The organism is Mesorhizobium sp. B2-8-9 (assembly GCF_006439475.1).
GTDB lineage: Bacteria > Pseudomonadota > Alphaproteobacteria > Rhizobiales > Rhizobiaceae > Mesorhizobium.
This window is the reverse complement of record NZ_VFTQ01000038.1, coordinates 1-48,741: the sequence shown is the minus strand read 5'-3', so window position 1 is coordinate 48,741 and position 48,741 is coordinate 1. Positions and strand designations below refer to the sequence as shown.

The 48,741-nt window shown below is 65.0% G+C and carries 47 protein-coding genes; 25 read left to right on the top strand and 22 right to left on the bottom strand.

Annotation, left to right across the window (positions count from 1 at the left end):
- Positions 1 to 190 precede the first annotated feature (190 nt).
- Genes FJ423_RS29910 through FJ423_RS29900 form a run of 3 tightly spaced genes read right to left on the bottom strand, consistent with a single transcriptional unit; the run spans position 191 to position 2,920 of the window.
- The gene (locus tag FJ423_RS29910; RefSeq protein WP_140846460.1) at positions 191 to 1,072 is read right to left on the bottom strand and encodes a MurR/RpiR family transcriptional regulator; all 882 of its coding nucleotides are present in this window, start codon (positions 1,070 to 1,072) and stop codon (positions 191 to 193) included.
- A 7-nt stretch (positions 1,073 to 1,079) separates the two neighbouring features.
- Entirely contained in the window at positions 1,080 to 2,147 is a 1,068-nt protein-coding gene (ugpC, locus tag FJ423_RS29905) for a sn-glycerol-3-phosphate ABC transporter ATP-binding protein UgpC (protein WP_140846459.1), read from the bottom strand.
- 2 nt (positions 2,148 to 2,149) lie between these two features.
- Positions 2,150 to 2,920 (bottom strand): SDR family oxidoreductase, encoded by a 771-nt coding sequence (locus FJ423_RS29900; protein ID WP_140846458.1) that lies wholly within the window; start codon positions 2,918 to 2,920, stop codon positions 2,150 to 2,152.
- Between the two features lie 171 nt (positions 2,921 to 3,091).
- Between FJ423_RS29900 and FJ423_RS29895 the strand changes: the two genes are divergently transcribed.
- The 4 genes from FJ423_RS29895 to FJ423_RS29880 all read left to right on the top strand — a co-directional run bounded on the left by FJ423_RS29895 (position 3,092) and on the right by FJ423_RS29880 (position 8,043).
- Positions 3,092 to 4,324: a sugar ABC transporter substrate-binding protein gene (locus FJ423_RS29895; protein WP_140846457.1), complete on the top strand. Its 1,233-nt coding sequence runs from the start codon at positions 3,092 to 3,094 to the stop codon at positions 4,322 to 4,324.
- A 426-nt stretch (positions 4,325 to 4,750) separates the two neighbouring features.
- Positions 4,751 to 5,620: a sugar ABC transporter permease gene (locus FJ423_RS29890; protein ID WP_095770041.1), complete on the top strand. Its 870-nt coding sequence runs from the start codon at positions 4,751 to 4,753 to the stop codon at positions 5,618 to 5,620.
- Positions 5,617 to 6,441 (top strand): carbohydrate ABC transporter permease, encoded by an 825-nt coding sequence (locus FJ423_RS29885; protein ID WP_140846456.1) that lies wholly within the window; start codon positions 5,617 to 5,619, stop codon positions 6,439 to 6,441. The genes FJ423_RS29890 and FJ423_RS29885 overlap by 4 nt, the downstream gene beginning before the upstream one ends.
- Positions 6,442 to 6,522: 81 nt before the next feature.
- Positions 6,523 to 8,043, top strand: a complete 1,521-nt coding sequence (locus tag FJ423_RS29880) for a M81 family metallopeptidase (RefSeq protein WP_140846455.1) — start codon at positions 6,523 to 6,525, stop codon at positions 8,041 to 8,043.
- 110 nt (positions 8,044 to 8,153) lie between these two features.
- On the opposite strand, the gene FJ423_RS29875 is transcribed toward FJ423_RS29880, so the two are convergent.
- From FJ423_RS29875 to FJ423_RS29850, 6 genes are all read right to left on the bottom strand, one after another.
- Positions 8,154 to 10,208, bottom strand: coding sequence for a M3 family metallopeptidase (locus FJ423_RS29875; RefSeq protein ID WP_140846454.1), 2,055 nt, complete (start codon positions 10,206 to 10,208; stop codon positions 8,154 to 8,156).
- Between the two features lie 520 nt (positions 10,209 to 10,728).
- The gene (locus FJ423_RS29870) at positions 10,729 to 11,100 is read right to left on the bottom strand and encodes a nuclear transport factor 2 family protein (RefSeq protein ID WP_246680351.1); all 372 of its coding nucleotides are present in this window, start codon (positions 11,098 to 11,100) and stop codon (positions 10,729 to 10,731) included.
- 55 nt (positions 11,101 to 11,155) lie between these two features.
- A complete protein-coding gene (locus tag FJ423_RS29865) occupies positions 11,156 to 11,797 on the bottom strand; it encodes a carbonic anhydrase (protein ID WP_095769607.1) in 642 nt (213 codons plus the stop codon).
- Positions 11,798 to 11,961: 164 nt separating this feature from the next.
- The gene (locus FJ423_RS29860; RefSeq protein ID WP_140846452.1) at positions 11,962 to 12,714 is read right to left on the bottom strand and encodes a DUF429 domain-containing protein; all 753 of its coding nucleotides are present in this window, start codon (positions 12,712 to 12,714) and stop codon (positions 11,962 to 11,964) included.
- Positions 12,711 to 13,595 (bottom strand): pyridoxal kinase PdxY, encoded by an 885-nt coding sequence (gene pdxY / locus FJ423_RS29855; protein ID WP_140846451.1) that lies wholly within the window; start codon positions 13,593 to 13,595, stop codon positions 12,711 to 12,713. Before pdxY ends, FJ423_RS29860 begins: the two co-directional genes overlap by 4 nt.
- A 12-nt stretch (positions 13,596 to 13,607) precedes the next feature.
- Positions 13,608 to 13,859 (bottom strand): hypothetical protein, encoded by a 252-nt coding sequence (locus FJ423_RS29850; RefSeq protein ID WP_140846450.1) that lies wholly within the window; start codon positions 13,857 to 13,859, stop codon positions 13,608 to 13,610.
- A 243-nt stretch (positions 13,860 to 14,102) separates the two neighbouring features.
- Between FJ423_RS29850 and FJ423_RS29845 the strand changes: the two genes are divergently transcribed.
- The 5 genes from FJ423_RS29845 (at position 14,103) to ppa (ending at position 18,006) form a co-directional block, all read left to right on the top strand.
- Positions 14,103 to 14,747: a LemA family protein gene (locus FJ423_RS29845; RefSeq protein WP_140846449.1), complete on the top strand. Its 645-nt coding sequence runs from the start codon at positions 14,103 to 14,105 to the stop codon at positions 14,745 to 14,747.
- A gap of 213 nt (positions 14,748 to 14,960) precedes the next feature.
- A complete protein-coding gene (locus FJ423_RS29835; RefSeq protein WP_224708888.1) occupies positions 14,961 to 15,770 on the top strand; it encodes a YgcG family protein in 810 nt (269 codons plus the stop codon).
- Positions 15,771 to 15,776: 6 nt separating this feature from the next.
- Positions 15,777 to 16,415 carry a TPM domain-containing protein gene (locus tag FJ423_RS29830; protein ID WP_140846447.1) on the top strand — a complete coding sequence of 213 codons (639 nt, stop codon included), beginning with the start codon at positions 15,777 to 15,779 and terminating at the stop codon, positions 16,413 to 16,415.
- 425 nt (positions 16,416 to 16,840) lie between these two features.
- The gene (locus FJ423_RS29825; protein WP_040991512.1) at positions 16,841 to 17,350 is read left to right on the top strand and encodes a GNAT family N-acetyltransferase; all 510 of its coding nucleotides are present in this window, start codon (positions 16,841 to 16,843) and stop codon (positions 17,348 to 17,350) included.
- A gap of 122 nt (positions 17,351 to 17,472) precedes the next feature.
- On the top strand, positions 17,473 to 18,006 hold the full coding sequence (gene ppa, locus FJ423_RS29820) for an inorganic diphosphatase (RefSeq protein WP_095769600.1): 534 nt from the start codon (positions 17,473 to 17,475) through the stop codon (positions 18,004 to 18,006).
- Positions 18,007 to 18,008: 2 nt separating this feature from the next.
- Here ppa and FJ423_RS29815 read toward each other — a convergent pair whose 3' ends face one another.
- The 4 genes from FJ423_RS29815 to FJ423_RS29800 are packed head-to-tail and all read right to left on the bottom strand — an operon-like array spanning position 18,009 to position 22,465.
- On the bottom strand, positions 18,009 to 18,956 hold the full coding sequence (locus FJ423_RS29815; RefSeq protein WP_140846446.1) for an ABC transporter permease: 948 nt from the start codon (positions 18,954 to 18,956) through the stop codon (positions 18,009 to 18,011).
- 3 nt (positions 18,957 to 18,959) lie between these two features.
- Positions 18,960 to 19,937: an ABC transporter permease gene (locus FJ423_RS29810; RefSeq protein WP_181174945.1), complete on the bottom strand. Its 978-nt coding sequence runs from the start codon at positions 19,935 to 19,937 to the stop codon at positions 18,960 to 18,962.
- 1 nt (position 19,938) lies between these two features.
- Entirely contained in the window at positions 19,939 to 21,402 is a 1,464-nt protein-coding gene (locus FJ423_RS29805; protein WP_140846444.1) for a sugar ABC transporter ATP-binding protein, read from the bottom strand.
- 46 nt (positions 21,403 to 21,448) lie between these two features.
- Positions 21,449 to 22,465 carry an ABC transporter substrate-binding protein gene (locus FJ423_RS29800; protein ID WP_140846443.1) on the bottom strand — a complete coding sequence of 339 codons (1,017 nt, stop codon included), beginning with the start codon at positions 22,463 to 22,465 and terminating at the stop codon, positions 21,449 to 21,451.
- A 182-nt stretch (positions 22,466 to 22,647) separates the two neighbouring features.
- On the opposite strand from FJ423_RS29800, the gene FJ423_RS29795 reads away from it, so the two are divergent.
- The 7 genes from FJ423_RS29795 (at position 22,648) to FJ423_RS29765 (ending at position 31,577) form a co-directional block, all read left to right on the top strand.
- Entirely contained in the window at positions 22,648 to 25,059 is a 2,412-nt protein-coding gene (locus FJ423_RS29795) for a glucan 1,4-alpha-glucosidase (RefSeq protein WP_140846442.1), read from the top strand.
- Between the two features lie 50 nt (positions 25,060 to 25,109).
- Positions 25,110 to 26,123, top strand: a complete 1,014-nt coding sequence (gene gnd / locus FJ423_RS29790; protein WP_140846441.1) for a phosphogluconate dehydrogenase (NAD(+)-dependent, decarboxylating) — start codon at positions 25,110 to 25,112, stop codon at positions 26,121 to 26,123.
- A gap of 13 nt (positions 26,124 to 26,136) precedes the next feature.
- Positions 26,137 to 27,513 (top strand): glucose-6-phosphate dehydrogenase, encoded by a 1,377-nt coding sequence (gene zwf / locus FJ423_RS29785; protein WP_140846440.1) that lies wholly within the window; start codon positions 26,137 to 26,139, stop codon positions 27,511 to 27,513.
- 17 nt (positions 27,514 to 27,530) lie between these two features.
- The gene (locus FJ423_RS29780; protein WP_140846439.1) at positions 27,531 to 28,235 is read left to right on the top strand and encodes an ROK family protein; all 705 of its coding nucleotides are present in this window, start codon (positions 27,531 to 27,533) and stop codon (positions 28,233 to 28,235) included.
- Positions 28,236 to 28,440: 205 nt separating this feature from the next.
- Entirely contained in the window at positions 28,441 to 28,902 is a 462-nt protein-coding gene (locus FJ423_RS29775) for a MucR family transcriptional regulator (RefSeq protein ID WP_095769591.1), read from the top strand.
- A 178-nt stretch (positions 28,903 to 29,080) separates the two neighbouring features.
- The gene (locus tag FJ423_RS29770; protein WP_140846438.1) at positions 29,081 to 30,181 is read left to right on the top strand and encodes an aminotransferase class I/II-fold pyridoxal phosphate-dependent enzyme; all 1,101 of its coding nucleotides are present in this window, start codon (positions 29,081 to 29,083) and stop codon (positions 30,179 to 30,181) included.
- Positions 30,182 to 30,335: 154 nt separating this feature from the next.
- A complete protein-coding gene (locus tag FJ423_RS29765; RefSeq protein WP_181174948.1) occupies positions 30,336 to 31,577 on the top strand; it encodes an MFS transporter in 1,242 nt (413 codons plus the stop codon).
- 86 nt (positions 31,578 to 31,663) lie between these two features.
- On the opposite strand, the gene FJ423_RS29760 is transcribed toward FJ423_RS29765, so the two are convergent.
- Complete coding sequence (locus tag FJ423_RS29760) at positions 31,664 to 31,894, bottom strand: hypothetical protein (RefSeq protein ID WP_095769619.1); 231 nt, start codon at positions 31,892 to 31,894, stop codon at positions 31,664 to 31,666.
- Positions 31,895 to 32,058: 164 nt separating this feature from the next.
- A complete protein-coding gene (locus FJ423_RS34675; protein ID WP_281409022.1) occupies positions 32,059 to 32,181 on the bottom strand; it encodes a hypothetical protein in 123 nt (40 codons plus the stop codon).
- Between the two features lie 402 nt (positions 32,182 to 32,583).
- Here FJ423_RS34675 and FJ423_RS29755 point away from each other — a divergent pair, with 402 nt between their 5' ends.
- Both FJ423_RS29755 and FJ423_RS29750 read left to right on the top strand, forming a co-directional pair.
- Positions 32,584 to 33,690, top strand: a complete 1,107-nt coding sequence (locus FJ423_RS29755) for an efflux RND transporter periplasmic adaptor subunit (RefSeq protein ID WP_181174947.1) — start codon at positions 32,584 to 32,586, stop codon at positions 33,688 to 33,690.
- Positions 33,687 to 36,890: a multidrug efflux RND transporter permease subunit gene (locus FJ423_RS29750; RefSeq protein ID WP_095769588.1), complete on the top strand. Its 3,204-nt coding sequence runs from the start codon at positions 33,687 to 33,689 to the stop codon at positions 36,888 to 36,890. Before FJ423_RS29755 ends, FJ423_RS29750 begins: the two co-directional genes overlap by 4 nt.
- Positions 36,891 to 37,015: 125 nt before the next feature.
- Here FJ423_RS29750 and FJ423_RS29745 read toward each other — a convergent pair whose 3' ends face one another.
- The 6 genes from FJ423_RS29745 to hemC form a co-directional block, all read right to left on the bottom strand.
- A complete protein-coding gene (locus FJ423_RS29745; RefSeq protein ID WP_140846435.1) occupies positions 37,016 to 37,732 on the bottom strand; it encodes a glutamine amidotransferase in 717 nt (238 codons plus the stop codon).
- Positions 37,733 to 37,750: 18 nt separating this feature from the next.
- On the bottom strand, positions 37,751 to 38,230 hold the full coding sequence (locus FJ423_RS29740) for a TerB family tellurite resistance protein (protein ID WP_140846434.1): 480 nt from the start codon (positions 38,228 to 38,230) through the stop codon (positions 37,751 to 37,753).
- Between the two features lie 44 nt (positions 38,231 to 38,274).
- Positions 38,275 to 39,852 carry a heme biosynthesis protein HemY gene (locus FJ423_RS29735; protein ID WP_140846433.1) on the bottom strand — a complete coding sequence of 526 codons (1,578 nt, stop codon included), beginning with the start codon at positions 39,850 to 39,852 and terminating at the stop codon, positions 38,275 to 38,277.
- A gap of 9 nt (positions 39,853 to 39,861) precedes the next feature.
- Positions 39,862 to 41,331, bottom strand: coding sequence for a COG4223 family protein (locus FJ423_RS29730; protein ID WP_140846432.1), 1,470 nt, complete (start codon positions 41,329 to 41,331; stop codon positions 39,862 to 39,864).
- 100 nt (positions 41,332 to 41,431) lie between these two features.
- Entirely contained in the window at positions 41,432 to 42,142 is a 711-nt protein-coding gene (locus tag FJ423_RS29725; RefSeq protein ID WP_140846431.1) for a uroporphyrinogen-III synthase, read from the bottom strand.
- A 1-nt stretch (position 42,143) separates the two neighbouring features.
- Positions 42,144 to 43,067 carry a hydroxymethylbilane synthase gene (hemC, locus tag FJ423_RS29720; protein WP_140846430.1) on the bottom strand — a complete coding sequence of 308 codons (924 nt, stop codon included), beginning with the start codon at positions 43,065 to 43,067 and terminating at the stop codon, positions 42,144 to 42,146.
- Between the two features lie 103 nt (positions 43,068 to 43,170).
- Here hemC and tsaD point away from each other — a divergent pair, with 103 nt between their 5' ends.
- From tsaD to FJ423_RS29690, 6 genes are all read left to right on the top strand, one after another.
- Positions 43,171 to 44,256, top strand: a complete 1,086-nt coding sequence (gene tsaD / locus FJ423_RS29715; protein WP_181174946.1) for a tRNA (adenosine(37)-N6)-threonylcarbamoyltransferase complex transferase subunit TsaD — start codon at positions 43,171 to 43,173, stop codon at positions 44,254 to 44,256.
- The gene (locus tag FJ423_RS29710) at positions 44,253 to 45,254 is read left to right on the top strand and encodes an NAD(P)H-dependent glycerol-3-phosphate dehydrogenase (protein ID WP_140846428.1); all 1,002 of its coding nucleotides are present in this window, start codon (positions 44,253 to 44,255) and stop codon (positions 45,252 to 45,254) included. Before tsaD ends, FJ423_RS29710 begins: the two co-directional genes overlap by 4 nt.
- A gap of 15 nt (positions 45,255 to 45,269) precedes the next feature.
- Positions 45,270 to 45,566: a YciI-like protein gene (locus tag FJ423_RS29705; RefSeq protein ID WP_140846427.1), complete on the top strand. Its 297-nt coding sequence runs from the start codon at positions 45,270 to 45,272 to the stop codon at positions 45,564 to 45,566.
- Positions 45,567 to 45,658: 92 nt separating this feature from the next.
- The gene (locus FJ423_RS29700; protein WP_095769579.1) at positions 45,659 to 46,084 is read left to right on the top strand and encodes an EVE domain-containing protein; all 426 of its coding nucleotides are present in this window, start codon (positions 45,659 to 45,661) and stop codon (positions 46,082 to 46,084) included.
- A complete protein-coding gene (locus FJ423_RS29695; RefSeq protein ID WP_181174944.1) occupies positions 46,039 to 46,737 on the top strand; it encodes a methyltransferase in 699 nt (232 codons plus the stop codon). Before FJ423_RS29700 ends, FJ423_RS29695 begins: the two co-directional genes overlap by 46 nt.
- 51 nt (positions 46,738 to 46,788) lie before the next feature.
- Entirely contained in the window at positions 46,789 to 47,214 is a 426-nt protein-coding gene (locus FJ423_RS29690; RefSeq protein ID WP_140846425.1) for a DUF1761 domain-containing protein, read from the top strand.
- An 86-nt stretch (positions 47,215 to 47,300) separates the two neighbouring features.
- On the opposite strand, the gene gcvA is transcribed toward FJ423_RS29690, so the two are convergent.
- The gene (gene gcvA / locus FJ423_RS29685) at positions 47,301 to 48,221 is read right to left on the bottom strand and encodes a transcriptional regulator GcvA (protein ID WP_140698256.1); all 921 of its coding nucleotides are present in this window, start codon (positions 48,219 to 48,221) and stop codon (positions 47,301 to 47,303) included.
- A 130-nt stretch (positions 48,222 to 48,351) separates the two neighbouring features.
- On the opposite strand from gcvA, the gene FJ423_RS29680 reads away from it, so the two are divergent.
- Positions 48,352 to 48,612, top strand: coding sequence for a hypothetical protein (locus tag FJ423_RS29680; RefSeq protein ID WP_140846424.1), 261 nt, complete (start codon positions 48,352 to 48,354; stop codon positions 48,610 to 48,612).
- Positions 48,613 to 48,741 lie beyond the last annotated feature (129 nt).

Below are 48,741 nucleotides of genomic sequence, written 5' to 3'. Positions count from 1 at the left end.
GCAAAAGGCTTGGCGCCTTTCCTCTACCCCGTCGATCGGGGGAGAGGTGGCTCGGCGAAGCCGAGACGGAGTGGGGGGTCGACCAGCGCTACATGAGGGGCGCGGAAGCTGCCAATCGGGAAGATGCCCGGCAGGGCCGAGGGGGGCGCGAGCGATCGCCAGCGCTGACGGCGCAAGCCGCTGCGACCGCTCAATCGCCCAGCGGCAGTCTCGGATCGTCCACCTTCAGCGTGTTCACGCTCTGCTTTATGCGGCGCAGATTCTCCAGCACTTTCGGGCCGCGCGCTTCCGCCACCGTGGTGGCGATCATGTCGAGGATGGCAAGCAGCGCGTAGCGCGACGAGGTCGGCTTGTAGATGTTTCCGTCCTCGACGGACTGCAGAAGGATGACCGTGTCGGCGACCTTGGCCAGGGCCGAATCCGGCGCGGTGATGGCAACGGTCGCCGCACCATATTGCTGCGCAACCTCGACGGCTTCGATCACCGAGCGCGCATAGCCCGAGACGGAGAAGGCAAGCAGCGTCGTCTCGGGCGTCGCGACGGCGGCATACATGCGCTGCAGCTGGCCGTCGGTCTGGGCGAGCGCCGACAAGCCGAGCCGGAACAGCCGGTTCTGCATCTCGGTCGCCATCATCGAGGAGATGCCGCCTGAGCCGATGCACAGCACATTGCCGGAGCTCGCAATCCGGGCGGCGACGTCCATCACCGTCGTCATGTCGAGGTTTTCGCTGGCGCGCTGGATGGCGGCGATCGCCGCCTCGGTGATCGCCGAGGCGATGCGCTGCTCGCGCGCGTCGCGGATGAGCGGCTCCGGCGACAGATACTGGCCGCCGATGGCGATCGCCTGCGCCAGGTAGAACTTGAAATCGCGCAGACCCTCGCAGCCGAGATTGCGGCAGAAGCGGGTGACGGTCGGCTCGCTGACGCCGACGCGCGCGGCGATCTCCGAGATCGCGGCCTTCGAGGCGAAATCAAGATCGGAAAGCACCAGCCCGGCCAGCCGGCGGTCCGACTTGGTGCCGTCCTGCGATATCAATTGCAGGCGGGTGATGATGTCGGCCGGGGTCTTCATCATCATCTCACAGCGGCAGGCCCGTCGCCTTGTCGAAGAGGTGGATGTTGCGCGGGTCGACGCTCACCGGCAGCCGGTCGCCGGGCTTCACCTGCAGCCGGTCGCGGAACACCGCGCGCACCGTGTCGTCGCCGACCGAGCCATAGACATGCGTTTCCGAACCGGTCGGCTCGACGACGTCGACCTTGATGGCGAGGGCATCGTCGCCGGCGCAGACGAGGAAGTGCTCGGGCCGGATGCCGGCCTCGACCGTGTCCCTGCCGGACGCGGCCTTGCCCGGGAGCGCCAGACGGCCGCCGCCCGTCGTCTCGAACCAGGACTTGGATCCGGCGGTCTTCAGCGCGCCGGAGACGAAGCTCATCGAAGGCGAGCCGATGAAGGCGGCGACGAATTTGTTGGCCGGCCGGTCGTAGAGCTCCAGCGGCTGCCCGACCTGCTGGATGCGGCCGCGATCCATCACCACGATGCGGTCGGCCATGGTCATGGCCTCGATCTGGTCGTGGGTGACGTAGACGATGGTCGATTTCAGCCGCTGGTGCAGCGCCTTGATCTCGGTGCGCATCTGCACGCGCAGCTGCGCGTCGAGATTTGAAAGCGGCTCGTCGAACAGGAACACCGAAGGCTCGCGCACGATGGCGCGGCCCATGGCGACGCGCTGGCGCTGGCCGCCCGACAATTGCCGTGGATAACGGTCGAGATAGGAAAAGAGGTTGAGCACGCCCGACGCCTTCTTGACCTTGTCGTCGATCGCGGCGCGCGTCTCGCCGCGGATCTTCGGGCCGAAGCCGATATTCTCCGACGCCTTCAAATGCGGGAACAGCGCGTAAGACTGGAACACCATGGCGATGTTGCGTTTCTGCGGCGGCAGCTCGTTGGCGCGCGTGCCGCCGATGAGGAGATCGCCTGAGGTGATCGTCTCCAGACCTGCCAGCATGCGCAGCAGGGTTGACTTGCCGCAGCCGGACGGGCCGACCAGCACGACGAACTCGCCGGTCCGGATGTCGAGATCGATGTCCTCGAGGATTTTGTGCTGGCCATAGGATTTCGACAGGTTGCGGAACTGGACGTCGGTCATGCTCACGCTCCCAAAATGTCGTCGATGAAAGGCAGGTAGCCGGCTGTCAGCCCGGCATCCACGGGCACTACGGCACCTGTTATGCCGGAAGCGCGCTCGGAGGCAAGGAAGGCGACGGCCTCCGCCACTTCCGACGCGTTGACGATGCGGCCGAGCGGATAGAGCCGCTTGAGCCGGCCTAAGATCTCGGGATCCTTGGCCAGGCGATGGTCCCAGGCGGCGGTGCGGATCGAGCCCGGACAAACGACATTGGCGCGCAACCCGCTGCGGCCGAGCTCGACGGCGATGGATTTGGCGTAGGCGTTGATGCCGGCCTTGGCCGCCGCATAGGCCGGATTGCCGAAATGCGAAATCGCGTTGACGGAGGAGATGAAGACGATGCTGCCCGAGCCGCGCTCGGACATCGCCTTGATCAGCGGATCGGCGAAAGTCATCACGCCGGTCAAATTGAGGCCGAGCTCCTCTTCGATTTTGTCCGCCGTCAGCGCTGTCAACGTTTCGGCGCGCGTCCAGCCGGCATTGTTGATCAGGATGTCGGGAACGCCGTCTTCGTCGAGCAGTGCCGGGATCGCCGCTTCGATAGAGGCCCGGTCGAGCAGGTTGAAGACGTGACGAGAGGCGATATGCGGGCTGGCCAGAGCTTCCACCGACTGGTCGCAGCCGACGACGCGCGCGCCGCGCTCAGCTATGAGCTCGACGATCGCCGAACCGAGGCCGCCGCCGGCGCCGGTGACGACAACGGTTCTGCCCTCGAAATCGGCCTTTGATACCACGATGCGCGCTCCTCCGCCGTGCCAGACAGCGACGGAACGCTATCCAACAAAATGTAATTTAGCAACATGATAAACTGCTTGCATTGGGCATAACCCTCGATAATGTAGGAAAGTAACATAAATCCTGTGCCTCTAGGCCAGGCGCGAATGCGCATCAATGGGAGAGATCAGATGAGCCTTGCGAAATGGACTGTCGGCCTGTTGGCCGGAATGAGCATGCTGGCTTTTGCGGCACCTGCCGGTGCCGGCGAGGTGCGCGTCACCGTCGCCGAGTACAGCGCCAAGACCGGGCCCTATTTCGAGGAGGTCAAGAAGGAGTTCGAGGCGGCCAATCCCGGCATCACCATCAAGTATGAAGTGGTGCCCTGGGACGTGCTCCTGCAGAAGCTCACCACCGACATCACCGCCGGCACCAATGCCGATCTTTCGATCATCGGCACGCGCTGGCTGATCGACTTCGTGCAGCAGGATGTCGCCGAGCCGCTCGACAGCTACATCAAGCCGGAGTTCAAGGACCGCTTCATCGACACCTTCCTGCAGCCCTCGATCATGGACGGCCACACCTACGGCCTGCCGATCGCGGCTTCCGCGCGTGCCATGTATTACAACAAGGAGCTGTTCGAGAAGGCAGGCATCGCCAAGCCACCGGCCACCTGGAGCGAGTTGCAGGAGGACGCGCGCAAGATCAAGGCTCAAGGCGCCTTCGGCTACGGCCTGCAAGGCAAGGAGATCGAGACCGACGTCTATTACTACTACGCGATGTGGTCCTTCGGCACCGAAATCCTCAACAAGGACGGCACCTCCGGTCTGAGCACGCCCGGCGCGCTCGAGGCCGCCAAGCTTTACAAGTCAATGATCGACGAGGGCCTGACCGAGCCAGGTGTGACCTCCAACAACCGCGAGGACGTGCAGAACCTGTTCAAGCAGGGCAAGGTCGGCATGATGATCACCGCGCCGTTCCTGTCCAACCAGATCAAGGAAGAGGCGCCGAAGCTGAAATACGGCGTCGCCGCCATCCCCGCCGGACCGACCGGTGCGCGCGGCACCTATGGCGTCACAGACTCCATCATCATGTTCAAGAACTCCAAGAACAAGGACGAGGCCTGGAAGCTGCTCGACTTCCTGTTCACCAAGGAGCAGCGCGCCAAGTTTACGCAGGGCGAAGGCTTCCTGCCGGTGAACAAGGAAGAGGCGAAGATGGAATATTACGTCAACAACGCCGACCTCGCCGCCTTCACCGCGCTTCTGCCCGACGCCCGCTTCGCGCCGGTCATCCCGGGCTGGGAAGAGATCGCCCAGATCACGTCGGACGCCATGCAGAAGATCTATCTCGGCAGCGCCACGCCGGAAGCGGCCTTGAAGGAGGCCGCCGACAAGGCCAACGCCGTCCTGACGAAGAAATAGGGCGTATCTCCCTGCGCCCGTGGCGCGCTCCACCCGTCGGAGCGCGCCACACCTTTTGGGAACCTACGTCGGCGCCGCCCCAGCCAGCCTCCTTCCTCTCCCTCCGGAGGGGGGAGAGGTGGCTCGGCGAAGCCGAGACGGAGTGGGGGAACCACCTGACAACCGCCGCGAACGGACATACGAAGGGCACTCGGCGCAAGCATCGCCTCGCCTTGCGCCCAAGGTCGACCCCCACTCCGTCGAGCTTCGCTCGACACCTCTCCCCCGATCGACGGGGGAAAGGAAGGGGCTCTTCTGCAACTGCCGCGGAGGACAAGCAGACAGGTGAGGGGCGGCGCCTGGAAGGAATTCGAAACTGAGCGCCTGGCAAGACAGATGAGAATTGGCACCCCCCTCGAAGCCTCGCAACGCGATACAAACCAGCCGATGCAGAATCGTTTCCTGCCCTATCTGCTGACGCTGCCCAGCCTGTTCCTGGCAGCGGTGGTGATCTTCTGGCCGGTCTGGGACCTGATCCAGATCTCGACGCATGACGTCAACCGCTTCGGTCAGTTGCGCGAGTTCAGCGGTCTCGCCAATTTCGCGGCGCTCGCCGCCGATCCCGATTTTGTCGCCGCGCTCTGGCGCACCGCGTTGTGGACGGTGCTGGTCGTCGGCGGCGCGCTGCTTTTGTCGATCCCGGTGGCGATCATCCTCAATACGGACTTCTACGGCCGTGGCCTCGCCCGCGTCATCATCATGCTGCCCTGGGCGGTGTCGCTGACCATGACCGCGGTGGTCTGGCGCTGGGCGCTCAACGGCGAGAGCGGCATGCTGAATTCGGCGCTGATGAAGCTCGGCCTGATCAGCCAGAACATCCAGTGGCTGGCCAGCGCCGAAACCGCCTTCCCGATGCAGGTGCTGATCGGCATATTGGTGACCGTGCCCTTCACCACCACCATCTTCCTCGGCGGCCTGTCCTCCATCCCCGACGATCTCTATGAGGCGGCAGCACTCGAGGGCGCGACGCCCTTGCAGCAGTTCCGCGAGATCACCTTTCCGCTCCTGAAGCCGTTCATCAACATCGCGATCGTGCTCAACACCATCTATGTCTTCAACTCCTTCCCGATCATCTGGGTGATGACACAAGGGGGGCCGGCGAACTCGACCGACATATTGGTGACCCATCTCTACAAGCTCGCCTTCCGTATCGGCAAGCTGGGCGAGGCTTCCGCCGTGTCGCTGGTGATGTTCGCGATCCTGCTCGTCTTCACCATGATCTATGTGCGCCTCGCCATGCGGGAGCAGCGGGCATGAACAGCAAGATGAAACGCACCATCATCGCCTGGCTGCTGCTTGCACCGTTGGTCGCGGTGACGATCTTCCCCTTCGCCGTGATGTTTCTCACCGCCGTCAAGCCGCGCACGGAGGTGCTGACGCCCACCTGGTGGCCGAGCGAGTTCCGCTGGTCGAATTTCGCCGACATGTGGGTAGCAACCGGCTTCGGCCAGGCGCTGCTCAACTCGCTCTATGTCTCGGCGCTGGCGACAATCGGCGCGATCCTGATCTCGGTGCCGGCCGCCTACGCCATGTCGCGCTTCCGCTTCGGCGGCTATGGCGCCTTTCGCCAGTTCCTTTTGATCTCGCAGATGATATCGCCGATCGTGCTGGTGCTTGGCCTGTTCCGGCTGATGGCGGCCTGGGGCCTGGTGGAGAGCACCACCGCGCTCGGCTTCATCTACATGGCCTTCAACGTCGCCTTCACGGTCTGGATGCTGCAGAGCTATTTCGACACAATCCCGCGCGACCTCGAGGAGGCCGCCTGGATGGAAGGCGCCGGGCGCTGGCTCACCCTGCGTAAAGTGTTCCTGCCGCTCTGCCTGCCGGCGATCGCGGTGACGGCGATCTTCACCTTCATCAACGCCTGGAACGAGTTCGTCGTGGCGCTCACCATGCTGCGCAGCCAGGAAAGCTACACGCTGCCGATCCAGGTTTTCTCGCTGGTCGCCGGCCGCTATACGATCGAATGGCACCATGTCATGGCGGCCACGTTGCTGGCGACACTGCCGGTGGCGATCCTCTTCATCTGGCTGCAGCGCTATCTCGTCCGCGGATTGGCGCTCGGGGCGGTCAAATAGCTATCCCCGCAATTCCAGGAAAAGTGCGCAGCGGTTTTCCGTCCGGAATTGCGAAAAACAAAAGGTCATCACGGAGCCTTCATGCGCATCTTCACCGCCTCGCTGGCGACGGAAACCAACACCTTCTCGCCGGTGCCGACCGACCGGGCTTCCTTCGAGATGGCCTTCTATGCCGGCCCCGGAAAACATCCGGAGACGCCGACGCTCTGCTCCTCGCCGATCGTGGCGCTGCGCAAGCGCGCCGCGAAGGAAGGGCTGACCGTCATCGAAGGCACTGCCACCTGGGCCGAGCCCGGCGGCCTGGTGCAACGGCAGACCTATGAAGCGCTGCGCGACGAGATCCTCGATCAGCTCAAGGCCGCCTTGCCGGTCGATGCGGTGATCCTGGGATTGCATGGCGCCATGGTGGCGCAGGGTTATGACGATTGCGAAGGCGATCTCTTGGAGCGCGTGCGCGCCATCGTCGGCCCGAAAGTGGTGATCGCCTCGGAGTTCGATCCGCACAGCCATTTGACGCCGAAACGCGTCGCAGCTTGCGACATCATGGCCTATTTCCTCGAATTCCCGCACACCGATTTCTACGAGCGCGGCGAGCATGTGGTCGAGCTCGGCCTTGCCGCGGCGCGCGGCGAGATCAAGCCGGTGATCTCGACCTTCGACTGCCACATGATCCAGGTGCTGCCGACCAGCCGCGAGCCGATGCGTTCCTTCGTTGACAAGATCAAGGCGCTGCATGGCAAGGACGACGTGCTGTCGGTCTCGGTCATCCACGGCTTCATGGCGGCCGACGTGCCCGAAATGGGCACGCGCATCCTGGTGGTGACCGACAATGACAAGGCAAAGGGCGACAGGCTCGCCGAGACGTTGGGCCGTGAGCTCTATGACCTGCGCGAAAAGACGGCCATGACGATGCTTTCCGCCTCGGCCGGCATCGAGCGGGCGTTAGCCGTGCGCGCCGAGCGCCAGGACAAGCCGGCGGTCATCGCCGACATCTGGGACAATCCGGGCGGCGGCGTGCCGGGCGACGGCACCATTGTGCTGCGCGAGCTGCTTTCGCGTGGTGTGACCAAGGTCGGCGTGGCGACGATCTGGGACCCGATCGCCGTGACCTTCTGCCATGCGGCCGGCGAAGGCGCGGTCATCGACCTGCGCTTCGGCGGCAAGGCCGGCCCTCAGGCCGGCGAGCCGATCGACGCCCGCGTCAGGGTGCTGAAGACAACCAACGAAGGTTGGCAGAGCTTCGGGCCGAGCCGCGTGACGCTGGGGCCATCGGCGGTGGTGCGCATCGAAGGCACCGAGGTCGACGTCATCTTGAACACCAACCGCACCCAGACCTTCGAGCCCGATATCTTTTCCAACATCGGCATCGATCCGTTGTCGAAGGACGTCCTCTTGATCAAGTCGACGAATCATTTCTACGCCGGCTTCGCGCCGATCGCCGCCGAGATCATCTATGTCGCCGCGCCGAGTTCCTACCCGAGCAATCCGGCGGTGACGGATTATACCAAGCTGACGCGGCCGATCTGGCCGAGAGTGGCTGATCCTTGGCGCGCTTCCCCTTCTCCCCTTGTGGGAGAAGGTGGCCGCGAAGCGGCCGGATGAGGGGTGTTCCAGCGGAGTGAGGCGCTGGCGTTCCCTGGAACACCCCTCATCCGTCTCGGCGCTTGCGCGCCGATCCACCTTCTCCCACAGGGGGAGAAGGAAAAAAGGCGCTACACCAGCCCTCGCTTCACTGTCATCGCCTCAGGCGACGGCATTTTCCCCCGGAATGCCGTATAAAGCTCTTCCGGGTCCTTTGAGCCGCCGGCGGCATAGATGTTCTTCCGAAGCCGCTCGGCGAGTTCCGGATTGAAGGCATCGCCCGTCTCCTCGAAAGCCGAGAAGGCATCGGCGTCGAGCACTTCCGACCACATGTAGGAATAATAGCCGGCTGAATATCCGTCGCCGGCGAAGACATGGCCGAAATGCGGGGTGCGGTGGCGCATCGCGATCGTGTCGGGCATATGCAGCTTTTCCAGCGTTTCAGCCTCGTATCGAAGCGGCTCGGCGGGCGCGTCAGGTCGCGCATGATAGGCCATGTCGATCAGCGCCGAGGCGGTGAACTCGACCGTGGCAAAACCGGCGCCGAAGGTGCGAGCGGCGAGCATCTTGTCGAGCAATGCCTTCGGCATCGGCTTACCGGTCTTGACGTGCAGCGCATGCTTTTCCAGCACCGCCGGCACGGTCAGCCAGTGCTCATAGAGCTGCGAGGGCAGTTCGACGAAGTCGCGGCTGACCGACGTGCCGGAGACCGACGGCCAGGTCACGTCGGTCAGCATCCCGTGCAGCGCATGGCCGAACTCGTGGAACAGCGTCTTCGCCTCGTCGACCGACAGAAGCGCCGCCTCGCCGGCCGGCGGCTTGGCGAAATTCATGATGTTGTAGATCACCGGCTTGGCGCCCGGGCCAAGCTTATAGCCCGACCGCAGCGCGCTCATCCAGGCGCCGGAGCGTTTTGAGGGCCGCGCGAAATAATCGGCGAGGAACAGGCCGCGTTCGCTGCCGTCGGCATTCTTCACCACGAACGCGCGGGCGTCTGGATGCCAAACCGTAATGCCCTTCTTCTCCTCGAAAGTGATGCTGAACAGGCGTGTCGCGACATCGAAGCAGGCTTCGATGACACGTTCGAGCTGCAGGTAAGGCTTCAGCTCCGCCTCATCAAAGGCGAATTTCTCGGCACGCAGCTTCTCCTGGTAGAAGCGCCAGTCCCAGGCCGCGAATTTCTCGTTGCTGCCGGCTTCCGCCGCCAGCCGCTCCAGCTCCTTCTGGTCGGCGGCCGCTTTTTCCAGGGCTTTCTCCCACACCGGATCGAGCAGCTCGTGCACGGCCCTCGGCGTCTTCGCCATCGTGTCGTCGAGCTTCAGCGCCGCGAAGGAATCGTAGCCAAGCAGCTTCGCCTTCTCGGCGCGCAGCTTCAGCATGTCGCGCACGACGTCGGTGTTGTCGGAGGCGCCACCGTTCTGGCCGCGCATGATGAAGGCTTTGAACGCGATCTCGCGCAGGTCGCGGCGCTCGGAAAAAGTCGAGAACGGCTCGTAGATCGAGCGCGACAGCGTCACCGCATAGCGGCCTTTCTGGCCGCGCATCTCGGCCGCTTCCGCCATGGCGCTCTTCAAAAAGTCCGGCAGGCCGGCGAGATCGGCGTCGTCGAGGAACAGCGCCCAGTCGCGCTCATCGGCAAGCACGTTCTGGCCGAATTTGGTGCCGAGCGAGGAAAGTTCCTCGTTGATGGCCGCAAGCCGCTTCTTGCCTTCGGCATCGAGCTTGGCGCCCGAGCGCACAAAGCCCTTCCAGGTCTTCTCCAGTACGCGTAGCGTTTCGGCATCGAGCTTGAGGCTGTCGCGGCGCTGGTAGAGATCGTCGATGCGGGCAAACAGTTTTTCGTTCATCGAGATCGCCGAGAAATGCCTGGACATCTTCGGCGAAACCTCGCGCTCCATTGCCTGGATCGTGTCGTTGGTGTGGGCGCCGGCCCTGCACCAGAAGATCGACGAGACATGGTCGAGCGCTTCACCCGCGAGTTCGAGCGCTGCCAGTGTGTTCTCGATAGTCGGCGCCTCGCTGTTGCCGGCGATCGCGTCGATCTCGGCCTGGTGCGCCGCAAGCGCGGCGTCGAAGACCGGCCCGAAATCATTGTCGCCGATGCGCGAGAAATCCGGCAGGCCGAGCGGCCCTTGCCAGACGGTCAGCGGATGAGCGGCGAGGTCGACGGTTTTTGAAGATGACATGTGCATTCCGGTGAGCTGATTTGGAGGCGGGCTGCCCCGGATGTAGAGCGATGCCGCGCAGCGTGCAACAAGGGTCGCTCCGGGATTCGCCATAGAGCATTCAAGGGAAAGGCGGTTCGCCGTTTTCCCTGAGACGGTGAAATGCGCTGGTTCATCGCAAACGCTGGAGATTGGCTGAAGCCTCTCAACCTCGTCATCCACGGGCGGAACGACGCGAAGCGGAGCGCAGATCCGAGGATCGATTCCGCGACCTTGGCCGAGGAACACAGCGGAGCAGAATTCTGCACCGTGGCAACGCTCGGAAGTCACGGAATGGATTCTAGGGTCTGCGCGCGTCGCTTCGCTCCTTGCTCCGCCCTAGAATGACGACCTGACAAGCGCGTCAGCCAATCTTCAAGCATAGGCTACCAACGCAAACACTAGAGCAATTCCAGGAAAAGTGTGAGCGGTTTTCCGCCCGGAATTGCGTCAAAACAAGGAGATAGGCCATTTCGCCGTTTCCGTGAAACGGTGAAATGCTCTAATAGGCGCTACAGTCCTGCGCCACCGCCGTCTGCGTGCTGACGACGATCCGCCCGCCAGCGATGGTAAAAGTCTCGCGCATCAGCATGTCGTTGCTGGGGAAGTCGTAGCAGGCGAGCACCGTGGTCTCGCCATTCTCGCTCTTTTCGACGCGATGACGGATCGCGGCGCCCGCCACCGCGCTCTGCCATTCGTCGATCGAGGCGATGAAATCCTGCTTGGTCTGCACGACGCCGATGTCGTCCAGCTTCATGCGCACGTCGTCGGCAAGCAATTCGGACAATTCGGTCCTGTCGGCGGCCAGCAGCGCCGAATACCAGCGATCGATGATGGCGCCGTCATCGGCGCTGGCGCGGGCGACCGTGGACATGAACAGCGCCGCCGCGAGAAAGAACCTCCACCGGCTCCGGTGCATTATCCCTCCGTCACAACTCAGGCCGCTCGAAATCGCCGGTTTCCTTGTTCATCACCCACAGCTCCCCGGTCGAGATGTCGAACCATGCGCCGTAGAGCGAGAGCTTGCCCTTGCCTTCGAGGATCGAGACGCAGGGAAAGGTCCTGAGATTGGCGATCGAATAGCGGACTGAAATACGCTCCAGCGCCGTCTGACGCTCGGTCGCCGTCATCATGGTACTGGAGGCCACGGTCTCGGCGGCCGGCGCGATCAGGCTCATCCATTTGCCGATGAAGTCGCCGGGCGACAGGGGCGAGGAATTGGTGTCGAGCGCGGCACGGATGCCGCCGCAGCGGCCGTGGCCCATCACCACGATGTTCCTCACCTTCAGGCTCTGCACGGCGAATTCGAGCGCGGCCGATGTCGAGTGATATTCGCCGTCCGGCTCATAGGGCGGCACCAGATTGGCGACATTGCGCAGCACGAAGAGCTCGCCCGGCCCGGCGTCGAAGATCGCCTCCGGGGCTGAGCGGGAATCGCAGCAGGCGACGATCATCGTTTCCGGCGCCTGGCCTTCGCGCGCCAGAGAGCGATAGCGGTCGCTTTCCGAGGGATAGCGGCCGGCCATGAAGTTGCGATAGCCGGCGAGGAGGTGCTCAGGGAGGTGAGGCATGGGCGGCGTCTGGGCCCTTTCCGGGTTGGATGCGGCACGAATGTGGGTGTTCGAGCGATGTCTGCCTGAAGTCTGGGAAAGCCTCTAGCGGCAAAAGTCGGTCGCGAGCAATGCCGAATTGCGGATGAGCCCGTCGCAATCGCGATGCGGCATTCATGGCTTCGTCAGGCCCAGATGGCAACGGGAATGCCGAAACGATCGGTCAATGGCGGATCTGGAGAAGGTTTTGCCTCGCCGCTGGCGATGCGCCCGGCAATCAGCATCATGGCCGCGGCATCGAGGAAGTCGTCGCTCGCCGCGCCGCGTGGCGGCGCCTGGTCGAGAAAGGCTTTCCTGTAGCCATGCCGGCAAAGCAGCGCCTTGCGCTCCTCCATGCCGGCCGGGTTCACCGCTCCCTTGATCTTCTTCGGCAAGGCCATCGCCGTGCCGCCGTTCAGCCGGCAGAACGCCACTTCCGGATGCGATTCGAAGATGCGGCCACGCAAATCGGGCCGCGAGATCAACAGCTGATCGATCTCGCGGATCTTCGAAAAGATACCGAAAGCCTGGATGGAAACGCCGCGCGGCGGGTCGGAGGTCTCCATCGCCACCGCGCTTGCCCTTCGATGCGCTGCATACCAGCCCTCGATCGTGGTGAAGTCGCTGGTGTCGGCATAGAGCGCCGCCCGCGAGGGGATGGCGAACACGCTGGATTGCCGCGCCCCGAGCAGCGACCGCACCAACGCTTCCGGCCCGCGACCGCCTCTGCTCGCAAAATCCGGCAGGCCGATCGGCATGTCGACGGCGATCGTTGCATCCGGCAGCGCGTCGAGCAGCGCCTGGAAGCTCGGGAAGACCGAGACCGACGGCGCGGCGTCCGCTTCGCGGTGGACGGCGATCCAGCCGGCCTTGCAGCCGTCGATGCCTGCGAGCTTCACGCCCGCTTGTCCCGCCCGGGATGCAGGAGATGGAGCAGCTGCACCATGGCCATGGGGTGCGACAGGCTCTGCGCGTCGGTTTCGAGCTGCAGCTCGTCGCCGCCGCGCTTCGCGGTGCGGGCGAGGATCTCGTAGACGGCGGCGGTGGTCGATTGCAGCGCCTTGACCGGCGGCTGGCCGGACAGAACGCGCGCCAGATAGACGGCCGCAGTCAGGTCGCCAAGCCCGTTTGGCGGCTTCTCGATCACGCGGTGCTCGGCAAGCAGCGCCTGGCTGCCGTCGAGCAGGAAATTGCCGGTGCCGCCCGCCATCATCGCGGGCGCCGAGGTCACCAGCATGGTCGAAGGCCCGGCATGAAGTGCCGCCGCCGTCACCGCCTTGATGTCGGGCAGCGGCGCGCCCGCCATCCATTCCAGCTCATAGCGGTTGGGCGTGGCGATATCCGCGATCGGCATCAATTTGTCGCGCATGGCGGCCGCCGTCGGCTCGGGCACATAGAGCCCGCCCGAATCGCCCATCACCGGATCGCAGATGTAAAGCGCGTTCGGCGTCTTTTCCTTGACGGCGGCGACCAGCGAGGCGACTGCGTCGGCCTGGCCGGCCTCGCCGAGATAGCCCGACAGCACGGCCCGCACCTCGCCCAACCAGGGCGCGCGCTCGAGATCGGCCATCAGCGCCTTGAACTGATCGAGCGGCGGAACGATGCGCGTGGCCCGGCTGTGGCCCGGATGCCAGGGCAGGATGACGGTCGGCACCGCCCAGACCGGGAAGCCCAGCGTCTCCAGCGCGAAGACGGCGGCGCGGTTGCCGACCGAGCCGCGGGCGACATGGCTGGAGATGACGATGACCGCGCGCGGTGCGTCGATTTTTTCTGCATTCATGGAAATCTGTTCCTAGCCGCCACGCGTTGCGGCATACACCAGCCAGGCCAATAGCCCAATGGCAATGAGGAAGCCGAGCGTTCGGCCAATGCGGGTACCCCAATATTCGATGGGATCGGTGCGGTCGGTGTCGCCGGCGGTCACGCGGTCGCGCGCGTCCTTCGCCGTGCGGACGATGAACGACGCGCCGCCCGGCGCTGTCTCGCGCGCCACGCGTTCGAGGATGCGGCGCGATTCGGTCTCGTCATCCTGGCGCTCGGCCATGGCAATTGCCCTTTCCTGCCCGGACCTTAGAGCAATTCCAGGAAAAGTGCGAAGCGTTTAGGCTCGGCTTACTTCGCCGCAGCCTTCCGACCGGAATTGCGTCAGACAAGAAGATGAAATCCTGTTCGCTCGACTATTCACAGGGGCTCTCGCCCGAGCCGGAGCAGGCGTCATCGGCCGGACATTTTCTTACGCGTGGATTGTGGTAATGCTTCGCGCGCAACTTCTGTCGAGGGACCAATCATGATTGCCGAGCGCCTCTCACTAGCCTCCCCCTTCCGCAGCCTTGCCGCCTTCCTGATGATGGCTTTCGTGCTGCCGCTGCTTGCCGGCTGCGGCTACAACACCATCCCGACCGCGGAAGAGAACGCGCGTGCGGCCTGGAGCGAGGTGCTCAACCAGTATCAGCGCCGTTCCGACCTGATCCCGAACCTGGTCGAGACGGTGAAGGGCTATGCCTCGCATGAAAAAGATACGCTCGACGCGGTCGTCCAGGCGCGCGCCAAGGCAACGCAGATCACGGTGACGCCGGATACGCTGAAGGATCCCGAGGCGCTGAAGAAGTTCCAGGATGCCCAGGCCGGCCTGACCAGCGCGCTGTCGCGGCTGATCGCGGTGTCGGAAGCCTATCCCGATCTCAAGGCCAACCAGAATTTCCTCGCCCTGCAGGCGCAGCTCGAAGGCACCGAGAACCGCATCGCCGTGGCGCGGCGCGACTACATCCAGGCGGTCAGGGATTACAATCTGACGCTGAAGACCTTCCCGTCCGTGCTGTGGGCGACCTTCTGGTTCCGCGGCAACGAGCCGTTCGCGAACTTCACCGTCGAGGAAGACAAGATGCAGGTGCCGAAGGTCGATTTCGGCACGAGCACGAAGCAGGGCGGGTGAGCGGCGATTTAATCGAGCTTGTCAGCTTTGCGTTCCTTCGCGCCCCCCTCTGTCCTGCCGGACATCTCCCCCTCTTGGGGGGAGATTGGACGTCACGCCGGCCTTCGCCAATCTTCAGCGTCGAAGAAAGGGCGAGGTTGTCGAAACTGCCAATCTCCCCCCTTGAGGGGGAGATGTCCGGCAGGACAGAGGGGGGCGCGACAGAACGCCGGCATCGCCTTTCTTGGCTTGCTTTTTTGTCTCCTCCTCCCCCTCGCCGCCCTCGCCGCCGACCTTCCCGCCCTCACCGGCCGCGTCGTCGACAATGCCGGCATCATCGATGCTGGCACGCGCGCGTCCCTCACGCAAAAACTCGCCGACTTCGAAACCAAGGGCTCGGACCAGATCGTCGTCGCCACCATACCCAGCCTCGGCGGCGAGGAGATCGAGCCTTACGCCAACCGGCTGTTCCGCTTCTGGAAGCTCGGCCAGGCCAAGGAAAATAACGGCGTGCTGCTCTTGGTCGCGCCCAACGACCGCAAGATGCGCATCGAGGTCGGCTACGGGCTGGAAGGCACGCTGACCGACCTGCACACCAAGCTGATCATCGAGAACGACATGGTGCCGGCCTTCCGCGCCGGCGATTTCTCTGGCGGCATCACCAAGGCCGTCGACGACATGATCATGGTCCTGGAGGGCAATCCGGAGGAGCTGGAAGCGCGCGGCAAGCGCAACGAACAGGCGCCGTTCAATTCAGACGACCTGTTCTTCGCCATCTTCATCACCATCTGGGCGCTTATCTTCTTTGGCGGCATCGCGATGACGGTGCTACCGCCGATCTTCGGCCAGAAGATCGGACCGGGCCGCTATCGCTGGCTGGGCATGACTTTCGATCAGAACCGGCGCTCTTCCTCCGGCGGCTGGTCGTCCGGGGGCGGAGGCTGGTCGTCGGGCGGCGGTGGCTGGTCCTCGGGCAGCGGCGGTGGCGGGTTTTCCGGCGGCGGCGGCTCGTCCGGCGGCGGCGGCTCTTCGGGAAGCTGGTGAGGTACCATGGCAACGCGACCGATCAGCGCCGAGGACCATGACCGCATCGCCGAGGCGATCCGCGCCGCCGAGTCGAAGACCGACGGCGAGATCTACTGCGTCGTCGCGCGGGGCAGCGACGGCTACTTCTTTCCGGCCGCGTTCACCACGACGATCGGCGTGTTCGTCGCCAGCCTCGCCGTCGCCTATGGGCTGGAGGCATGGTGGCTGTCCATCCGGCTGCCGCATTTCGTGCTGGCGCAAGCGCTGGCGCTGGCCTCGGTGCTCGCCCTGCTCTGGTTCCTGCCTACCTTGCGCATTCATTTCGTGCCGAGAAGGCTGCGCTATCAGGCGGCGCACGCCAATGCGATGAAGCAGTTCCTGGCCCGCAACGTCCACCGCACGAGCGCGCGCACCGGCGTGCTCATCTTCGTCTCCGTTGCCGAGCGCTATGCCGAGGTCGTGGCCGATTCCGGCATCGACGCCAAGGTCGGCCAGCATGTCTGGGACGGCGTGGTGGGCGATCTGACCAAACATGCCGGTGACGACCGGCTGGCCGACGGCTTCGTCAAGGCTATCGGTACGGTCGGCGCGGTGCTCGCCGAGCATTTCCCGGTCACCGAAGGCGACACCAACGAGCTTGACGATCATCTCGTCGAAATCTGACTAGTTCCCGTATTGGGATCTTGACCGGTCGGCTCTGTTGCGTCGGCAGGCGACACGCCTTGGAGATTGGCCGAAACGCCCATCGCGATCGTCATTCTAGGGCGGAGCAGGAGCGGAGCTCCGTCGCGAAGACCCTAGAATCCATGCCGTTACCTTCGCCACAGCGTACAACGGAGCAGAATTCTGCGCCGTGGCAACGCCTTAAGGTCACGGCATGGATTCTATGGTCTTCGCTGCGTCGCTTCGCTCCTTGCTCCGCCATAGAATGACGAGGTTGGGCGGCTTCAGCCAATCTCCGGCGTTTGCGCTGATTTTACGGAAATGAACGCCTCGTCGGCGAACGCACCTTTCGCCTGTGCGAAAGCGCGGAGGCGTGTTGGCGGACTCTTTGCAATCGCCCGATGCAGGTTTATGGTTAACCAATCATGAACACGCTGACGATCGACATCCGGAAGGCAGAGCCGCGCGACGCGAGCGCCATCGCCGAGGTGCACCAGCAAGCCTGGCGCGGCGCCTATTCGGGCATCATCCCGCACCGCACGTTGACTTCGATGATCAACCGTCGCGGCGTCGACTGGTGGGCCAACGCGATTCGCCGCGCCGCCACCGTGCTGGTCGTCGAGATCGGCGGAACCGTCGCCGGCTATGCCACGATCGGCAAGAACCGCGCCCGCGAGCTCCGCCAGCAGGGCGAGATCTACGAGCTCTATCTTCGTCCGGAATATCAGGGCATCGGGCTCGGCAGCCGGCTGTTCAAGGCGGCCAAGGCCCGGCTCGCCGACCACGGCCTGCGCGGCCTGGTGGTCTGGGCGCTGGAGGACAATCACAACGCCTTGGCCTTCTACGCCGGCAATGGCGGCCGCGATATTGCCGAAGGCGTTGAAGTTTTCGAGCAGAAGGCGCTCAAGAAAGTGGCTTTCGTCTGGAATGACTGACGTCGCCTAGGTTACAATCCATCACAAACTGTGCGCTTCCATTGGCGTTCAGTGCCATTCGCCGCATTGCACCATGACGTTTCGCCCGCTATCGATCTTGCAATCGAGAGAGGGATTTAGCCATGCGTATCGAAGCCGTGCCCACAGGAAAGAACCCGCCTGAGGACGTCAACGTCATCATCGAGGTGCCGATCGGCGGCGAGCCGATCAAATACGAAATGGACAAGGAGGCCGGCACCCTGTTCGTCGACCGCTTCCTGCACACCTCGATGCGCTATCCCGGCAATTACGGCTTCGTGCCGCACACGCTGTCGGGCGACGGCGACCCGATCGACGTTCTGGTCTGCAACACCCGGGCGCTGGTGCCGGGCTGCGTCATCAATGTACGGCCGATCGGCGTCTTGATCATGGAAGACAATGCCGGCCAGGACGAGAAGGTGATCGCCGTTCCCTCGCCCAAGCTGACGCTGCGCTACGAGAACGTCACCGAATACACGCATCTGCCCGAGATCACGCGCCAGCAGGTGCAGCACTTCTTCGAGCACTACAAGGATCTCGAGCCCGGCAAATGGGTCAAGATCGAGGGCTGGCACGATTCCAAATATGCCAAGAAGATGATCGTCGACGCGATCGCGCGGGCCAAGACAGCCAAATAAGACTACCGAACGGCCTTCTCGCCGCCGGCCGCCGTGATCACCCCGACGATGATCAGCCCGGTCAGCACCAGCCGCACGCCGGCGCTGACGCCGAACGTGTTGAGCATGGTGAGCAGGAGCACCAGGAACAGGCCGGCGCCCCAGACGCCCGGCACATTGGCCTTGCCGCCGGCGACCGAGGTGCCGCCGATGACCACGACCGCGATCGAGGCGAGCAGGTATTCGTTGCCGATATCGACATTGGCGCCGCGGAAATAGCCGGCAAGCAGCGCCCCGTCGATGCCGCCCAGCGCGCCGCACAGCGTGTAGGTGAGGAAGCGGATGCGGCCGACATGGACGCCGGCGAGCCATGCGGCGCGGATGTTCTGGCCGATCGCCAGCACCGAGCGGCCGTAGATCATGCGCTGCAGCGCCAGCGCGGCGCCGATGGTGAAGACGACCGTCAGCATCGCCAGCACCGGAATGCCCAGCACCTGCCAGTTGGTGAAGTCGGCAAAGCCCGGCGGCGGCTTGATCTGCAGGCCGCGGCCGTAGCTGATGTCGACCGACTGGATGATGAAGCTCGCCGACAGCGTCGCGATGATCGGCGGGATGCGCAGCGCCCAGATCAATAGATAGTTGATCGCGCCGATCGCGGCGCCGCAGGCAAGTGCGGCAAGCAGACCGACGAGGATCATGGCGTCGCTGCCGCCCATCACCTTCATGGCGACCGCGCTTGCCAGCCCGATATTGGATGGCAGCGACAGGTCGACATTGCCCGGCCCCAGCGTGATGACGAACATCTGGCCGACGCCGACGATGACGGTGAAGACGGCAAGCGACAGCGCCGCCGTGACCATGCCGCCGGCGCCGTAGCCGCCGGTGAAGGCAATCGTCGCCAGCCAGACGACGACAGCGCCGACGAAAGACCAGATCCAGGGCTTTTCAAGCAGCGTCCGCACCAAGGTCATCGCTCACCGCTCCCTGCGGCTGATCAGCACCCGCGCCGCCAGCACGATGATCAGGATCGCTCCGTTGGCGGCCACCTGCCAGTCGGGCGGGATGTGCATGAAGGTCAAGAGCGGCGAGGCGGCCAGCGCCAATGTCAGCGCGCCGAGGACGGCGCCGATCGGCGACACCCGGCCGCCGACGAACTCGCCGCCGCCGAGGATGACGCCGGCGATCGAGAGCAGCGTATAGCCATTGCCGATATTGGCGTCGGCCGACGTGGTGATGCCGATCAGCGCCATGCCGGACAGAACGCCGAACAGGCCGGTCAACGCGAACAGCACGATCTTGGTTTTGAGCAGTGACCAGCCGGCGCGCCTCAGCGCCGCGGCATTGCCGCCTGAGCCGCGCAGGATGACGCCGTAGGACGTGCGCATCAGGCCGAAATGCACGACCGCGGCGATCAGCAGCGCGGCAAGGATCGGGAACGGAATGTAGGGCGGCTTGAACGACAGGATCGACAGCAGCCAGTCCGGCGCCTTGCCGCCGGGCTTGGGCAGGATCAGTATCGCAAGCCCCTGCCAGACGAAGCTCATGCCGAGCGTCACCACGATCGAAGGCAAATTGCGCAGGTGGATCAGCGCGCCGAGCAATGCATAGATGCCGATCGAGCCCATGAGCACGAGAATGCCGAGGAGCGGCGCGTCCCGCAGCCATGTCGCGGTGACGCAGCCGACGAAGCCGACGAACGTCCCTATCGACAGGTCGAGCTCGTTGCCGGCGATGACGAACATCTGAGCGATTGTCGCCAGCGCGATCGGGATCGCCAGGTTGAGCATCAGGTTGAAGCCGAAATAGCTGATGGCGCGCGGGTTGAGCCAGGCAATCGCAATCAGCACCAGCGCCAGCGACAAAGCCGGCAAAAGGCCACGCAGCATGCGCGCCCGGGCGGCGCTGCCGCGCGGCGAGGCTTTCGGAACGGTGCCGGGAGCGATCGCCGTCATCTCAGGCCGCATCGCCGAATGAGGACTGGATGATCTTTTCCTCCGTCAGCTCGTCGCGCCCAAGATTGGCGACGATCCGGCCGTTCTTGAAGACATAGACGTGGTCGCAATTGTCGAGCTCCTCGGTCTCGGTCGTGTACCAGAGGAAGGTGCGGCCTTTGGCGGCCTCCTCGCGCACGAGGTCGTAGACTTCGAGCTTGGTGCCGATATCGACGCCGCGCATCGGGTCGTCCATCAGCACGATCTCTGCGTCGGAGCCGAGCGCGCGGGCAAACAGCGCCTTCTGCTGGTTGCCCCCCGATAGCGAATAGATGTTGTTGTTCATGTCCGGGGTGCGAATGCCGATCTTCTTTTTCCAGGCCTCGGCAAGCTCGGCCTCGCGCTGCGGCGAGATCAGCAGGCCGTTGCGCAGGCGCGCCAGCGAGCGGATGCCGATATTCTGCGCGATCGACCATTGCGAAAAGATGCCGTCCGACTGGCGGTCGCCGGCGACCAATGCCACCGGCGCGGTGACTTCGATGCCGGTCCTGGCGCGCGAGGCGGCCGAGAAGATCGCCAGCAGAAGATCCGTCTGGCCATGGCCGGCAAGTCCCGCAAGGCCGATGATCTCGCCTGCGCGCGCGACAAGCTCCTTGCCGTCCTGCTGCCTGGCCGGGCGTGCCCGCACCCTGAGCGCTCCTGGCTCGGTCTTGCGGGCCTCGGCGGCGGCTTTGTGATGTCCCTCGGCGCCGCCCATGGCCGCGACCAGCCTGTCGCGGTCGAACGCGCTCGCGGCATCGGCCGCGACCACCTTGCCGTCGCGCATCACCACGATGCGGTCGGCGTTCTGCAGCACCTCGCCCAGCACATGCGAGATCAGGATGCAGCTGCCTCCGGCCGCCACGAAGCGGCGCACGAATGAAAGCAGCTGGCCCGCCGTATGCGCGTCGAGCGAGGAGGTCGGCTCGTCGAGGATGACCAGATGTAGCGGCTCGCGGGTCAGCGTGAAGGCGCGCGCCACCTCGACCATCTGGCGCCGCCCGATCGAAAGGTCGCCGGCGATGTCGTCCGCCGAAATGCCGTGGTCCGGGAAGATCTCGTCCAGCTTGGCGCGGATGAGGTCGGCGGCCCGGCGCCGCCAGCCGAAACCGGTGAGCGCGGGGTGATTGATACGGGTATTCTCGGCGACGCTGAGATTGGGGCAGAGCGACAGCTCCTGGAAGACGCAGCGTATGCCAAGTTCCAGCGCGCGCGCCACCGAATAGCTCGCTTCCTGATTGCCGCGCACGGCGATCTGCCCGCCATCCGGCCGCAGCGTGCCGGCCACCATGTGCATGAGCGTCGACTTGCCGGCGCCGTTATGCCCGACCAGCCCGACGCATTCGCCGGCGCCGACATGGAAGTCGACGCCGTTAAGCGCCCGAACGGCGCCGAAATGCTTTTCGGCGCCGTTGAGCCTGACGATATCCGCAATAGCCTGAAGCATCCTCAACTTTATCCGGTTGGCGATGCGGACCGCAATGTGCCCACCGCTATTGCTTGATGTTGGCTTTGATCGCCGCGATAGCTTCATCCTGCGTGTATTCGTGCGTGGCGACGCCGCCTTCCTTGATCTTCGGCAGCGCGGCCTCGAAATCGTCCTGGGTGAAGGCGAGATAGGGCACCAGGAGGTCATGCGGGATGTCCTTGCGGCCATCGAGGACCTGCTGCGCCACCCAGAAGGCCAGCGTCGACACGCCGGGCGCGATTGAGGCCGACCAGGTCTTGTAGCCGTCCTTCTCCTTCTGCTCCTTCCACCACTTCAGCTCGTCCTGCCGGTTGCCCATGATGATGGTCGGGCGCGGCTTGCCGGCCGCGGCGAAGGCCTGCGCGGCGCCATAGCCGTCGCCGCCCTGGTCGACGATGCCGACAACATCCGGCAACGACGGCAGGATGGTCGCCACCGCCTTCTGCGCCGTCGTCTGGTCCCAGTCGCCCGTCACCGAACCGACGATCTTGAACTCGGGATGGGCGGCGACGCCTTCGAGGATGCCGGCATGGATGGCATCGTCGATTGAGGTGCCGGCGAGACCGCGGATTTCCAGCAGATTGCCGCCCTTGGGCTGGAACTTCGCCATCTGCTCGACTTCCTGCTTGCCCATGTCCTTGAAGTCGACGACGACGCGGTAGGCGCAAGGCTCGGTCACGATGCCGTCGAAGGAGACGACGACGATACCGGCATCGCAGGCCTGCTTGATGGCGCCGTTCAGCGCATCGGGCGACGCGGCGTTGATGACGATGGCGTCATAGCCCTGCAGGATCAGGTTCTGCACCTGGGCGGCCTGAGTCGGCACTTCCTTGTCGGCGGTGGTGAAGACATCCGCTGCCGCGACCACCTTGTCCTCGACCGCCTTCTTGGTGACGATCGCATAGCTGTCGAGCATCGCCTGGCGCCACGAATTGCCGGCATAATTGTTGGAGAAGGCGATCTTCTTGCCGCTGGTGTCGGCAAGCGCGGTGCCCGAGGCGAGCATCGCCGCGAATGCACTCAATACGAGCAGTTTCTTCATGTCGGTTCCTCCCGAGGTTGCTGCTGTTAACACGAAATCTCTGTTTTTTATCTATTGTCAGACAAATTCAGAGGAACCGCAAGCTGTCAACTCCAAAGCATTGGCACTGCTCGATCAACTTGCGGTGCGACGATTGAAAAGACGGCGACTCCTGGTCTAGGAACGCGGCAGGAGGCCAGTGCATGGCAGTGACGCCGACGGTTGCTAAAGGCGCGCCCGGAATTCCGGCGCGCTGGACGTCAAGTGCCAAGAGTGGCGTCGGAACCGCCCTTTCGGCAAAAAGCCCGCTCTGGTTCACCACCAGCCACGGCATCCTGAATGAAATCTATTATCCGCACCTCGACAGCGCCTGCACGCGCGACCTGGGGCTGATCGTCACCGGCCCCGACGGTTATTTTTCCGAAGAGAAACGCGATGCGGCCCACACCGTCGACCCTTTCGAGGACGGGGTGCCCGGCTACAGGTTCAGCAACACCGCTTCCGATGGCGCCTACCGCATCGAAAAACGCATCGTTACGGACTCGAAACGACCGGTCCTGCTGCAGGAAGTGCGTTTCAGCGCGATCAAGGGCTCGCTGGCTGATTATCGCGTCTACGCGCTGCTTGCGCCGCACCTGGTCAACGCCGGCATGGGCAATACGGCCTGGATCGGCGAGCATAAGGGGCAGCGTCTTCTCTTCGCCACCGGGCGCGGCGTGTCGCTCGCGCTCGCCTCCTCTTTGCCCTGGGGCGCCTGCTCGGCCGGCTATGTCGGCTTCTCCGACGGCTGGCAGCAGCTGCGCGACAGCGGCGCGCTCGATCCATCCTGCTTGGCGGCGGAAAACGGCAATGTCGCGCTGACCGGCGAGATCGGCTTTTCGGCCGGCAGGACGGTTGCCTTGCTGGCGCTCGGCTTCGGCGCTTCGCCGGAGGAAGCCGCCGACCTTGCGCTTGCAAGTCTGCAACAGGGTTTCGAGCCGGCCGCGAAGACTTATGTCGAGAACTGGCGGACATTTCAGGCGGGGTTGGAAAAACTCGATCGCCGCGGCGCCTCCGGCCTGAACACCTACCGCGCCAGCACCGCGGTGCTGGCAACGCATCTGTCGATCGCGAGACCGGGCGCTGCCGTCGCCAGCCTGTCGATCCCCTGGGGTTTCAACAAGGGCGACGACGATCTCGGCGGCTATCATCTCGTCTGGCCGCGCGACCTGGTCGAGACCGCTGGCGGCTTCCTGGCGGCCGGCGACGGCAGGCAGGCGCTGCAGATCCTCGCCTATCTGCGTTCGATCCAGCAGCCGGACGGCCATTGGCCGCAAAATTGCTGGTCCGACGGCACCGCCTATTGGCCCGGCATTCAGATGGATGAATGCGCCTTTCCGCTGCTGCTTGCCGATGCCTTGCGCCGTGCCGGCCATCTGCCGAAGTCGAAGCTCGCCGACTTCCTGGCGATGATCGAGAACGCCGCCGCCTATGTCGTCCGTAACGGCCCGGTCACCGGCCAGGACCGCTGGGAAGAGGATGCCGGCTATAGCCCGTTCACGCTGGCCGTGGAAATAGCGGGCCTGCTCGCCGCCGCCGACATGCTGGAAGCCTGCGGCAAAAATGAGCCGGCAAACTATCTGCGCGAGACCGCCGATTGCTGGAACGACCAGGTCGAGCGCTGGACCTATGTGACCGGTACGCAGGCAAGCGCCAGGGCGGGAACCGACGGATATTATGTCCGCATCGCGCCGCCCGACAATGGCAGCGCCGCGTCTCCGAAGGACGGCTTCGTGCCGATCAAGAACCGGCCGCCGGGCGACACCGACAAGCCGGCCGAGGCGATCATCAGCCCGGATGCGCTGGCGCTAGTCCGCTTCGGCCTGAGGGCCGCGGACGACCCGCGCATCCTCAATACCGTCAAGGCGATCGACACCGAGCTGCGCTGCGACCTGCCGCAAGGCCCGCTCTGGTACCGCTATTCCGGCGACGGCTATGGCGAGCACGAGGACGGCTCGCCTTTCGACGGCACCGGCCGGGGCCGGCCGTGGCCGCTGCTCGCTGGCGAGCGCGCCCATTACGAGCTGGCCGCCGGCCGCAGGGACAAGGCGGCGCAGCTGCTTGAGACTTTCGAACGTTCGGCCGGCGTGGGCGGCCTCCTGCCGGAGCAGGTCTGGGATCGCCCGGACATGCCTGACCGCGAGCTGTGGCTGGGCAAACCGTCCGGCAGCGCCATGCCGCTGGTCTGGGCGCATGCAGAGCACATCAAGCTGTTGCGCTCGCTGCGCGACGGCGCCGTCTTCGACCTGCCGCCCCAGGGCGTCGAACGTTATATCAAGGGCCAGACGGTCTCGCCGCTTAGGATCTGGCGCTTCAACCACAAGATCCGCTCCATTCCGGCCGGCAAGGCGCTGCGCGTCGAATTGTCGGCGCCTGGCGTCGTCCATTGGAGCAGCGACAAATGGCTGACCGTGCAGGACAGCAAGACAACCGAGAATGCGTTCGGCATTCACCTGGTGGATTTGCCCGTCAACCGCCTGCAGCCGGGAACCACCATCGTCTTCACTTTTTTCTGGCCCGGGGCGATGCGTTGGGAGAATGTCGACTTCAGCGTCGGCATTGGCGCCCAATCGTGATCCAGCAGGGCCATTGTACTTCTCCTTCCTCAAGCAATCGGGATGAAACCATGCAGATCGGAATGATGGGACTGGGCAGGATGGGCGCCAACATGGTGCGGCGCCTGATGCGCGACGGCCATGAATGCGTCGTCTATGACATCAATTCGGCAAGTGTCGCCGGCATGGTCAAGGACGGCGCGGTCGGCGCCGCCTCGCTGGAGGAGTTCGTCGCCAAGCTCGCCAAGCCGCGCTGCGCCTGGCTGATGCTGCCGGCCGCGATCACCGGCAGGATCGTCGACCAGGTGGCGGCGCTGATGGAGCCGGGGGACATCATCATCGACGGCGGCAATTCCTACTACCATGATGCCGTCGACCAGGCGGCCAAGCTGGCGGTTAAGGGCATCAACTTCGTCGATGTCGGCACCAGCGGCGGCGTGTGGGGGCTGGAGCGCGGCTACTGCCTCATGATCGGCGGCCCCGATGACGCTGTGAAGCATCTCGATTCGGTCTTTGCCACGCTGGCGCCTGGCGCCGATGCGGGCGCCAACCCGTCCAAGGATGCCGGCACGGCGCCCTTCGGCTATCTTCATTGCGGACCGAGCGGCGCCGGTCACTTCGTCAAGATGGTGCATAACGGCATCGAATATGGCGTGATGGCCGCCTATGCCGAGGGCATGAACATCCTGAAGTCGGCAAATGCCGGCAAAAGGCAACGCACAGCCGACGCCGAGACCAGCCCGCTCGAAAATCCGCAATATTATCAGTTCGACATCGACCTGCCGCAGGTCGCCGAGGTCTGGCGGCACGGCAGCGTCATCGGCTCCTGGCTGCTCGATCTCACCGCCGGCGCGCTGAAGAACGATCCGGCACTCGCCCAGTTCGGCGGCCGCGTCTCCGATTCCGGCGAAGGCCGCTGGACGCTGAAGGCGGCGATCGACACCGGCGTCCCGGCGCCGGTGCTGTCCTCTGCGCTGTTCGACCGCTTCTCTTCCCAGGGCGAATCGCAATTCGCCGACAAGCTTCTGTCCGCCATGCGCTATGCCTTCGGCGGCCATGTCGAGAAGCCGAAGACCGGCGCGTGAAGGGAGAGACTGCATGAGCCAGGAGAGGTCCGACACGCTGGTGCTTTTCGGAGCGACCGGCGATCTTGCGCACAAGAAGATTTTCCCGGCGCTCTACCAGATGGTCGCCAAGGGCACGCTGAGCGAGCCGGTGATCGGCGTCGCCTTCGAGCCTTGGGAGCTCCCCAAATTGGTGGACCGTGCGCGCGACGGCATCGTCACCGCGCTTGGCCGTGTCGACGACAAGGTCTTTTCCAAGCTCGCCTCGTTGCTGCGCTATGTCAGCGGCGACTACCGCGACGGTGCGACCTTCGAGAAGCTGAAGACGGCGCTGGGTTCCGCGCAGCGGCCGCTGCACTACATGGCCGTTCCCCCGGCAATGTTCGAGACGGTCGTGCAAGGGCTGGAGCAGTCCGGCACCGCACGCGGCGCGCGGCTGATGGTGGAAAAGCCGTTCGGCCACGACCTGCAGTCGGCGCGCTGGCTGAACCGGGTGCTGCATCTGGTGTTCGACGAGCAGTCGATCTTCCGCATTGACCATTATCTCGGCAAGGAAGCGATCCAGAACCTGCTCTATTTCCGCTTCGCCAACTCCTTCCTCGAGCCGATCTGGAACCGCAATTTCGTCGAGAGCGTGCAGATCACCATGGCCGAGGATTTCGGCGTCGAGGGCCGCGGCAAATTCTATGACGATGTCGGCTGCATCCGCGACGTGATCGAAAACCACCTGCTCAACATCCTGTTGCTTTTGGCCATGGAGCCGCCGGTCGGCCGCTCGGCCGACGACCTGATCGACGAGAAGGTGCAGGTGCTGCGCGCGATCCGCACGCTGACCAAGGACGATGTCGTGCGCGGCCAATTCGACGGCTATCTGGCCGAGCCGGGCGTCAGGCCCAACTCGCCGGTCGAGACCTTCGCCGCGGTGCGCTTCTTCGTCGACACCTGGCGCTGGCGGGACGTGCCTTTCTTCATCCGCGCCGGCAAGAACATGCCGGTGCACGCCACCGAGGTGATCGTGCGTATGAAGCGGCCGCCGCTCGACGTCTTCGATCCGATCAAGCCGGGCGACGCCAATTATGTGCGCTTCCGCATCGACCCGCAGGTGGCGATCTCGATCGGCGCCCAGCGCAAGGTCGCCGGCGACGACATGATCGGCGAGCAGGTGGAGCTGACCGCGCTCGACGACACCAAGGGCGACATGCCGCCCTATGAGCGGCTGATCGGCGACGCCATGAACGGCAATGGCCAGCTCTTCACGCGCCAGGACGCGGCCGAGCTTGCCTGGCGCATCGTCGGTCCGGTGCTCGGCGACACCGCGGCGCCGGCGATCTATACGCCCGGGACCTGGGGGCCAGTCGATGCCATGAACGGCTTCGGCCCACCCGATGGCTGGATCAATCCGAGCAAATAACTTTCGGGGAGGACGGGATGGCGAAGGCAGCAAAGAAAGCCGCGGCAACCGGTGATCCGATCGTGCTCACCGTCGATGTCGGCGGCTCGCATGTGAAGATCCTCACCAGCGCAGGCGGCGAGATGCGCCGCGCCGCGTCCGGACCGAGCCTGACCCCGGACCAGGTCGTCTCGTCGGTCAAGAAACTGGCCGAGGGTCTGGACTACGACGTCATCTCGATGGGTTATCCCGGCCCCGTGCGCGACAACAAGCCCTCGCTCGATCCCTTCAATCTCGGCAAGGGCTGGAACGGCTATGATTTCACCGCCGCTTTCGGCAAGCCGGTGAAACTCGTCAACGACGCGCTGATGCAGGCCATCGGCAGCTATGACGGCGGCCGCATGCTGTTCCTCGGCCTCGGAACCGGCCTGGGCGCCGCCATGATCATCAAGAATGTCGGCCAGCCCATGGAGCTCGCCCACCTGCCCTACAAGAAGGGAGCGACTTTCGAGGATTACGTCGGCGAACGCGGCTTGGTGAAGCACGGGAAGAAGAAGTGGCGCAAATACGTTTTCGACGTTGTCGATAGGCTCCGCGCCGCCTTGCAGCCTGACTATGTCGTGATTGGCGGCGGCAATGTCGACAAGCTCGATCAATTGCCTGAAAAGTCCCGGCGCGGCGACAACACTCGCGCTTTCGAGGGTGGATTTCGTCTGTGGCGCGACAAGGCGCTGGTCGTCTGATATAGTTACATTTCAGTATAATTGTTCAAAACAGCGTGTATTGACGCGACAAAATGTTGCGCCGCGCAGATTTGCCGACTAGGAATTCGCCGGCCTGCGGCCCCTGCGGCTTCCCGAATTCGCAAACAACGCTCGCAGCGCTTCGACATTACACCGCGAAAACCGGATCGTTTTCGCGACCTTGCGGCAGAAATGGAGGGACTACGTGGACGAGGACACCAGCACAGCCAGGGAAATCGACCTGCTCGAGCTCACCGCTCATATCGTATCGGCCTATGTCGCCAAAAACCGCTTGCCTGCTTCCGACCTGGGCGGACTGATCGCCAGCGTTGCCTCTTCGATCGGCGGGATCAGCCAGCCGGCGGAGCCCGCGGCGCCCCCGCCGGTTCCCGCCGTCAATCCCAGGCGCTCGGTGACGCCGGACTACATCATCTGCCTCGAGGACGGGAAGAAGTTCAAATCGCTGAAGCGCCATATCGGCGTGCATTTCGGCCTGACGCCGGAAGCCTACCGCACCAAATGGGGCCTGCCGGTGGATTACCCGATGGTCGCGCCCAACTACGCGGCCTCGCGCTCGCAGCTCGCCAAGTCGATCGGCCTCGGCCGCAAGGCGGAACCGGAGCCGGCGAAGCCTGCAAGGGCCAGGAAGGCCAAAGCCCCGGCCTGAAATAACGCGCCTGCACCAATGGTTTAGGGAAGCCTGCCGAGGAATCAGCCTTGGCAGGCTTCCTGCCTTTATGGCTTGGATACCGTTCCACCTGGCAATTCCAGGAAAGCCGTACGGAATTGCGTCAAAACAGGACGCGCGGTTTGTTTAAAAGGATGAACCGCTTGGGGACATGGCCATGAACTACGCCAGGATGGTGATCGAGAAGGAAGCGCCGGAGGAATACGGCTACGAGCGCATCCGCTACAATCTTTCCGAAAGCTCGATCGCAGACCGGAAACTTTCCGACATCGGTCTCACGCTGCCCGACCTCACGCTGTTCTATGGCGAGCATCGCGGCGACAGGGAACTGCGGGCGCTTATCGCCGGGCAGGACAGCGGTCTTTCCCCCGATGATGTGCTGGTGACCGCTGGCGCGGCCGGCGCGCTGTTCATCATCGCCACGTCGCTTCTGTCGGCCGGCGACCATCTCGTGGTCGTGCGGCCGAACTACGCCACCAACATCGAGACACCGAAGGCGATCGGCTGCGCCATCTCCTACATCGATCTCGATTTTGACGAGGGCTTTGCCATCGACATCGACCGTGTGAAGGCAGAGCTGCGGCCGAACACCAGGCTGATCAGCGTCACCTGCCCGCACAATCCGACCGGCACGATGATGACACGCGCCGATCTCGACGCGCTGATTACGCTTGCCGAAAGCCGCAAATGCCGCCTGCTGGTCGACGAGACCTATCGCGACCTCTCCTATGGCGCCCGGCTGCCGTCGGCGGCCTCGCTCAGCTCCGGCGCCATCAGCGTCTGCTCGTTGTCGAAGGCCTTCGGCATTCCGGGCATCCGCATCGGCTGGCTGATGACCCGCGATCCGCAATTGCAGGAGACCTTCCTCGCCGCCAAGGAGCAGATCGGCATCTGCGGCAGCGTCATCGACGAGGCGATCGCCCGCGCCACGCTCGAACGCCGTGATACCTTCCTCGCCTCGCTGCTCCCCGAAATGGCCAGGCGCCGCGACGTCGTGCAGGACTGGATCGACGGCGAGCCACTGGTCGACTGGGTGCGGCCGCAAGGCGGCGTCGTCGGCTTTCCGCGGCTCAACGTCGATGCCGGCTTCGACCTTGACCGCTTCTACACCAGGCTGCTGGCGGAATACGGCACCTATGTCGGCCCCGGCCACTGGTTCGAGATGCCGAAGCATTTCTTCCGTCTCGGCTTCGGCTGGCCGAAAGAGGCGGAGTTGCGCGGCGGGCTGGAAGCCATCTCGGCTGCTTTGAGAGGCTGAACGCCACCTCACCAGAGCAGGGAATTTCGATTTTCTTAGATCCAGCGCGGATTTTTTTAGCGCATGGCAAGACGAACTGGGCTAAAGGGTTGCGGCCGGACCAGCGCCCACCGTGGAAGTGCCCCGCCGGCCTTTGTCGCAACGGGGCCCTCGAATCATGACCGTCGAAACAACGTCACCAGACCAGCGCTACGCCGCGTTCCGGCACCGCCCGTTCCTCAGCTACTGGACGGCGCGCTTCCTCACCACCTTCGCCACCATGATCGTCTCGGTCGCCGTCGGCTGGCAGGTCTATGACCTGACCCGCAATCCGTTCGACCTCGGCATTGTCGGCATCGTCCAGTTCCTGCCTTCGCTGCTCCTGGTCCTGGTCACCGGCGTCGTCGCCGACCGCTTCGGCCGCCGGCTGATCATGACGCTGGCGACCCTGGTCGAGGCCGGCTGCGCCTTGGCCCTGCTGCTTCTGACGCTGCGCGGCCTGACCAGCCCGCTGCCGATCTTCCTCGTGCTGGTGATGTTCGGCATTGCCCGCGCTTTCTACGGCCCGGCCTCGTCCTCGTTGTTCGCCAATCTCGTGCCGCAGGAAGATTTCGCCAACGCGATAGCCTGGAATTCGTCGGCCTGGCAGACGGCGACCATCGTCGGCCCGGTCGCCGGCGGCCTGCTCTACGGCATCTCGGCGGAGGTCGCCTACGCCACCGCCGCCGTCCTGATGCTCGCCGCCGGGCTGCTCATCTTCACCATCCCGAAGCCCGCCCAGCAAACGGCCACCGACAAGCCGACGATGCAGACGCTGTTTGCCGGCTTCGGCTATATCTGGGGCGAGAAGATCGTGCTCGGCGCGATCTCGCTCGACCTGTTCGCCGTGCTTCTGTCGGGCGCCTCGGCGCTGCTGCCCGTCTATGCGCGCGACATCCTCCAGCTCGGCCCCTGGGGCCTTGGCCTGCTGCGCTCGGCGCCCGGCATCGGCGCCATCTGCGTCGCCGTCTGGCTTGCCGGCCACCCGATCCGCAACCATGCCGGTAAGATCATGCTGGGCTTCGTCGCTTTGTTCGGCGCCTTCACCGTGTTGTTCGGCGTCTCGACCATCACCTGGCTATCGATCGCGGCGCTCGCTTTGCTCGGCGCCACCGACATGTTCAGCGTCTATATCCGCGAGACGCTGATCCAGCTCTGGACGCCGGACGAGGTGCGCGGCCGCGTCAACGCCGTCAACCAGGTCTTCGTCGGCGCCTCCAACGAGCTCGGCGAATTCCGCGCCGGCACCATGGCGGCGCTGATCGGCACGGTTCCCGCGGTGGTGATCGGCGGCATCGGCGCCATCGCCGTCGCCGGCCTGTGGGCCTATCTGTTCCCGGCGCTGCGGCAGGTGCGGCATCTCAACAGCCGGAACTGATCGCGTTCTTGATCCAAGCCGCTGGATCCGACGTTCAGGCCAATCTCACCGCGCCGTCGCCCAGCGAGGCAGGGGCGCGAGCAAATCTACTCCGAAAAGCTCACGCTGACGCCCCGCTGCCGAAAATAGGCCTGCATCAACTTGCGGCCGGCGCGGTTGTTCTGCACCAGCCTGGCCGGATCGAACACCGCCTGTTTCTTCCCCTCCCGCGCCAGCGCTGCCTTGAGTGCCGCGATATGCGCATCGAGGTCGGCATTGTCCGCTCGGAGTGAGGCATAGATATTTTCGGTCGCCTCGGCCAAGGTCAGTTCGCTCACAGTGTCGTCCTCTTGATTGGTCGGGCGGCGCCTTAGCACAGATTCGCGGCTCCGCCGATAGCGGCCAGACCGGCGATGCACAGCGCCGGCGGGGAAAGCCGATGCATTCGCCAGCGCCTCGGAGCTAGCAACGACACTTATTTGGACGGCTGCGCCGCGCCGCGCTACTCAAGCGCGGTCGTGCGGATGATTTCAGCGATCTCCGGGCTGCTGCTGCACAGCATCTGGAAATCCCACGAAAGCAGCGACAGGAGTGAAACCGCTGTTGCAGCGCTGACGGTCGCCATACGCTCTCGCTGCGATGCGCATCATCACCAAACGGTGAACTCCGATGTCCGGGATTGCTTGGTGACCGGACGCCAGGGCGAGCACGAACTTTGACTCGTGGCGTGAAGTGGCCATCGCGTCTGTATGATCGATGTCGGCCTTGCCGGATGGCGATGGGCAGCCACGGGGTGGACATTTCAGCCCGCATGGAAAATGATCATGTTGCTGTGCACAACGCTGCAGTCTGATCTCCACTAGAAGCCTGAGCGTGAAGCGGATCAATCGACCTCCGGGTCCAGCGAGCGGGGACGCAAATGGACACCACAGGGAATGGGCAATTGCATCGCGACGCGGGCGGGCGACCCCGTCGATCGGCCAACTGGCTTGCCCGCGCCGCCGTGTCGGCGGCATTCCTGCTCGGCATGGCTTTCGGCAGCGCTGCGTTGGCGCAGGACCAGCAGCTACCAGCGGTGACGGCGGCCAAGCCGGTGGTGCGTGATATCGTCGAAGACGACGAGTTCGTCGGGCGCTTCGAAGCCGTCGACCAGGTCGCCATCCGTTCGCGCGTCAGCGGCTATCTGGACAAGGTCAGCTTCCAGGACGGCTCGCTGGTCAACAAGGGCGACCTGCTCTTCACCATCGACCAGCGTCCGTACCAGGCCGCTTATGATGCCGCCAAATCGCAAGTGGACGTCGCCAAGTCACTGCTCGAATTCACCAAGATGCAGCTGGATCGCGCCAACGAGCTTGCCAAGACCGGCAACATCTCGCCCGCCACGGTCGACGACCGCCGGCGGGAATACCTTGCGGCGCAGGCGCAGATGCAGGGCGCGACGGCTGCGCTGACGACGGCCAGCCTGAACATGGAATTCACCGAGATCAAGGCGCCTTTATCCGGCCGCATCGACCGCCGGCTGGTGTCGGTCGGCAACCTCGTGCAGCCGGATTCCACCTTGCTGACGACCATCGTCACGCGCGACCCGATCGACTTCTATTTCGACGTCGATGAGCGCCTGTATTTCAGCTACGCCCGCGACGCGAAGGCGCGCGGCGGCAGCATGCAGGAAGGCGCCAGCGGGCTCGATGTGGAGGTTCATGTCGCCGACCGCGCGGAGGCGGTGTTCAAAGGCAAGCTCGATTTTGCCGAGAACCGGATCGACAACGCGACCGGCACCATGCGGGTGCGTGCGAAGTTTGCCAACCCCGACGGCATTCTCCAGCCAGGCATGTTCGGGCGCATCAACGTGCCGGGGTCGCTGCCGCATAGCGGCGTGCTGGTGCCCGACGACGCGATCGGCGCCGATCAGGATCGACGCATCGTCTTCCTGGTGGATGAGGCCGGGATGGTGTCGGCGAAGCCCGTGCGCACCGGCCCGCTTCTCGACGGCTACCGGGTGATCCGCTCGGGCCTGACCGGCGGCGAGACGATCATCGTCAAAGGGCTGATGCACGCCAGGCCTGGCACCAAAGTGAAGGCCGAGATGGTGACGTTGCCGCCCAAGGCCGACACCGCCGGGTTGCAGCAATGAGGTTCGCACATTTCTTCGTCGACCGCCCCATCTTCGCATCGGTCGTTTCGATCGTCCTGCTGATCCTCGGCGGGATTGCTTATACCCAGCTGCCGGTCGCGCAATATCCCGAGATCGCGCCGCCGACCATCGTCGTTCGCGCGCAGTATCCGGGCGCCGACGCCCAGACGGTCGCAGCGACGGTGGCAACACCGATCGAGCAGGAGATCAACGGCGTCGAGGGCATGCTCTACATGTCGTCCTATTCGTCGGGCGACGGGTCGATGGCGCTGACCATCACCTTCAAGCTGGGCACCGATCTCGACAAGGCGCAGGTGCTTGTGCAGAACCGCGTGTCGGTCGCCGAGCCGCGCCTGCCCGAAGAAGTCCGCCGCCTCGGCATCACCACCACCAAGAGCTCGCCCGACCTGATGATGGTCGTGCACATGCTGTCGCCCGACAATACCTACGACCAGCTCTACGTCTCGAACTACGCCCGCTCGCGGGTGCGCGACATACTGCTCAGGTTAGACGGCGTCGGCGACCTCATCATCTTCGGCGAGCGCGAATATTCGCTGCGCATCTGGCTTGATCCGGAAAAACTGTCCGCCCTGGGGATGACCTCAGGCGATGTGGTGCAGGCGCTGCGCGACCAGAACGTCCAAGTGTCGGGCGGCTCGATCGGCGCGCCGCCGACCGGCACCGGCACGGCGTTCCAGTACACGGTCACCACGCAAGGCCGCTTCAACGACGCCCGCGACTTCCGATACGTGATCGTCAAATCGACCGACGACGGCCGCCTGATCTCGCTGCAGGACGTTGCGCGCATCGAGCTCGGAGCCAAGGATTACGTGACCAACTCCTATCTCAACGGCAAACCGGCGGTGGCGCTCGCCATCTTCCAGCGGCCGGGCACCAATGCGCTCGCCGCGGCCGCGGAGATCCAGGACAAGATGAAGGAGCTTTCCCGCGACTTCCCGAACGGGTTGAGCTACGAAATCGTCTACAATCCGACAGAATTCGTCGCCGAGTCGATCCACGAGGTCTACAAGACGATCCTCGAGGCGATGTTGCTGGTCATCATCGTCATCATCGTCTTCCTGCAGTCGTGGCGCATGGCGATCGTGCCGATCGTGGCGATCCCCGTGTCGCTGATCGGCACGCTGGCTGTGCTTTACGCCGCCGGCTTCTCGCTCAACATGCTGACGCTGTTCGGGCTCGTTCTGGCGATCGGCATCGTCGTCGACGATGCGATCGTCGTGGTCGAGAACGTCGAGCGCAATATCGCCAGTGGGCTCGCGCCCAATCCGGCGTCGCACCTGACCATGAACGAAGTCGGAACGGCCATTATCGCGATCTCGCTGGTGCTGATAGCCGTCTTCGTGCCGACAGCCTTCATCCCCGGCATTTCCGGGCAATTCTACCTGCAGTTTGCGATCACCATCGCGGTGTCGACGGCGATCTCGGCATTCAATTCGCTGACGCTTTCGCCGGCGCTGGCCGCACTGCTGTTCAAGTCGCACCGCGCCGCGGCGGCGCCGCCTCGCTTTTTCCTGGCGCGGTTCGGACGGGCGCTCGCCGACGGGTTCAATCGCGGCTTCGACAGGGTCGCCCATTGGTATTCGAGCATCATCCGCGTGCTGGTCGGCTCGTGGATAACGATCGCCGCCATGCTGGCCGTTTTCGCGGGCCTGATCTCCGCCACGGTCTACATGGCGCAGGCCGTGCCGCGCGGTTTCATCCCATCGCTCGACCAGGGCTATGCGATCGTCGTGGTCCAGTTGCCCGACGGCGCCTCGCTGTCGAGGACCGATGCGGTCATCCAGCAGGCGTCGCAGATCATCCAGAAAACGCCAGGCGTCGACTACGCGGTCGCCTTCGCCGGCTTCTCCGGCGCGACCTTCACCAACGCCAGCAACCAGGGCGTGATCTTCGCCAGGTTCAAGCCGTTTGACGAGCGGCTGAAAGCCGGCCAGTCGGCGACCAAGGTCATCGGCAATCTGTTCGGCAGCCTGCAAAGCATCAAGGAAGCCTTCATTATCGCACTGCCGCCGCCGCCGATCCGCGGCGTCGGCAATGCCGGCGGCTTCAAGCTGCAGATCCAGGAGCGCAACAGCGCCGACATGCGGCAGATCCTGGCGCTTGCCTACGAAATCGCCGGCAAGGCCAATAAGACGCCGGGGCTGACAGGCGTGTTCACCACGTTCTCCGCGTCGAGCCCGCAATTCTTCCTGGCGATCGATCGCGACAAGGCGCGCATCCTGAACGTGCCGATCCCCAACATCTTCGAGACACTGTCGATCAATCTGGGCACCGCCTACGTCAACGACTTCAACGCTTTCGGGCGCGTCTACCAGGTGCGGGCGCAGGCCGACCAGGCGTTCCGCCTCGATCGCTCCGACATCTTGAAATTGAAGGTTCGCTCGGCGACCGGCGCGCTGGTTCCGCTCGGCACGTTGATCGAGATCCGCGACGTCACCGGCCCGGCGCTGGTCCAGCGCTACAACATGTACGTCTCGGTGCCGCTGCAGGGCAACGCCGCGCCTGGCGTCTCCACGGGCGACGCGCTGGCATTGATGGAAGGGATCACGGCAAAGACATTGCCGGCCGGTACCTCCTATGAATGGACCGAGCTTGCCTATCAGGAGCGCAACACCGGCAATGCCGCCGTCTATATCTTCGGACTGTCGGTGCTGTTCGTGTTCCTGGCGCTGGCGGCGCAATATGAAAGCTGGGTGTTGCCGTTCGCCATTGTGCTGGTGGTGCCGCTCGGCGTGCTCGCGGCGTTGCTTGGCGTGACTTTCCGAGGGCTGGACAACAACATTCTCGTGCAGATCGGCCTCATCGTGCTGATCGGGCTTGCCGCCAAGAACGCGATCCTGATCGTCGAATTCGCGCGGCAGGCGCAGGAACGCGGCCTGTCGGCCGCCGAGGCCGCCGTCGAAGCCTGCCGGCTCAGGCTGCGGCCGATCCTGATGACCGCCTTCGCGTTCATCCTCGGCGTCGTGCCGCTGATGATCGCAACGGGCCCGGGCGCAGAAATGCGCCAGTCGCTCGGCACCGCGGTGTTCTCCGGCATGCTCGGGGTCACCTTCGTCGGCCTATTCCTGACGCCGGTGTTCTACGTCACGCTCAGGTCGCTGTTTTCACGGCGCAAGCCCCGTGCCGAAGCCGAGCCTTCGGGGCCGGCAGAGGCGCCGTCGGAGACGGCCGCCGAGTAGGGTTACGGATTCGCCGCGTCGGGCGCAGAAAATTGGCGCGGCGAGGCAACGATCTGCGCGACCTCGGCAGGTGCGGCGCAGATGCTGGTCGGTCTGATCCAGTCCAACAGCCGCATCAGTTTGCCCTACCCCACAGCCGGCCGCCCAAAAATCAGCCCCAAAAACTCGCCCAGCCAGCGCTTGAGGTGCATGTCCCAGATCAGCCGGCCGCCGAGATGGTCGCGGCCGGGCTGGGCGCCGGGGAGTTCGAAGCGATGTGCGCCGCGCACCACCCAGCGCTGCATCATCGCCCTTGTCAGCTCGCCATGGAACTGGATGCCCCAGGCATTCTCGCCATAACGGAACGCCTGGTTGGGATAGGTTTCCGCGGTCGCCAGCAGCGTCGCTTCCTTCGGCAGCGAAAAGCCCTCGCGGTGGAACTGGTAGACCATCTCCGGCCAGTGCAACAGTTTCTTGCCAGCCTCGGTCGCCTTCAGCGGATACCAGCCGATCTCGACCAGGCCTTCGCCGTGGCCCTCGACCTTGCCGCCGAGATGGTTGGCGAGCATCTGCGCCCCAAGGCAGATGCCGAGGAACGGCCGGTTCTCCTTGAGCGGGATTTCCAGCCAGTCGGTTTCGCGGCGGACGAACTCGTCCTCGTCATTGGCGCTCATCGGCCCGCCGAAGATAACCGCGCCGGCATGATCGTTCAGCGTGCAGGGCAATTCGTCACCCAAGGGCGGGCGGCGGATGTCGAGGTCGAAGCCTTCTTCCAGGAGCATGTGGCCGACGCGGCCGGGGCTCGAAGTCTCCTGATGCAGCACGATCAGGATTTTTGGTCTCGGCCTCGATCTGGGTGGCATGGAAGGCGAAGGATCCTGCTATTCGTCGCTCGATTCGCCCCGCGCGCCGGGCACCTCGGCTGCCGCCTTGCGGCGCGCCTCGATGCGGTCGCGACGCTCGACGCCGATCAGCTCGGCGACCCGCCAGACGGTGTTGTCCTCGAGCTCGTCAAGCTCGCCATCGGCATAGACGATTTCCCACATCAGGCCGATGAAGGCCTTGCGCGCCTCGGGGTCGAGGTGGCGCTTCAAGACGCTGGTGAAGGCGTAGAGGTCGATCGCCTCGTTGTCGGCGCGCTCGCCGGCCGCCGCCAGCGCATCGAGCTCCTCGCCGCTCACCGAATAGGTCTCGGCCAGGATCTGCTTGAACCGTTCCCACTCGACGTCCTGGCGTACGCCGTCGGCGTTCATCACATGATAGAGCAGCGCCGAAGCCGCGACGCGCGGATCGTCGGCGCTCGGCTTGGTCTCGCGCCCAGCCGGCAGATCCCTCAGGAAGGACAATACGCGCTCGAACATCGATGTTTTTTCCCTGCCCAACAACCCGGTCCCAGAACACAGCCTCAGAACAAACGAAAGCGGCGCGGCGATTTTTCCGCTTCTTCTTCCGGCGCGACACCAGGGTCGTCCGGCAGAGGCGGCAGCTCCGGACCGGGCTCGCCGATTTCAGCCTCGCTGACGGCTTCCGCAACGGACGCTTGCTTCTCGCCGCCGTTTGAAGGCACCGGCGCCGGCTTCTCGGCCGGAGCATCGGCGACGATGTCGATCGCCTTTTCGGCGACAGGCTGGACAGGCGGCGCAGCGGTGATCGCCGGTACGGCGACATCCGCGTCGCTGTCGATCAGCTGGCCAAGCCGCTCCATCGGCGCCCGCCAGGTGAAGGCATCGAGCTTGCCGGTGACCGGCGACACCGGCGCCCAGCGCTCGGAGATGACGCCGTCCGCCACCCAGGCCGGATCGCGCGGCGCGCGCACGGCCTTCGACAGCAGCTGCCGCACCTTGCCCTGGTCGCCGGTCTCGGCCTCCTCGATATCGGCGAGCAGAAGATATGCGCCCTCGCGACGATCCATGCGGATCGCGGCCTCCGCCTCGCGCCGCGCCGTGGCGAAATCCTGAGCATTGAGCGCTGCGCGCGCCACGGCCATCGACGACTCGGGATGATTCCTCTTCAATTCCTGCAGCTTCTTCGCGCGGTTCAGACGATCGAGCACGGCGTCGCCCGGCCTGGCATGGGTGTAGAGCTCGGCGATGTCGGGATGCGGCTCGGCCTTCCAGGCGGCCTCCAGGATCTTGGAGCCCTTGCGCACGTCGTTTTGCCGGATAACCAGATCGGCGGCGATCACCGCCGCCGGCGCGAAATCCGGCGCCAGCTTGTTGGCTTCGAGCGCCGCGGTGCGGGCCGCGTTCGGATCGCTGTCGACCAGCGCCTGCGCCTTGGCGGTGAGCAGCACGGCGCGGCGGCGGTTGGCGGCGTCACGCTCGATCTGCCTGGTCGATTTCTGCGCCTCGACCAGCTTCAGCGCGCCGTCCCAGTCGCCGCGTTCGGTGAGTTCTTCCAGCGTCGATTCCGCCGCCCAGGCAAGCTGCGGCGCCACCGCCGCCGCGCGGCCGGCATAGTGGCGCGCGGCATTGCGGTCGCCGAGGCGCTCGGCCTCCAGATAGAGCCCGCGCAGGCCGAGCAGCCGCATCTCGGGATCGTCGAGCATGCGCTCGAATTTCTCCCGCGCGCCTTTATGGTCGCCTTCGAGCAGCGAGGCCTGGGCGTCGAGCAGGTTGATCAGCGGCTCCTGGTCGGAGCTGATCAGCTTGGCCGCCTCCTTGGTCTTCTTGCGCGCCAGCGCGCCGTCGCCGGCGCCGGCGGCGATCATGCCCGTCGACAATGCTTGGTATCCGCGGTCGCGGCGGCGCACCCTAAAATAGCGCGAGATCGTGTAGGGGCTGTTCCACAGCGACTTGATCAGCCACCAGACGATCATCACCGCCACCACAACAGCGACGATCGCCACCGCTGCCACCATCAGCGTGACCTGGTACTGGTAGCCGTTGAAGGTGACGAGCATCTCGCCCGGGCGGTCTGCCAGCCAGGCAAAGCCGAGCCCGAGCGCGAAGACGACGGCGAGGAAGACGAGGATGCGGATCATCTTGTCTCCTTAAGCCTTCGTCGCGCCGGCAATCAGCGCTTCGAGCTGCTTTTCGACCTCCAGCCGTGCCTTCAGTTTGCCGGCAAAATCGGCGCCGGCCGCCTTTGCCGCGTCCGGCAGCGTGTCATATTCGCTGAGCGCCTTGGCGTAATCGCCCTGGTTGACCGCCACTTCCATGCGCGCGACGGTTTCCGGCACGCCCTTGCCTTCGACCGCGCCGACCGGCCGCACCTTGACCAGCGATTCAGCGCTCGACACCAGGCTCTGGAAGAAGCCGGCATTCTGGTCGACCGGCTTTGCCGCATCGACCATGGCGTTGGCGGCGGCATCGGCCTCCGCAGCGATGGTGGCGCGGGTCGGCACGCCCTTTTCGGCATAGGAGCGCAGCGCCGCGAGCTCGGGCGCGTCCGGCGCGATCGCCGCGAAGGTGTCGAGCTCGGTCGCGAACGGCGCGCCGCGATCGAGCGCCGACTTCAGCGCCGAGGCGGCGATCGCCAGCGCGATCTTGGGTTGCGAGGTCTGCGCCTCGACCTTGCCGGAAAGCTGCGATACGGACTGCTCCAGTGCCGCCACCCTGCCGTCCTCGGCCTTGGCCGCATCGCCCGCCGATTTCACCAGCGCGTCGAGCCCGGCGATCTTCTCGTTGAGCGGACCGAGATCGGCGGGTGCCGCATTGCCGTTCTTCTGCAGCTCGGCGACGGTTGTCTCGATCTGGCCGACCTTGTCGCCGAGCGCCTTGAGCGCGGCGCCGTCGCCGCCCTGGCCGGCCGACGATTTCAGCGCCGCCACATCGGCTTTGACCTGATCGAGCGCCGAGGACAGGCCGTCGACCTTGGCCGAGGTGCCGCCGCTTTCCTTCAGCGCCGCAATCTCGCTTTTCAGCGAAGCGATCTCGCCGTTGACGCTATCGAGCGACCCGCCGCCCGGTCCCGACGATCCGAGCAGGCCGACCGCTTGCAGTAGGCCGGCACCGGCAAGCGCGATCACGCCGCCGACGACGCCCGCAGCGATGGCGTTGACGCCGGTTCTGCGTGGCGGCTGCGGCACGCCATCCTCGCCCCATGTCTCACTTCGTGTCTCGCTTGCCTTCGATGCCGAGGCGCCGGCGCCAGGCGCGGATGCGTCCTCGAAATTGTAATCGAAGCCCTTGGGCTGGCTCTTCGGCGCATCGGACGCGCCGGGATACGGCGCCTCCGGCTCGTCCTTGCCGGCCTCTGATTTATCGGCTGCAGCCTGCGCGGCGTCGCTATGCTCCCACGGCTCGATATCGGCCTGCTCGGCATGGATCGGCTCTTCCGGCGGCTCCGGCTGCGAAGCAGCGGCGGCCTCTTCTGCCTTCGCCTCGTCGGTCTGCGCGGCACTGGTCTCGGCCTTGGCGGCATCCTCATCGGTGATTCGCGAGACGGCGCCGGGCTCGAGTTCGATGGTCACCGGCTCGCGCCGGGTCTTCGAATGTCGCATCTTCGGCGTCTTGACCATGCTTTGGGCTCCGCGAACTGGCTTGAGGATGGTTCAAAGGGTCCAGGGGATGCTCTAGCACATCACCAAGCGGTGAAAAGGGGCGGTGTGATGACGCGGCTCAGCCGGGCAGCGACAAAAGCGCCAGCAGCGCCTCCTCCTCGGGCTTGGACGCGATGCGGACCCTGTCACCGGCAACCCCGTCCAGCGGCTCGGCGACGCGGGCCGAGAGCGCCAGGAATTCCGTTCTTTCAAAGAGATGCCGCAAGGACGGCCGCGCAATCAGGCTGGCCAGCGCGGCGCTGGCCTTGGCCGAATAAAGCAGCGCCGCGTCGGTCGGCCGGCCCGACAGGCGGGCGACTACATCGGCATCGCCATAGTCGATGCTTGTCGTGTCGTAGGTCTCGATCGCCTGGACATGCACGCCCGCCGCCGCCAACCGCTGCTCGAACGCAGGCAAGCGGACGCGGCCGCACAGATAGACGATTGCCCTGCCGGCAAGGCCGCCGGCGATGGCATCGGCCAGCGCCTCGGCATCGCCCGGACCTTCGGTGACGGCGAAAAATCCCGCCGCGCGGCAGGCTTCCGCCGTCCGTTTGCCAACTGCGTGGCAAGGTAGGCGCGCAACTGCCGCGATCAGCGCCTTCGACGCATGCCGCACCGCATTGGCGCTGGTGACGACGACCGCGACGCCATCGGTGCCGATGCTCGCCTCGACCGGCAATGCGCTCGTCTCGGTCAGCGGCAGCAAGACAGGTTGGAATCCCAGGGCTTCGAGGCGCCGTGCCGTGCGCGCGCCAGGCTCCGGCCTCGTCACCAGGACGCGGACCATGTCAGGCCCAGCCGTCGAAGAATGTCGCACCAGCCTTGGTGCGGACCGTGCGCGCCGCGTCCAGGCCGATCTCCGCCGCGTCGGCAGCCTCGCCTTCCAGCCGGACCTCATGCGATTCCGTGCCGTCGGGCGAGATGATCAGCCCGGCGAAGGACAGTTTTTCGCCCGCCACCGTCGCATGGCCGGCGATCGGCGTGCGGCAGGAGCCGTCGAGCGCGGCGAGGAAGGCGCGCTCGCAGGTGAGCGCCTGGCCGGTCGGCACGTGATGGATCGCTGCCAGCATCTTTTCGACGTCGCGGTCGCCGATGCGGGTTTCGATGCCGATCGCGCCTTGTCCCGGCGCCGGCGGAAAAGCTTCCAGCGGCATCAGGTCGGTGACGACATGCTCAAGTCCGAGGCGCTTCAATCCGGCATAGGCCAGGATGGTGCCCTTGGCGACGCCTTCGTCCAGCTTGCGCAGCCGGGTCTGCACATTGCCGCGGAAGATCACCACGTCGAGATCCGGCCGCATGCGGCGGATCAGCGCTTGACGGCGCAGCGATGACGATCCGACCGTGGCGCCATGCGGCAGGTCGGCGATCCGCTTCACGTTCTTGCCGATGAAGGCGTCGCGCGCGTCCTCGCGCGGCAGGAAAGTGACAAGCTCCAGCCCATCGGGCAGCACCGTCGGCATGTCCTTCGACGAATGCACGGCGATGTCGATGCGGCGCTCGAGCAGCGCCTCCTCGATTTCCTTGGTGAACAGGCCCTTGCCGCCGGCCTCCGACAGCGGCCGGTCCTGGATGCGGTCACCACTGGTCGAGATCGGCACCACCTCGAACGCCTCTTCGGACAGGCCATGCGCCTGCATCAGCCGCGCGCGCGTCTCATGCGCCTGGGCCAATGCCAGCGGGCTGCCGCGTGTTCCGATTTTCAAAGTTTGCATGGCGCGCGGTCCGTGATAACCCCCGGGGCAGCTTGAGGTCTGCCGGGCCTTTTCCTAATTGGGATTGGCCGGTGATACAATCATAGAGGCCAGCGACCAATTGATCCGCGTTCTGGGCATTGAGACGAGCTGCGACGAGACGGCGGCCAGCGTTGTGGCGCTGGACGGCGTCGCCGCGCCCGAAATTTTGTCCAACGTGGTGCTCAGCCAGATCGAGGAGCACGCGGCCTTTGGCGGCGTCGTGCCCGAGATCGCCGCGCGCGCCCATGTCGAGGCGCTGGACGGCATCGTCGAGGCGGCGCTCGCCGATTCGGCGGTATCGCTCGATGAGATCGACGCCATCGCCGCCACTGCCGGTCCCGGCCTGGTCGGCGGATTGATCGTCGGCTTGATGACCGCCAAGGCAATCGCCGCCGCCGCCAACAAGCCGCTGATCGCCATCAACCACCTCGAAGGCCACGCGCTGACGGCGCGGCTGACCGATGGCCTCGATTTTCCTTACCTTCTCCTGCTCGTTTCCGGCGGCCACACCCAGATCGTCGCGGTGCGCGGCGTCGGCGATTACCAGCGCTGGGCGACCACCATAGACGATGCGCTGGGCGAGGCCTTCGACAAGACCGCCAAGATGCTTGGCCTGCCCTATCCCGGCGGCCCGAATGTCGAGAAGGCGGCCGTCAGCGGCGATGCAGGCCGCTTTGCCTTCCCACGCCCGATGAAGGGCTCGGCACAGCCCGATTTCTCCTTCTCCGGCCTGAAGACGGCGGTGCGCCAGGCGGCGACGGCGATCGCGCCGCTGAGCGACCAGGACGTCGCCGACATCTGCGCCTCTTTCCAGGCCGCGGTGGCCGACGCGCTGGGCGATCGTGTCGCCCGCACCCTTGCCCGGTTCCGCCAGGAATTCCCGGACCATGCAAAGCCGGCGCTGGTCGTTGCCGGCGGCGTCGCCGCCAACCGCACCATCAAGGCGACGCTCGAAGCGCTGTGTTTCGAGGCCGGCTTCGCATTCATCGCGCCGCCGCAGAAGCTTTGCACCGACAATGCGGCGATGATCGCCTGGGCCGGCATAGAGCGGCTGCGCGCCGGCATCGCCGACGAAAACGCCGCCGATTTCGTGCCGCGCTCGCGCTGGCCGCTCGACAGTGTTTCCGCGCCTCTGGTCGGCTCGGGCCGGCGTGGTGCCAAGGCATGACCAAGAAAAGCACCAGCGGCTGGCGTGTTGCGGCGCTGGGCGGCGGCGCCTGGGGCACGGCGCTGGCGCTGGCCGTGCTGCGCGCCGGCCATGATGTCCGGCTCTATGCCCGCGACGCCGAAACCGTCGCCGCCATCGCCCGCGGCGAGAACCCGCGCTACCTGCCCGGCATCAGGATCGAGCCCGGCATCACGGCCACCAGCGACATTGCCGCGGCGCTTGAAGGCGCCGACTGCGTGCTCGCCGTGACGCCGGCGCAGTCGCTGCGCGCCATCCTGGCCAATGCCCGCAACCATGTGCCCCAGGGAGCGCCGCTGGTGCTCTGCGCCAAGGGCATCGAGCGCGATACCGGCGCGCTGCTCTCGGCGATCGTCGAGGAAAGCCTGCCGGGCAATCCGGTCGCGGCGCTTTCCGGCCCGAGCTTCGCCAGCGACGTCGCGCGCGGCCTGCCGACGGCCGTGGTGGTCGCCGCCCGCGATGCGGAATTGGCGGCCGAGCTTGCCGCGCGCTTCTCGGCGCAGAATCTTCGCTGCTATTCGAGCGACGACCTGATCGGCGTCGAGATCGGCGGCGCGCTGAAGAACGTCTTTGCTATTGCCGCCGGCGCCGTCACCGGCGCAGGTCTCGGCGCCAGCGCCCAGGCCGCCATGGTGACGCGCGGCTTCGTCGAATTGCGCCGCATCGGCGCGGCCTTCGACGCCCGGCCGGAAACGCTGATGGGGCTTTCAGGCCTCGGCGACCTCTTGCTCACTTGCTCTTCCGCCCAGTCGCGCAATTTCGCCTATGGCCTGGCGCTCGGCCAGGGTAAGCCGCTTGACGGCCTGCCGCTGGCCGAAGGCGTGCCGACGGCGGGGATTGCCGCCCGCATCGCCGCCGAGCGCGGCATCGAGGCGCCGATCATCTCGGCCGTCGCCGCCATCCTCGACGGCAAGGTGACCATCGGCCAGGCCGTGACCGCGCTGATGACGAGGCCGCTCAAAACCGAAACCGACATCTGATCATCGGAGCTGAAAATGCTGTTTGCGTTGATTTGCAAGGACAAGCCCGGCAGCCTGCAGCTGCGCGTCGACACGCGGCCGGCGCATGCTGCGTTCCTGGAAGGCCTGATCGCCGAGGGCAAGCTTGCCTTTGCAGGTCCCTTCCTCGACGCCGACGGCAAGCCGGACGGCAGCCTGGTGATGATCGAAGCGCCGGACATGGCTGCTGCCCAAGCTTTGGCCGCGGCCGATCCCTATGCCAAGGCCGGCCTGTTCGAAAGCGTCGAGATCCGTGCATGGAACTGGGTCTTCCAGAAGCCCGCCGGCGCATGATCGTTCGCTGCTCTCGCCCCAATGACGGCGAGAGAGTAAGCATAGACGGAACGCCATGCGTGGCGGTGCGACAAAGCGATGGGACAAACGATATGAACTACTGGCTGTTCAAGTCCGAACCCTCGGTCTTTTCCTTCGAGGCGCTGAAGGCCAAAGGCAAGGCCGGCACGCAATGGGACGGCGTGCGCAACTACGCCGCCCGCAACAACATGAAGGCGATGCAGATCGGCGATCTCGGCTTCTTCTATCACTCCAATGAGGGTCTCGACATCGTCGGCATCGCCGAGGTCTGCGCGCTGGCCCATCCCGACACCACGACCGACGATCCGCGCTGGGAATGCGTCGACATCCGCGCCTATAAGGACGTGCCGAAGCCGGTGACGCTTGAAGAGGTCAAGGCCAACCCGAAGCTCGCCGAGATGGCGCTGGTCCGGCTCGGCCGGCTTTCCGTGCAGCCGGTGACGCCGGCCGAATGGAAAGAGGTCTGCCGCATGGCCGAGCTCAACCCGGCGCCGTGACCAGGCTTACGCCAAAGAGCGCGAAAAAGTTCATCCTCGACAATACGGCGCTGATGGCGCCGCCGCATGTGCCGGAAGTGCTTCTGCACCTCGCCGACGAGGCGCATGATCTATGGCTGCGCACCGAGGAGGAGCTGGCCGAGATCGGCCTGCCGCCGCCCTTCTGGGCCTTCGCCTGGGCCGGCGGCCAGGGCCTCGCCCGCTATGTGCTCGATAATCCGGGCACCGTACGCGGCAAACGGGTGCTCGATTTCGCCTCCGGTTCCGGCCTCGTCGCGATCGCAGCCATGAAAGCCGGCGCCAGCCAAGTAATCGCCGCCGACATCGACCCGTTCTGCGAGACGGCGATCGCGCTCAACCTCGAAGCCAATGGCGTTGAAGCGCAATTCCGCGGCACGGATTGCGTCGGCACCGACGATGGCTGGGACGTCGTGCTCGCCGGTGACGTCTTCTACGACAAGGCCTTCGCCGAGCGGGTGCTGCCCTGGTTCACCTCTCTGAAGGCGCGCGGCGCCGAGATCCTCGTCGGCGATCCGGGCCGTGCCTATCTCCCCAGGACCGGGTTGGAAGCGCTTGCCATCTACCAGGTTCCGGTGACGCGCGTGCTGGAAGATGCCGAGGTCAAGCGCACGACCGTCTGGCGCCTTGCTTGACGCAACGACCGAACAAGCGTTCCATCGCCCTTCAACTTGGAGGGGAAAAGCATGGATTTTTCGGTTGTGAACTGGCTGGCGGTGATCGCCGCCGCAATCGTCGCGTGGCTGTTCGGCGCCGCCTGGTACATGGGCTTGAGCAAGCCTTGGCTGAAGGCCGCCAAGCTCGACCCGGCCACCATGCAGCGCTCGGTCGTTCCCTTCGTCGTCAGCTTCATCGCCGAGCTGATCATGGCGCTCGTGCTGACGCTGGTGGTGGGCGCGATAACCGGCGGCGAGCCGAGCCCGATCGCCGGGTTGCTGTTCGGCTTCGTGCTCTGGCTCGGATTCATCGCCACCACGCTCACCGTCAACCACCGCTATGAAGGCTTCGGCTGGGCCCTGACGCTGATCGATGCCGGCCACTGGCTGGGCGTGATACTGATCATCGGCGCCGTCATCGGCTGGTTCGGCGCGCCGGCCGCCCCGGCTGGCTAAAGCAATTCCAGGAAAAGTGTGAGCGTTTAAGCTCGGCGACTTCGCCGTAGCCTTCCGCCCGGAATTGGAAACAAGTATTTAGGCCATCACGTCGGCGTCTTCGCCGCCTCCTCGGTAAGCCATTCGCGAAAGGCGACGACGCGCGCGTCGTCCTTGGCCGCCTCGGGATAGACCAGGAAATATGCGAATTCCGGCGCGACCTTGATGCCGAGCTCGAAGGGCCGCACCAGGCGCCCTTGCGAGAGATCGTTGGCCACCATGGCGAAGTCGGCGAGCGCCACCGCGTTGCCGTCGAGCGCCGCCTGGGTGGCATCGGTCGACGACCCGAAGACCAGCGTGCGGCTGTCGTCGAAATCGTCGACGCCGGCCGCGTGCATCCACATGCTCCAATTCGGCCAGGTCACGCCCTGCCGCGACCATTCGATATGCGCGAGCGTGTGGTTGAACAGGTCACGCGGCTCCTTCAGCGGCGGACCTGACGCCAGCAGCGCTGGGCTGCACACCGGGATGATGATGTTCTCGAACAGACGATGCGCGCAGAGCCCGGGATATTTGCCGGCGCCGAAGCGGATGCCGACATCGACGTCGTCGAGGTCGAAATCCCGGACATCGTAGGTGATGTCGAAGCGCAGCTCGATGCCCGGCTTTTGCTTGCGGAAATCGTCGACGCGACGCATCAGCCATTTCGTCGCGAACTGCGCGTCGAGCGTTACCTTCAGCAGCGCCGTGCCGCGGGTCATCTTGCGGGCGCGGCTGACGGCGCGGTTCAGCAGGTCAAGCGCATCGACCGAGGCCTCCAGCAGCACATTGCCTGCCTCCGTCAGCCGGATAGTGCGGCTGGTGCGCGTGAACAGCACCAGCCCGAGCTGATCCTCGATTTCCTTGATCTGGTGGCTGACCGCCGCTGGTGTCAGGCCGAGCTCGTCGGCCGCGCGGGTGAAGTTGAGATGCCTGGCCGCCGCTTCGAACGTCCGCAGCGCACGCGTTCCCGGCAGCAGCTTGGACATGCGATCTCCAAATAAAACTTGATGATCAGAAAAGAACTACTCGTTTCCAGTTTGTTTTTCAATCCGGCATCATGGCTTCATCGAAACACCATAAAACCGGATTTGATATCCGGAGAACACGGATTGAGCCATGTCTGAGATCGCCCTGAAGCCCTGCACCACCCTGGAATCCCCTTCCGGCTTCGCCCTTTGGTTGCGTTCGGCACGCGATTGGCTGCGCCAGGCTCGGGTCGCCGCCCGGCTGTCCCACGATCCGATCGAAGACCTGTCCGACAGCCAGTTGTGCGACATCGGCGCCGGACGTCGGGACGTCGCGAAAACGATGGACAAGGAACTTCGTGAGATCGGGCTGCTCGGCACGGGCTGGCAGAAACCGGGAAAGAGGCAGTAGGAATAGGGATTAGGCAGTAGGCAATAGGCAATAGGGAAGGAGACACCTACTGCCTACTGCCTACTGCCTACTGCCTACTGCCTACTGCCTACTGCCTACTGCCTACTGCCTACTGCCTACTGCCTACTG

What these genes read in the sequence shown, in the direction of transcription:
- FJ423_RS29910 (WP_140846460.1), bottom strand. Translation starts at nt 1,072, where the DNA reads ATGAAGACCCCGGCCGACATCATCACCCGCCTGCAATTGATATCGCAG.
- ugpC (WP_140846459.1), bottom strand. Translation starts at nt 2,147, where the DNA reads ATGACCGACGTCCAGTTCCGCAACCTGTCGAAATCCTATGGCCAGCAC.
- FJ423_RS29895 (WP_140846457.1), top strand. Translation starts at nt 3,092, where the DNA reads ATGAGCCTTGCGAAATGGACTGTCGGCCTGTTGGCCGGAATGAGCATG.
- FJ423_RS29890 (WP_095770041.1), top strand. Translation starts at nt 4,751, where the DNA reads ATGCAGAATCGTTTCCTGCCCTATCTGCTGACGCTGCCCAGCCTGTTC.
- FJ423_RS29885 (WP_140846456.1), top strand. Translation starts at nt 5,617, where the DNA reads ATGAACAGCAAGATGAAACGCACCATCATCGCCTGGCTGCTGCTTGCA.
- FJ423_RS29880 (WP_140846455.1), top strand. Translation starts at nt 6,523, where the DNA reads ATGCGCATCTTCACCGCCTCGCTGGCGACGGAAACCAACACCTTCTCG.
- FJ423_RS29875 (WP_140846454.1), bottom strand. Translation starts at nt 10,208, where the DNA reads ATGTCATCTTCAAAAACCGTCGACCTCGCCGCTCATCCGCTGACCGTC.
- FJ423_RS29870 (WP_246680351.1), bottom strand. Translation starts at nt 11,100, where the DNA reads ATGTCCACGGTCGCCCGCGCCAGCGCCGATGACGGCGCCATCATCGAT.
- FJ423_RS29865 (WP_095769607.1), bottom strand. Translation starts at nt 11,797, where the DNA reads ATGCCTCACCTCCCTGAGCACCTCCTCGCCGGCTATCGCAACTTCATG.
- pdxY (WP_140846451.1), bottom strand. Translation starts at nt 13,595, where the DNA reads ATGAATGCAGAAAAAATCGACGCACCGCGCGCGGTCATCGTCATCTCC.
- FJ423_RS29850 (WP_140846450.1), bottom strand. Translation starts at nt 13,859, where the DNA reads ATGGCCGAGCGCCAGGATGACGAGACCGAATCGCGCCGCATCCTCGAA.
- FJ423_RS29845 (WP_140846449.1), top strand. Translation starts at nt 14,103, where the DNA reads ATGATTGCCGAGCGCCTCTCACTAGCCTCCCCCTTCCGCAGCCTTGCC.
- FJ423_RS29830 (WP_140846447.1), top strand. Translation starts at nt 15,777, where the DNA reads ATGGCAACGCGACCGATCAGCGCCGAGGACCATGACCGCATCGCCGAG.
- FJ423_RS29825 (WP_040991512.1), top strand. Translation starts at nt 16,841, where the DNA reads ATGAACACGCTGACGATCGACATCCGGAAGGCAGAGCCGCGCGACGCG.
- ppa (WP_095769600.1), top strand. Translation starts at nt 17,473, where the DNA reads ATGCGTATCGAAGCCGTGCCCACAGGAAAGAACCCGCCTGAGGACGTC.
- FJ423_RS29815 (WP_140846446.1), bottom strand. Translation starts at nt 18,956, where the DNA reads ATGACCTTGGTGCGGACGCTGCTTGAAAAGCCCTGGATCTGGTCTTTC.
- FJ423_RS29810 (WP_181174945.1), bottom strand. Translation starts at nt 19,937, where the DNA reads ATGACGGCGATCGCTCCCGGCACCGTTCCGAAAGCCTCGCCGCGCGGC.
- FJ423_RS29805 (WP_140846444.1), bottom strand. Translation starts at nt 21,402, where the DNA reads ATGCTTCAGGCTATTGCGGATATCGTCAGGCTCAACGGCGCCGAAAAG.
- FJ423_RS29800 (WP_140846443.1), bottom strand. Translation starts at nt 22,465, where the DNA reads ATGAAGAAACTGCTCGTATTGAGTGCATTCGCGGCGATGCTCGCCTCG.
- FJ423_RS29795 (WP_140846442.1), top strand. Translation starts at nt 22,648, where the DNA reads ATGGCAGTGACGCCGACGGTTGCTAAAGGCGCGCCCGGAATTCCGGCG.
- gnd (WP_140846441.1), top strand. Translation starts at nt 25,110, where the DNA reads ATGCAGATCGGAATGATGGGACTGGGCAGGATGGGCGCCAACATGGTG.
- zwf (WP_140846440.1), top strand. Translation starts at nt 26,137, where the DNA reads ATGAGCCAGGAGAGGTCCGACACGCTGGTGCTTTTCGGAGCGACCGGC.
- FJ423_RS29780 (WP_140846439.1), top strand. Translation starts at nt 27,531, where the DNA reads ATGGCGAAGGCAGCAAAGAAAGCCGCGGCAACCGGTGATCCGATCGTG.
- FJ423_RS29770 (WP_140846438.1), top strand. Translation starts at nt 29,081, where the DNA reads ATGAACTACGCCAGGATGGTGATCGAGAAGGAAGCGCCGGAGGAATAC.
- FJ423_RS34675 (WP_281409022.1), bottom strand. Translation starts at nt 32,181, where the DNA reads ATGGCGACCGTCAGCGCTGCAACAGCGGTTTCACTCCTGTCGCTGCTT.
- FJ423_RS29755 (WP_181174947.1), top strand. Translation starts at nt 32,584, where the DNA reads ATGGCTTTCGGCAGCGCTGCGTTGGCGCAGGACCAGCAGCTACCAGCG.
- FJ423_RS29750 (WP_095769588.1), top strand. Translation starts at nt 33,687, where the DNA reads ATGAGGTTCGCACATTTCTTCGTCGACCGCCCCATCTTCGCATCGGTC.
- FJ423_RS29745 (WP_140846435.1), bottom strand. Translation starts at nt 37,732, where the DNA reads ATGCCACCCAGATCGAGGCCGAGACCAAAAATCCTGATCGTGCTGCAT.
- FJ423_RS29740 (WP_140846434.1), bottom strand. Translation starts at nt 38,230, where the DNA reads ATGTTCGAGCGCGTATTGTCCTTCCTGAGGGATCTGCCGGCTGGGCGC.
- FJ423_RS29735 (WP_140846433.1), bottom strand. Translation starts at nt 39,852, where the DNA reads ATGATCCGCATCCTCGTCTTCCTCGCCGTCGTCTTCGCGCTCGGGCTC.
- FJ423_RS29730 (WP_140846432.1), bottom strand. Translation starts at nt 41,331, where the DNA reads ATGGTCAAGACGCCGAAGATGCGACATTCGAAGACCCGGCGCGAGCCG.
- FJ423_RS29725 (WP_140846431.1), bottom strand. Translation starts at nt 42,142, where the DNA reads ATGGTCCGCGTCCTGGTGACGAGGCCGGAGCCTGGCGCGCGCACGGCA.
- hemC (WP_140846430.1), bottom strand. Translation starts at nt 43,067, where the DNA reads ATGCAAACTTTGAAAATCGGAACACGCGGCAGCCCGCTGGCATTGGCC.
- FJ423_RS29710 (WP_140846428.1), top strand. Translation starts at nt 44,253, where the DNA reads ATGACCAAGAAAAGCACCAGCGGCTGGCGTGTTGCGGCGCTGGGCGGC.
- FJ423_RS29705 (WP_140846427.1), top strand. Translation starts at nt 45,270, where the DNA reads ATGCTGTTTGCGTTGATTTGCAAGGACAAGCCCGGCAGCCTGCAGCTG.
- FJ423_RS29700 (WP_095769579.1), top strand. Translation starts at nt 45,659, where the DNA reads ATGAACTACTGGCTGTTCAAGTCCGAACCCTCGGTCTTTTCCTTCGAG.
- FJ423_RS29695 (WP_181174944.1), top strand. Translation starts at nt 46,039, where the DNA reads ATGGAAAGAGGTCTGCCGCATGGCCGAGCTCAACCCGGCGCCGTGACC.
- FJ423_RS29690 (WP_140846425.1), top strand. Translation starts at nt 46,789, where the DNA reads ATGGATTTTTCGGTTGTGAACTGGCTGGCGGTGATCGCCGCCGCAATC.
- gcvA (WP_140698256.1), bottom strand. Translation starts at nt 48,221, where the DNA reads ATGTCCAAGCTGCTGCCGGGAACGCGTGCGCTGCGGACGTTCGAAGCG.
- FJ423_RS29680 (WP_140846424.1), top strand. Translation starts at nt 48,352, where the DNA reads ATGTCTGAGATCGCCCTGAAGCCCTGCACCACCCTGGAATCCCCTTCC.